Source organism: Clostridium sp. AM29-11AC, from assembly GCF_003480545.1.
GTDB lineage: Bacteria > Bacillota > Clostridia > Lachnospirales > Lachnospiraceae > Otoolea > Otoolea saccharolyticum_A.
On the sequence record NZ_QUJI01000006.1, the window covers coordinates 114,498 to 171,229 of the forward strand.

Consider the following 56,732-nt stretch of genomic DNA (forward strand, 5'->3'; position numbering starts at 1 on the left):
CGGTTCGCCGAGAGAACCTGGCTCCTTTGTTCTGTCGAGAACGGAGATCTTTTTAACTGTATCAGGAATTGCATTGATGAATGCCTCTGTGCAGAATGGTCTGTACAGACGAACCTTCACAACACCCACCTTCTGTCCCTGCTTTAACAGGTAGTCGATGGTCTCCTCGATTGTATCGTTTACGGAACCCATGGCAACGATGATGTGCTCTGCATCCGGTGCTCCGTAGTAGTTGAACAGCTTGTAGTCTGTTCCGATCTTCTCGTTAACCTTGTCCATGTACTCCTGAACAATAGCCGGAAGAGCCTCATAGTACGGGTTGCAGGCCTCTCTTACCTGGAAGAAGATATCCGGGTTCTGAGCAGAGCCTTTCTGGCATGGATGGTTTGGATTTAACGCGTTCTTTCTGAACTCGTCGATAGCATCCATATCAGCCATATCCTTCAGATCCTCATAATCCCATGTCTCGATCTTCTGGATCTCGTGGGATGTACGGAATCCGTCGAAGAAGTTGATAAACGGAACCTTGCCCTTGATAGCTGCCAGATGTGCAACCGGTGTTAAGTCCATAACCTCCTGCACGCTGGACTCGCACAGCATAGCGCATCCAGTCTGACGACAGGCGTAGATATCAGAATGATCGCCGAAAATATTTAATGCATGAGTGGCAACGGCACGCGCAGAAACATTAAATACACCCGGAAGCTGCTCTCCTGCAATCTTGTACAGGTTCGGGATCATCAGTAAAAGTCCCTGGGAAGCTGTGTAGGTAGTGGTCAGAGCGCCTGCTACCAGAGAACCATGTACAGCGCCTGCTGCACCGGCTTCAGACTGCATCTCAGTGATCTGTACCTTCTGTCCGAAGATATTTGTCCTTCCGTCTGTTGCCCACTCGTCTGTGGCTTCTGCCATAGGAGAAGAAGGGGTAATCGGATAGATGGCTGCAACATCTGTATATGCATAGGAAGCATGAGCTGCTGCATGGTTACCATCCATGGTCTTCATTTTTCTTGCCATGTGAATATTCCTCCTATTAAATGTGAAATATTTATGAGATACTTCCCTCTCGGGAATATTTCCTGCTAAATATTATACCAAGTTTTTGTTAAAATGCAAACGAAAAAGGACGATTCCCGCGTACTTAATTAGAAACAATCCGAAAAAGGAGGAGAAGCCGTGTACGCAGCACTGCTTCTCCTCCTTTATTGGCTGATGTTTAAAACCTGCCTGTAATTTTAATTTCCCGCCGGTCCTTCTGCCGGTGAATCCGGACCAGCCGGCACTGTCGGACCAGGGGACGGTATCTGCCCTCCCTCCGGTACCTGGCTTTCGGGATTAGCCGGAACTGTCTCTCCCACTGCCGGCCCTTCTCCCGCCGGGCTTCCTGGACCTGCTGGATTCTCCGCCGCCTCTGTAGATGCCGCTGTGCTGTCTGCAGACCCTGCAGATGCCTCTGTACTGTCTGCTGCTGCAGACTCTGTAGGAGCTTCTGTTGTCAGCACAACACCTGAAGTATTTCTTTTGATAATCGCGGCCTTTCCTCTGTAAACGCTGTTGTGGAAATCAATTCTGCTGATCTCCTCACCGTCCTTGTAGGTTACAAGGTCTGTACTCCACCTGCTTCCCGGTGTTGGCTGCTTTACAACCTTTTCCTGATCAGGCTGAAGTGTCTGATCCTCCTCATAGGTCGGCGCGGGCGGATCCAGCTCCGCTGTTTTCTCAGATTCCATACGTACCTTCACACCGCTCTCCAGAACCGGAATTCCGTAAATGGAGCAGGTCACCTTCTGGTCGGAAAAGCTGGCTCTGATGGCCACAGGATAGTCCGAATTATTTACAAACCGGAAATCCGGCCCACCGTAGCTGACTGCCGCGTCCTCGCCCGGAGTCACATAGGAAGGCTCGTAGCTGTGCGCATGGCGCTCTGTACTTTTCAGTCCTGCAAAGATGACTGCATTGTAGAGAGTGGAAGAAACCTGACACACGCCGCCGCCCGGTTCCTGAATAACCTCACCGTTCAGATATGCCGTAGCCGGCTGATAGCCCTTCTCTGTGGAACGCGGTCCTGTAGTCTCATTAAATGAGAACTCCTGGCCCGGGTTCACGATCGTTCCATTAATCGCCTCCGTGCAGAGCTTCAGATTCTGATTCCTGTTTTTGTTATTTGTGGCTGTGGTGGTGTAGGTTCCAATCGTGGTATATTTCTCCTCGAGCTGAGCCGCAGTCAGTTCCGGCTCCACTTCCTTTACCTGGGCCTCAATCACAGCCTTATAATCTTTATTCCCGACAGCTTTCACAATGTCCTCGGCCAGCCTGTCCTGGTCGATGACAGCTCCCTTTGTTCCCTCTTCAAACTCAAACTTTCCAGTTTCTTTATTGTATCCTGAAATACCGCCGTTTTTGGCGACCATGTTCCAGTTCCCTGCAATCAGGGACGCCTCAGCCTTGGCTGCATCCAGCAGGTTATCCGTGTTGACTTCAAAGGTCGTTTCTGTGCTTCCCCCGTAGATTTCCTCGAGCAGCTCGTCCACTCTGCCCTCCAGCAGATTTCCCACCGAAGCTTCCTTGTCATTGTATGTCACCTTCATATCCCAGCCGTACTGATCAAGGATCTTCTCTCTTGCTTCCTCCTGGGTCATCCCATCGATGGAAATACCGTCCACGGTGATTCCGCCCTCTGCCGCCTCCCCGGCCGCCGAAGATCCTTCCGTACTCTCAAGAGCGTCTGTTCCTCCGCTGCACCCTCTCACAAGGAGAACCACAGCCAGAATGATTACGATCAGGGCCACTCCATATACTATCCACTGAGTAAAATCTCGGTTTCTGCGCCGTCTTCTGTTGTGCATGTTTCTGGCGCTGTAGGAATAATTCGGCGTACCATGACCAGCTCGGTTTCTGGATGCGGCGGAATGTGAAGAACCTGCCCTTCCAGAGCGGGAAGAAGCCTCCCTTCTGCCTCCTGAATTCGATGTCCTTCTTCTGGAAGAACTTCTGTTTAATTCGCTCATTTTTCTCACCTAAAATTCATAATATTGTATTCTACGCACAAGTATAACACAATTTGTAGAAAATGAAAGAACATATTTTCTTAAAATTTTATTTCCGTCGAAATTTTACCTGGAGCCAGATTTGTGATATGATAGATTGTACTATTTCACTAAGGAATGTTACAGAAGCATTACATCTGGATTACATTCTTTTTATTTCTGCCTGATACAGTTAAAAATTTCTTCGGAGGTATCTGTTTTATGAAATATATTGAGGAATATATTGATCTTCATGTACACTCCAGTGCGTCGGACGGCACTATGACACCGGCTGAAGTGGTGGACTGCGCGGCCAAAGCCGGTCTTTCTGCTGTTGCGCTGACCGACCATGACACGGTGGCCGGTGTCGCTCCGGCTCTTGAGGCTGCCAGAATCCGCGCAGACAAAGGCCTCTATTCTCCTGAGGTTATTCCCGGAACTGAGCTTTCCTGTATCTGGGAACACGATCAGAAAAAGACGGAGCTTCACATGCTGGGGCTGTTCGTAGACTGTAAAAGCGGCGCGCTCTGCGCGTTTTTAAATGATGTACTGGCAGCCAGAGAGCGCAGAAACGACGAGATCCTGCAAAGGCTGGCAGCTGACCATATTTACCTCTCCCGCCAGGAACTGACAGGAGGAAATCCTGACGCCGTCATCACCAGAGCTCACTTCGCCTCCGCCCTCATTGCCAAGGGGATTGTATCTACCACAGATCAGGCTTTCCGAAGGTATCTGGCAGCCGGCGGAAAATACTGTCCCCCAAAAGAGACCGTTTCCCCTGAAAAGGCGGTGCAGCTCATTCTCCAGTCAGGAGGCTTTCCTGTTCTGGCCCATCCCATGCGCTACCATCTCTCCTGGAAGGAAATCGAACTTCTGACAGGGCAGCTGACAGAGGCAGGTCTGGCCGGACTGGAGGTATACTATTCTTCCCACACCAGGGAGCAGAGCCAGCGCCTCAGGGAACTGTGCCGCAGATTCCGTCTCCTCCCCACCGGCGGCTCTGACTTTCACGGAGCAAAAAAGCCGGACATTCATATGAGAACCGGTTACGGCGGGCTGAGAGTCTCAAAAGCTCTTCTCGACGACATCAAAAGCGCTCTTGTGCAGATACGAAGCAGCTCACAGGGCTGTGACGGGCTGCAGCAGACTCCCGGGACGCCTATGCCCTGACGCTTTGCAGGCTTATCATGCACTCCGCCATGCTGTCCATAGACGGGACCTCTGAGGTCACTGTCCTCATTCCGGCCTCCCTCGCCGCTTTCTCAGTCATCTCTCCGATGCAGACAGCAGTAAAGCCGCAGAGCTCCTCATCGGTGGGGGAGAGAAGTTCAAGAAAGCCCTTCACAGTGGACTCACTTGTGAAGGTAACGTAGTCAAAGGCTTTTTTCTCCAGCAGGATCTTTACCCTCTCCGCCTGCATAGACGGGGCTGGAAATTCCGTGCGGTAAAGCACCGCGTCCTCAAATGGAATTTCTGCCCTGGCAAGCTCCTCACAGAGAGCAGGCGACGCTTTCTGGGCCCGCAGCAGAAGAACCTTCACAGGTTTTTCGCATCCGGCCCCTCCTCTGCCATTTTCTCCCCTTTTCTCCTCCTCTTTCATCTCATGGAGGATAGTTTCTGCAAGCCCTCTGCCCAGTTCCTTCGCATAAAAGTTCTCCGGCATGTAGTCTGCATAAAATCCGTACCTGCAGAGGGCCTTTGCCGTTCCCGCTCCGATTACGGCAAATTTAAGCCCCATCAGGAGGCGGATGTCCTTTTTCTCTCTTCTCAGATACTCAAAAAACAGTTCCACTCCGCTGGGACTTGTAAAAACTGCCCATCTAAAGTCCGCCAGTCTTTCCAGAGTACGGTCAAGGAAAGAGGTATCCTCCAGAAGCCTCGGCTCTGCCGCCGGAAGCTCCACAACCTCCGCCCCTGCCTCCCTCAGCCTGCCGGCCATCCCGGCGGAACGTCTTTTCGGGCGCGTCACCAGTATCTTCGCGCCAAACAGAGGTTTTTCCTCCATCCACTGCAGGCTCTCGGAGAGGCTGCACACTTCTCCCACCACAATAATGGCAGGCGGCTTGATATTCTGGCTTTTTCCATCCTCCCACAGCCTTTCCAGAGTCGAGAGCACCCTCCTCTGCCCGGCCGTGGTGCCTTTTTCCAGAAGAGCGGCAGGGGTGTGTCTGTCCATTCCTCCCTCGATGAGTCCCCGGCAGATCGTCTCCGCTGAGGTGACTCCCATAAGAAAAATGAGAGTTCCCCCTTCGCGGGCCAGGGCACTGTAATCCATATGGGCCGGCTCTCCATTTTTTCTGTGGCCTGTTATCACGTGAAAGGAAGGAGCCATCCCCCGGTGGGTTACCGGGATACCGCAGGCGGCCGGCACGGCAACGGCGGAGGTGACCCCGCAGACCACCTCAAAGGGAATTCCGTGTTCCCGCAGAACCAGCGCCTCCTCGCTTCCTCTGCCGAACACAAAGGGATCTCCCCCCTTCAGCCGGACGACTCTGCGCCCTTTTTCAGCTTCCTCCACCAGAATTTGGTTGATCTCCTCCTGAGATTTCGTGTGAGAGCCTCCCCGCTTTCCCACATAAATCTGTTCTGCCCCCTCGGGAATCCATCCGAGAATCCCGTCCCCTACCAGGGCGTCATAGACAACCGACTGGGCCTTTTCCAGAACCTCCCTGCCTCTGAGGGTCAGGAGTCCTGCGTCGCCTGGCCCGGCTCCTACCAGCCATACCTTTCCACGGTTTACCGTTCTCTCGGACTGCCTTTCGTCCTGTCCTTTTTCCTGCATATTCATCTATCCCTGTTCCTCTCTGTCCTCTCTCTTTTTGAACTTTCCTTCATCTGTATTTTTCTTCCGCTCACACTTTTAGCTCACACAGTTCACACTTTTTCCTGTTCTATTTCAGATTTGAGCCTGAGCGCCAGGCTGCGGCCCAGCTCTGCCGGCCCCTGAACGCTGCCTTCCAGACTTCCCACAACCCAGCGGCCGCTTTTTTCCTCAAAGTAAAGACCTCTCAGCTTCAGTCTGTCCCCTTCTATAAGGGCACAGGCCGCTATAGGCGAACTGCATCCTCCGTCAAGGGTTTTCACGAAGCTGCGCTCTGCCTCGGCCATGGCCTGGGACTTTGGTGAGTTTATTTTAATAAGGAAGGGATAACTGTCATCTTTTCTCCCCTGGACAGCCATGATTCCCTGCCCTGCCGGCGGGATAATCTCCTCCACGGAAAAATACCGGCTGATTCTGTCCTGAAGTCCCATCCGGATCATCCCGGCCGCCGCCAGTATCAAGGCGTCATATTCCCCTGAGTCCAGTTTGCGAAGCCGTGTGTGAATATTTCCGCGAATCCCTTTAAACTCTGCATCCGGGTAAATTCTGGCTGCCTGGATTTTCCTTCTGGCGCTTCCCGTACCTATCACCGGATGAGCGGGAAGCTCTGACAGCCCCTCTCTCAAGACCAGTACATCCCTGTTGTCCTCTCTGGGAGAGTAGGCCAGAATCGGCAGTTCTTCGGGAATCTCCATGGGCATATCCTTAAGACTGTGCACGGAGAGATCGCTGCGTCCTTCCATAAGCGCCAGATCAAGCTCCTTCACAAACAGCCCCTTTCCGCCTATCTTGTCCAAGGACTGGTTCAGAATCCTGTCCCCCGTTGTTTTCATCGTAACCAGCGTAAGCTCTGTCTCAGGAGAGGCCTTTCTGACCGCCTCCATCACAAGCTCCGCCTGCCTGACTGCCAGAAGGCTGTCACGGCTTCCGACTCTCACCTTTTTATTCATCCAAGCGCTCTCCTTTTCTCGTTTTTCCTCTGTCCTGATCCTTCCTCCGCTCTGCTTTGAGATTTCCGAGACAGTTTTCCCTCCCTGCATTCTTCTGACCAGAGCTCTCTCTTTCCCAGTCCTTCTCCTTTTGAGCAAACAGCTCCCTCACCGCCTCCGAGGCCTGTCTGGCCAGGCGGTGATCCCTTCCTCCGGCCGTAATGCCTGCCGTCACCGAGCCTGCCTGTGCTATTCCCGGGAAGTAGAAGTCTGACTGGAGACGGTCAGAGGCCACATTGACAAATGCTCCTTTCGTTCTCCCGTCGCAGGCTGCCAGGCTATCCGTTTTCTCTGCGCCCGAAGCGGCGATTACCAGAAAAAATGAGGGGGAGGATGGAGAGAACAGCCTTTCCCGAAACATCTCATACGTTCCCCTAAGCCAGTACAGACGGACAGAATCAGCTCCCGGCGGCGTCTGGAACCCTTCCTCCGGCACTGAATCCAGTACCAGCAGCCTTTTGTCCTTCTCTCCGGCCGCCCCTTCCAGAAAGCTGCTCTCCGGTGCCACAGCCGCCACCCTGGCTCCGAATTCCAGAAGCACGCGAATTCTCCTGGATGCCACAGAGCCTGCGCCAACCACAAGTACCCATTTTTCTTCCAGATCAAAAAAAAGCGGAAAATATGCCACGATTTCTCTCCTTCCCAGCCTGTCCTTCTGACTCTGCACATTTATCCTATTATACACAAAACCGGAAAACTTTCAAATACATTCGTCCTTTGATTGACGGCATCTGAAAGTCACGCTATACTGAAAAAGACGGCTGGCGCAGGTATACAGCCGCAAAGGCAGCATTTACAAAACACAGAAGGGAGAATCCCATGGAAGAATTTTTCAAAGCGATCGAGGATAAAATCAGAGCCGCCGGATACCAAGGCCCGCTGGACGGAGAAGCGCTTTACGATGAGATCTGCGATGAGATTGAGGATAAGGAAAATGGCTCCTATCTTTTTCTGTCGAAAAAGGACAACGGAGACATTTTTGAGTACAAGGTGGATGTGATGGACGAGGAATTTAATCTCTCCTATGTCCACATCACCGCCGGGGACGGCGTTTTTCACGCAGATTTCGATCAGTAGAAGCCAGCACGCTGCAGTCTGAACAGAGACCATGCCGTTTTTTTCGCTTCTTTCGGCAGTTCTCATAATTGCAGTTCCCTGCTTTTTCCTGTATAATACTGTCTGATAAAATGAAACAGACAAATCAGACAGATTTTTCAGGAGGATTCTTTTATGAAGCTTCAGAATATTGACAATGTAGAGAAATTTTTCAGTGTTATCGACGAATGCAGGGGCCGCGTGGAGCTTGTATCTCCGGAAGGTGACCGCATCAATCTGAAATCCAAGCTGGCACAGTACCTCTCACTGGCCAGCGTGTTCTCCAACGGCTATATCAAGGAGCTGGATCTGATCGCCTATGAGAGGGAGGACGTCGACCGGCTGCTCAAGTTCATGTATCAAGGAGAGTAGGCTGACAGGACGGCTGCAGCGGGAAAAGCCACTGAAGAGGATTCCAAGTCATATCCTCTTCAGTGGCTTTTTTTGTTCCAGACCTTTCTCAGTCTTTTTCCGTTTCCTTTTCTTTCTTATTTTCCGTCTTTTCTGCTTTTTTTCCGGAGCCGCTCATTTTCGCTCCCGCTTCGCGCTCTGAAAAACGCTTCAAATATTTATCCGCCTTCACATTCCGCCCGGCAAGCTGAATTCCCACATCTTCCTTTAACAGTGTATAGCCTACGGAACAGAGCGGAATAAAGATCAGCATTCCGACAATTCCCATCATACTTCCACCCAGGGAAACGGCTACCAGCACCCAGATAGACGGAAGGCCCACAGAGCTTCCCACCACATAGGGATAGATCAGGTTGCCTTCAATCTGCTGAAGCACCAGAAAGATAATCGTAAACCAGATTGCCTGCACGGGGCTGACCATCAGCATCAGGAAAATTCCCACAGCGCAGCCGATAAAGGCTCCAAAAATCGGAATCAGGGCCGTGAAGGCAATCAGAACTCCGATCAGCAGTGCAAACGGCAGACGCAGAATGGTCAGCGTCACAAAAAACATGGTTCCCAGAATCACCGCCTCTGTACACTGACCTGTCAGAAATTTCGAAAAGATCCGCTCCGTCATTCTGAGGACGCCAAGTCCCTTATCCACAGCAGACTCAGGGAAGTAGGCATAGCACAGCTGCTTAAACTGGCGGGACAGGGTTTCCTTCTGGAGCAGAATGTACAGGGAAAAGATAAAGGAAATACTGAAGGTGGTAAGTCCGCTGGCGATGGACACGGCAGCCGTCACAGTGGACGATAGGAGGTTCCCCGCTCCTGAAGTGATGAAGGAGGCTGTCTCCTCCATCAGAGTTTTCCAGTCAATCTCGATGCTGTTGATAAACTCCACGATCTCCGGATATCTGGCAAACATGGCCTCCGCCTGGATCTGCATATTCTCAAAGAAGGCCGGCACCAGGCGTTTTAAGCCAAGCAGCGTCCCTGTCAGCTCCGGTATCACCACAAGGCTCACAACTGCCACAATCACCAGCACAAACAGGATGGCTAACAGAAGGCTGAGCGGCCTTTTTGCCCTGCTTGTCTCCTTCATTCTCAGCAAGCCGCCCAGAATATTTTTCTCGATAAAGCGCATGGGCACATTGAGAATAAACGCAATAGCCGCCCCCAGAAGGAAGGGAAACATAAGCCTCAGGCCTCCCCGCAGAAAGCCGAACACATATTCCATGCGAAAGGCCAGAGCCAGAATCACGATGGTGTACAGAATCAGAAGCATGATCTTTTTCATGTTATCTTTGTTCAATTCCATATCTGTCTTATATTCCTCTCTCCCTCAGGGCTGCAAACCAGTTTCTCACTTCTTCTCCGGAAGCGCTCACACTGCCTTGAACCATGCGCTCGCTTCCGCCTCCCCTGCCGTTCAGGGACTGATTCAGTTCCCGGCCAAGGGTTCTCATATCATGGACAGGGCTTGCAAGAGTGTAGGAAAAGCTTCCACTCTGTCCTCCGAACACAGCTGTCACCTGTCCCCTTTTCGCTTCCATGAGCAGGTTGCAGAACTGTCTCACTTCTACAGGTGTATAATCCTTCTCAAAGACCAGGAGAATCCCATCTGACTCCGGATAGGAAGCAGTCTTAAGCTCCATCAGCTGTCTGGTCAGGGCCACCGTTCTCGCCTTCTCCTCTGAGAGCTCGTCCCTCTGCCGCTTCACCGCCTCCACAATCTCCTCCGGCTTTGCAGAAAGCAGGACAGAAACAGCGGAAACCTGCTCCGTTTTTCTGTCGCAGGCCTTCAGCGCCTTCTGACCGCAGAGCATGGAAATGCGGACTCCTCCTTTATAGTTCATCAGAGAGAGAAACTTGATAACTCCGATTTCCCCGGTATACGCCACATGGGTACCGCAGCAGGCACAGGTGTCCACGCCGGGAACCTCCACGATACGCACCTGGCCTGAGAGCTCCTTCTTGCTCCTGTAATCAAGCTTTTCAAGCTCCTCCTCGGAAGGATATGTAATTTTGAGAGGAATATTGGCCCAGACTGCCCGGTTGGCCTTCTCCTCAATTTCCATCAGCTCCTCCCAGCTCATGGGGCCGTTCAGATCAATGGTCATCTCCTCCCTGCCCATGTGAAAGCCCACATTGTCATATCCATAGGCGCTGTGGATCAGCCCGGAAACGATATGCTCGCCGGAATGCTGCTGCATATTGGAAAAGCGCGCCTCCCAGTCGATCCTCCCTGTAACCTCTTCCCCCACTGAAAGCTCTCTGTCTGTATAGTGAATCACAGTCCCGTCCTTTTCGTGGACATCCAAAACCCTGGCTGTTCCCAGCACTCCCGTGTCGGCCGGCTGCCCGCCTCCCTCCGGATAAAAGCAGGTTCTGTCAAGCTCTACCTCAAATCCCTTTTTCCCGGAGACGCAGGCCGTCACCCTGGCTGTAAATTCCCTTCGGTACGGCTCCTCGTAAAATAATTTCTCCATCTCTTCTGTCCTTCCTCCTGTCCATGAACCTGTGCGGTTCCGATTATTATAATTATACACAGATTTTCCGGCGGTTCAATCAATTTGCCATTAATTTTTCGTTTTGGTGGAAACTGTGGCAAGCAGGGCGGCATAAGATGGAGTGTAAAGAAAATGTCGGAGGAACTTAAATATGAGCGATTTATCAGCAACTAACTGCGGATGCGGATGTGAGACTACAGGAGGAGGAAGCAACCTCATTTTCCTGATTCTCATTCTGATTTGCTGCGGCGGCTGCGGCTTCGGCGGAGGCTTTTGTGAACATAATGGCTGCGGCGGCGGATGCTCCTGCGGATTTGGCGGCGGCGGATGTGAATGGCTGATCTGGATCATCCTGCTGTGCTGCTGCTGCGGCGGCGGAAACAACGGCGGCGGCTTCTGCTGCTGATTTTCCTCTGTTTCTGAACTTTCTGTCAGGCGAGCCGTCCCTGGCTTTCTGAAAGCTCTTCACCGCCCGGGGACGTTTCCTGTGAAAGTTCCAGAAACTCCCGCTTTCCGGCTTCCCGGAAGGCGGGAGCTTTTCTTTTCGCTCCTGATATGAACTTTTACCTTTCCCTGGCAAGCTGGTAGATCAGCGCATTGCAGATGGCTGCCGCCACATTGCTTCCGCCCTTTCTTCCCCTGGCCACAATATAGGGAACGTCTTTCAGTGACAGGATCATTTCCTTTGACTGAACCACATTTACAAAGCCCACCGGAACCCCGATGATAAGTTTCGGCGCAATCTTTTTTTCCTCAATCAGTTCACAGAGGCGCACCAGAGCCGTCGGCGCGTTCCCCACAGCAAAAATACAGTCTTTTTCAAGGGAAGCCGCCTTGTCCATGCTGGCCGCCGCCCTTGTGGTTCCCTGTCTTTTAGCCGCCAGGGCCACGTCCTCGTCCGCCATAAAGCAAAAGACTTCTGAGCCCAGCTTCTTCAGGCTCTTTTTATTGATTCCCGCTTTTCCCATATTGGTATCCGTCACAATCACGGCGCCGTTTTTCAGAGCCTCAAGCCCTTTTTTTACAGCGCCTTCTGAGAATACAAGATTTTCTGCATAATCAAAATCTGCCGTAGTGTGAATCACGCGCCTGACAACAGGCTCCTCTTCCGGCAGGAATACCTTTTCAGGAAACAGCGTTTTCAGTTCCTGTTTAATGATTTCAAAGCTTCTTTCCTCAATTTTTCCGGGAAGAATCTGTTCTAATTCTGTTTTCATGGATTTCTTTTCTCCTTTTTGCCGGCTTTTCTCAGGTTCCGTCCTTCTCTGCGGCATCCTGTTATTTTTCTTTTGGCCCTGCTTAAGATTATGTCCTCCCTCAGATTCCCTCTTCCAGAATTCTGTAAACGGCGGCCATATCCAGGTTTTCTCTGAGTCCTGCCGCCAGAAGTTCAAACTGTTTTTCCCTGTAACCGGCATAATCTGAATCTTCGGCGTTTTCAAGTATCTGAATATCCAGGCCTTTTTTATCAAGAAGGACGCTTAAGAGGGTCTTTGCAATGCCTGGAGCGTCAAAAACGCCGTGGACATAGGTGCCGCAGGCCTGAATCTGAGTCTCACTTCCGTTCTGCCCTGACACGGCCGCACAGCCGTCCTCCCTGGGGGTTGCAGTTCCTCCTTCCTGCATCTCCTTCAGCACCGCAAGGGGACTTCCTCCCTCCAGGTACCTGGTTCTTCCCATATGAATCTCATATCCGGAAAATTCAAGTCCCGATAACGGCGCAAAAACGCCTTCCAGCCGGCCAAAATGCCCTGTGACCCTGGTTCTCATTTTCTCTTTTTCAAACTCCGTAACGGTTTTAAGAAGCCCCATTCCCCTGACAGTTCTTCCCTTTACGCCTCCCTCCAGGCCCATTTCATCGTGAAGTTCTTCTCCCATCATCTGGTAGCCTCCGCAGATTCCAAAGACGGGTACTCCCAGAGAGGCGGCTTTCAAAACGGCGGCTTCCAGACCGTTCTGACGCATCCACAGCAGATCTTCCACTGTATTTTTAGTGCCTGGGAGAATTAAAAGATCCGGCGTTAAAAGTTCCCCGGCCTCATGGATATAGCGGACGGACACGCCCTTTATGGAAGAAAATACCTGGAAATCCGTAAAATTTGAAAGCCTCGGAAAACGGACCACCGCAATGTCAACAAGGGCGGCCCGGTCCTTTTTCCCTTTTTCCAGTCTTCTGCTTAAACTGTCCTCATCTTCAATATCTGCCTGAAGAAACGGGATTACTCCGGCAACCGGTATCCGGCAAAGTTCCTCCAGCATCTTTTTCCCCGGCTCAAAAATCGTTTTGTCCCCCCGGAATTTATTGACGAGGAGTCCTTTAATATAAGCTCTCTCCTCTTCTTCCAGAAGCATTACCGTGCCGTACAGCTGGGCAAAAACTCCCCCTCTGTCAATATCTCCCGCCAGAAGCACCGGCGCTTTTGCCATTCTGGCAATTCCCATATTTACAATATCGTCCTGCTTCAGATTTATTTCCGCCGGGCTTCCCGCTCCTTCAATTACAATAATATCATACTCCTGTTCCAGGGTTTCGTAAGCCTGTCTGATAATGGGAAAAAGCGACTTTTTATACTGAAAATACTCTTTTGCCGGCATAGTGGCCACTGGTTTTCCCATGACAATCACCTGGGACCCCGTATCGCTTGACGGCTTGAGAAGAACAGGGTTCATGGCCGCAGAGGGCTTTACCCCGGCCGCCTGGGCCTGCACCGCCTGGGCGCGTCCCATTTCCAGCCCCTCTTCAGTTATATAGGAATTAAGCGCCATATTCTGGGACTTAAAGGGAGCCACCCGGTAGCCGTCCTGCCTGAAAATCCGGCACAGTCCAGCGGCAATCAGACTTTTGCCCGCATTGGACATGGTACCCTGAATCATAATCGCCTTTGCCATTCACACTTCTCACTTTCCGCCCACCGGGCTATGTACTGTAATAACTCTTCATTTTCCTTTCTGGTCTTTACGCAGATCCGGTAAAAGGAACGGTCCAGCCCTCTGAAATTTGCGCAGGAGCGGATCAAAATCCCCTGTTTCAGAAGAAAATCTCCAAGTTCTGTTCCAAATCCTCTTTCGTTTTCGTCCGGAAAGACAGAAAACAGAAGGTAATTGACCATGGACGGCCAGACGCGGAAACCCAGCTTTGAAAGTCCGTTTTTCAGAAATTCCCGCTCTCTGCGCACAAGCTCTGCCGCCTGCTTTGGAAAATCCGGCTGCGTCAGCGCGGCGATCCCCGCTTTCTGGGCAATCCCGGACACGCTCCACGGCGGTCTTACCGCCTCTATGCGCAGCAGCAGTTCCCGGTTCCCGCTCATTCCATAGCCCAGGCGCACGCCGGCCATTCCGTAAGTTTTTGTAAATGCGTTGAGTATCAGCAAATTGCCGTAGCGTTCCAGCATCCCCGCCATGGTAAACTCTTCCGGTTTTTCCAGGAAACCGTTAAAGCATTCGTCCACTGCAAGCAGCGCGTTATACCGGGCGCAGATTTTCACAAAATTTTCCATTTTTTCTGCCGGCAGAGCCATGCCGGTAGGATTATTTGGATTTCCCAGAAAAACCAGATCCGTTCCTTTCTGTTTTGAGAGAATCTCTTCCAGGACAGAAGCGTCAGGCAGCCAGTTTTCCCCTGCCTCCAGTCTGGCGTAGGAAATCTCGCAGCCTTTCAGGGAAAGAGCTGATTCATACTCTGAAAAACAGGGAGAAAATAAAACGGCGCGGCGGGGCCTTACGGCCTCTGCAAGGCCAAAAATTAAGTCGGCGGCTCCGTTTGTGCAAATCAGCCGGGAAGAAGGGATTTTCCATACATCCGAAAGCGCGGCTTTCAGTTTTCTGCACTGGCTGTCCGGATAGCGAAGAATTTCTTCTCTGCAGGACGCCACCGCGTCAATGACTGCCTGGGGAGTTCCCAGAGGGCTGGTATTTACAGAAAAATCCAGCCTGATTTTGTCTGAACCGTAGATGTCGCCTCCGTGGGGCCAGACCATCTGTGACATATTCTGATTCTCCTTTTATCTGTGTAATTTTCTGCTTTTACGCTTTCTGTTTTTCCTCTCCATTTCCCTGCACAGAAAAAACAGTTCTTTGCAGCGCAGAGTTTTCAGTCCCATTGTTTTGGAAGAAAGCAAGAACGGCTTTACTGTATAAGAAAAACTGCTGTAAGGCCTGCAAGCATCATCAATACCGCCGTTGTATACATGAGCCTGTTGGCTCTGGGTATATCCTCATATTCAATATTTCTCTTCCCGTCTCCAATAAAAGGCTTCCTGCACAGCTTTCCAAAATACCAGGCGTCGCCGGCCAGACGCACTCCCAAAGCGCCGGCACAGGCAGCTTCTGTCTGGGCTGAGTTTGGGCTTTTATGATTGTATCTGTCGCGAAGCCAGATGTTCCAGGCGCCTTTTGCGTCCATTCTCAGCAAAAAGGCCGACAGAATCATAAGCAGGGCAGACAGGCGGGCCGGAATCAGGTTCGCCAGATCATCCAGTCTCGCCGCGGCGCGTCCAAAGTAAAGATATTTATCATTTTTATATCCCACCATAGAGTCCATGGTATTAACCGCTTTGTACATCCATCCTGCCAGAGGTCCTCCCAAAAACAGGTAAAACATAGGGGCAATTACGCCGTCCGACGTATTTTCCGCCACAGTTTCCACTGCCGCCCTGGCGATGCCTTCCTGATCGAGCCGTTTTGTATCTCTGCCCACTATCATGGACACATTAAAGCGCGCCTCCTCTGTCTTTCCCTCTTTCAGGGAAGCGTACACCTTCATGCTCTCATCTTTCAGGGATCTCGCCGCAAGAAGATAATAGCTCATAATACAGGCTAAGAAAAATTTTCCCGCCTCTCCCCCTAACGCCTCTGCTCCCAGCAGAAGAATCCATCCGGCTGCGCCGCAGGCAGACAGAATAAAAAGGGCAAAAAAAAGTCCTCCGGCAAGCTCTCCCGATTTTCCCCCAGGGAAAATCCTCCTGAACCACTGTTCTGACTTTCCTATCAGGGTACCCAGCGTCCTCACCGGGTGCGGCATAGAATGGGGATCTCCAAACAGCAGATCCAGCAGGAATCCCACAGCCGCGGCTGCTGCATATAATTTCATATCTTTTATCCTCCTGTCCCTTCCCCTTTTATACTGTTTTTCTACTTGATTCTCATTTCCAGCCCGCAGAGCACCCGGTATACCTCTTGGGCCTGGGCGGCCGCTCTCTGGCAAAACCGTCCTGCCCGCTCTCTGTATTCCCGCTCAAACGGATCAAGAGGCACGATCCCGCAGCCAATTTCATCGGCTGTCATCACTCTCACCTTCCCGTCTGTCTCTTCCAGTTTCCTGATCCGTTCAAGGAAGCGCCTCCCCCACTCTTCCGGCTGCTCTTCCTGTTCCATCAGAAAGCGAAACAGGCTTTCCAGATGAAGCACCACGTCTGCCGAGGAAACTTCTCTGAAAAATTCTTCCCGGTCCGTTTTCCCTTTTTCCCCTGCTTTTTTCCCTTCAAAAACCGTACAGTTTTTCTCTCCGTTTATTCTACTCCACAGTCCCAGCGCCGCCCTGGTTTTTCCCTGAAAGCTGCCGCCAACCATTAAAACCACTTTCCGTCCCTCTCTTTCTCAAAGCCGCTTTCAGGCGTTCCAGAGCCATCCGCACAGAACGCTGGCAGCCAGCATAAAAATCTCGCAGGTTTGAAGAAAGTATCCCGCCAGATCTCCCGTTATCCCTCCAAATTCCCGGCAGGCCATCCTGTAATACCAGATAAAAACTGCCGCGGCCGTTAAAATACAGAGTCCTCCCGGCAGAAAACTTCCGAACAGTACCCTGCCGGCTGCCAGAAAATAGACAGCAGAAGCAGCCAGATAACCTGTCATGACCCATCTGACTCGCTTTTTCAGAGCCGCTTTGGAAAAAGACGCGGCCAGCCCGTCTTCTTTTGCCATGGGAAAAGACACCACCGATAATCCGCTTAAAGCTCTCTCTGTGAGAAAAGTCCCCAGAAACAGGAACAGGCTTCTTCTGTCAAGTTCCGAGAACAGGGCTGCATACAGCAGAAGGTAAACGCTGCAGCCGATAATCGCAAACGCCCCCGCCCTTGGATCTTTGAGAATTTCCAGCTTCTTTTCCCTCGGCAGAAAGGATCTTCTGGCATCTGTGGCGTCTAAAAATCCATCCATATGGATTCCTCCTGTAATCAGAAGAGGAATCGCTGTTCCTCCGAAAGCCGTCCACAGGGCTCCGGCTCCCAGCCCCTCTGACAGGCGGAAAAATCCCCCCGCCGCCGCTCCTATCAGCAGTCCGATAAGCGGAAAAAAACACAGGGCATATTTCATTCTCCCATCCGTCCACTGTACCTGGGGCATGGGAACCTTTGAATACATGGACCAGGCAATGACGAAGCTTCCCCACAGATCTTTTATTGCCCTGACCGGCCCTGCTTTGTTCTCTTTTTTCATCCGGCGCACACTTCCTCCATTATTTCTGTTATCTTTTTTCTGCGGCTGCCCTGTCCTGTTTCCAGAAAACGGGAATTCCGCAGACCGCCTCCGCCACCAGTCCGGCTCTCCCTGCCAGATAGCAGTTGATCTGCCCCAGCAGCTTTCTGTATCGTTCCGTTTCATCCGAATACGCCGCTCCGTCTGAGCACACCTCGTTTGTCACCACAATCAGATGCTCCGAACAGGAAAGGAGCCTTTCAATTCCTCTGACAATCCGGCAGTAAGCCTCTTTTTCCTGTCTATAAAACTCGTTGCAGACCAGATTTGACATACATTCCAGAAGAATCGTGGGCCTTTTTCCCTTAAAGCCGTCAGGGATCGTAAATTTCTCCAGATCGGAATATATTTCCACTGTCTCAAAACGCTTCCCTTCCCGCATCTTTTTGTGGCGGCTGACCCTTTTTCTTCCCTCTTCATCCCAGACCATCATAGTAGCCAGATACAGTTTTTTTCCCGGTTCCAGCTTAAGCGCCAGTCCCTCGGCATACTCTGACTTCCCGCTTCCGCTTCCTCCGGTTATCAGTACGAACATGAAAAGGCCTCCCTTCTGTTTTTCAGCCGTTTTGCTTTCCTTTTATGAAAGAGGCCGGTATTCTTCAATTTCGATTTCTTCAAAGGTGCTCATCTTCCGGTAAATACAGAGAGCCATATCTAAAAGAGGCATCAGCGCCACGGCTCCCGTTCCTTCTCCCAGGCACATGCCTGCCGAAATGGCCGGACGGCAGCCGAGGGTTTCCAGAATCAGCTGTCCCGCCGGCTCTGCTGAAACGTGAGAGGCGATCATATATTGCGGCGCTTTGCTGCAGATCCTCTGGGCCATCAGCGCGGCTGCCCCGGAAATAAATCCGTCAATAAGAACCGGCACTCTGAATAGGGCTCCCCCCAGAAAAACTCCCGCAAGCCCAGCCAGATCCAGACCTCCGACTTTTGAAAGAATATCAATGCCGTCATGCGGATCCGGGCGGTGAAGCTCGATTCCCTTCCGGATTACGGAGATTTTCTTCAGAAGTCCTCTGCTGTCAAGTCCTGCTCCCCGTCCCGTTACAAGGAACGGATCAATTCCCAGAGCCGCCGTTACCACAGCGCTGCTGGTGGTGGTATTCCCAATCCCCATTTCTCCGGTGGCAATGAGGCCGTACCCCTTTTCTTTTAATTCTCCCACAAGCTCCATTCCTGTTTTCAGGGCGGCCGCCACTTCTCCTTTTGTCAGCGCAGGTTCTTTCAGGAAATTCCCGGTTCCTTTCCTGACTTTTCTGTCAAGAAGGGGATACTTTTTTCCCAGATTCTCCAGCCTGCATTCTACCCCGATATCCACGGGAAACACATGGGCGCCCGCCTGCTCTGCCATCAGGCACACGCAGCTTTCCCCCCTGGTAAAATTAGCCGTCACAACGGCTGTAACCTCTTTTCCCGTCTGGCTGACGCCTTCCTCTACGATACCGTTGTCCGCGCACATAATAACCACAGCTTTTTTTCCGAAATCCACCTGTTCTGTCCCTGTTATCTGCGCGGCCCGTACAATATCATCCTCGAGAACCCCAAGGCTTCTCAACGGCTTGGCCACGCTGTCAAAACGCTTTCTGGCCTTATTTCCTGCTTCCTGATCCGGCTCTTTGATTTTTTCAAGCTCCCTTAAAAGCTGCTTCATCAGTTCTGACTCTTCCTGTTTTTCTGCTTTCCTCTCCACCTTACAAACTTCCTCTCTGGTATCTGTTTTCTGCCTGTTTTTTATTTTACCGCTGTTTTTAGGACGCGGTCTCACTTTCTGCCCGCTTTTATCAGCCAGTCTCTTAGCCACTCCGGGCCGGAGGGATAATACAGATGTGGAAAACCGCAGAGCAGATGATCTGTCTGAACCATGCAGCGCCAGTTTCTGTCTGACAGAGGCTTTCTGGCAGTCCAGGCGCCCTCTGTCAGTTCTGTATCCCAGTAGTGAAATTCATGCCCCTTTATTTTTTCTCCAGAGGGACCTTCCAGTTCTATGTATCCGAACCGTGAAAGGCGGTCAGTCCGAAAGGCTTTTGCGTCAACAAGTCCTGCCATTTCATAAAATTTTCCGTCTGCTCCCTCCAAAAGGCGGTGAAGGTAAAGAAAACCGCCGCATTCCGCCAGGATCATTTTGCCTTTCCTGTCTGCCTGCCTTACTGATTCCAGCATGGTTTTATTTTCTGAAAGTTCTCCTGCAAAATTTTCCGGATAACCGCCGCCGAAAAGGTAGCCGTCTGCCTCCGGGAGTTTTTTATCTCTTAAAGGGCTGAAAAACTCAAGCTTTGCTCCCAGCTGCTCCATCAGTTTCAAATTCTCCTGATAATAAAAACAGAACGCCTCGTCTCTGGCAACTGCAATATTTACAGGCGGCACAGGGGCCGGCCAGATACTTTTTCCCGCTTTCAGCTCTTTCCCCTCTGCCGCCAGAAGAAGCCCTTCCATATCAATGCTTCTTTCTATCTGCTGCGCTGTCCTTTCAATTTTTTTTCTTAAATCTTTAATCTCACCCGGCAGCATCAGCCCCAGATGGCGGCTTTCTATCACGCAGTCTTTCATTTCCGGAAGATATCCGTAAACGGGAACTCCTTCCTGTTCTATCACAGGCTTTATCCTGCCATACAGTCCTGGCGGAAGGCGGTTTAAAATAACCCCCTGTATTCTGCTTTCCTCTTTATACGCCAAAAATCCTTTCACAAGAGCAGCCAGCGACACGCTGGCTCCCTTGCAGTCTATAATGAGAACTGCCGGCGTTTCCGTGGCGGCTGCAATGTCAAAGGTACTTCCCTCTGATGATACGGCGCCGATTCCGTCGTAATATCCCATGACTCCTTCGAGCACCGCAAAGTCCGCCGCCGTATCCTCCATCTGTTTTATAAACAGCTGCCGGACTTCCTCCTTTCCCAGAAAAAAAGTATCCAGGTTTCCCCCTGGAATCCCCATTACATACTGGTGAAACATGGGATCAATATAGTCCGGACCGCATTTAAAGGCCGCAGGATGAAGCCCGCGCCGTTTCAGCGCCTCCAGAAACCCGCATGTAATAAGCGTCTTTCCGCTCCCGCTTTTGGGAGCGGCAAACAGAATCCTTCTCATCTTTCTGTTCCTCCAAAGCTGATGACATAAACCGGATTCTGGCCCTGCATCAGGTGGTAAGGCCCTGCTTTTATACTTCTGGAAATCTGGACGCACACAATCTCAGATTCCAGGGAAAGCTCCTTAAGCATGGAAATTACTGTGGACAGCGTTTCCAGGGCAATCACATTTATTACAATTCTCATAGAAGGGTTCATGAGAAGAAGCTCCTCCACAATTTCCTTCATATTCCCGGAGCTTCCCCCGATAAAAGCGTGGGTTACGGCTCCATTTTCCCGGCAGTTCAGTTCTTTTCTGATTTTGGGATCTCTTAAAAGAGAAAGGGCCTCCCCCTTTTTCAGGGTAATTTTCTCAGCAGCTTTTCCTTTTTTTCTGTTTTCTTCAAAAAGGACGCAGGCCTCGGGCTTTTTTTCAAAAGCCCAGACCCGCCGCACTTTCCAGACAAGCGCCGCCTCCACAGAAACGGAACCTGTTCCGGCGCCGATATCCAGAAGGACGGAATTTTCATCAAGTTCCAGCTTGGACAGGGAAACGGCCCTTACTTCGCTTTTTGTCATGGGCACATCTCCTCTGATAAACCACTCGTCTCTCATATCAGTCCTCCATTTCAGCCTTTTTCTGTTTCATTTTGCAAAGTCCTTTTCCTGTCAGACTTTCACTGCCAGCACTGCCAGCGGTTCTGTGAGGACAGAAGCAAATTCCCCCGCTGTCCCACGGCGTATCCTCTCTTCCGGATAAGAGAGCGCCTCTCCGATTACCGCCGGACAGCCGGAAAAACCCAGTTCCGACAGCTGCCTGCACAAAATCCCGGCTGTTTTCGTTCCGGACAGCAGAATAATCATCCATCTCTCTTTGCCTGTTTCTTCCTCTGCCTGTCTCTCTCTCTGAAGCCGGCTTATTACTTTTTCAAGATTCAGCGTTCTGCCGTGGGCTGTGAGAAACAGAGCATCTTCCCAGACAATTCCAATCCTGGACGCCAGATAGGAGGGCGAGGAGATTCCTGGTTCCAGTTCATACGGGATTTTCCTTTCTTTAAGGGCAGCGATTAGCTTTCCCGCGCCGCTGTAAAAACCTGTATCTCCTGAAAACAGCACGGTTACCGTACCGCTGTCCTCACAGCCGTCCAGAAACTTTATAATATCTTCCGGAAGATAAACAGCTTTTGTCTGAACATCTTTTGGAGAAGCGTTTTTTTCCCCCGGCTCTGTTTTGTTTCCATATCTTTCCCGTACCTGTCCGGCAGTTTCAAGCATTCTGGGCGCCCCCAGAAGAACGGAACTTTCCAGAATCCTTCTGATACATCCTGCCGTCATCTGTTCTATGGCTCCCGGCCCTATTCCTGCCAGAACAACCCGCCGCTGAGAAGTGTTATGTTTCAGGGAATTCCATTTCAGAAGTTCTTCCTTTACCTCTTTAAGGCTCAGTCCGTCAGGCTCGGCTTTTCGTCTGATTACGATCACTGAAGCTCCCGCTTTTTCAGCGGCGGATACCTTTTCCTCAAAACCTCCGTTTTTTCCGGTCTCCTTTGTCACCAGCCAGCGGGCGTCTGCATAAGCCAGCATGGCAGCGTTCAGCTCCCGGGAAAAGGGCCCCTGCATGCAGATCAGGTGTTTCCCGTCAATGCCGAGGCTTCGGCAGTGGCTTATCGCTTCCTCAGACGGAAGGACTCTTGCAAAGACGCGGCTTTTATAGCCGGAAAGTTCTGTAAAAGCTTTCAGTTCCTTGCTGCCTGTGGTAACAAGGATGTTTCCCTCCGTACCTTCCAGATACCTGACAGCCTCTCTGATGCTGTCTGCATACACCGCTTTCTGATTCTCTGTATCTTTCCTCTCTGCTATTGCCTCTTCTTCCTCTCTGAGGCAGCGCAGCCTTTTTACTTTTTCACGGTCACAGGCTTTTCTGATGTTTTCTGTCACTTCCAGGGCGTAGGGATGAGTGGCGTCTATCACCAGTTCAATTTTATTTTCCCGGATAAAGGCTGCGATTTCCTTTTCATCCATCCGTCTCTGCACCACGCGCAGATGGGGCGAGGGGGAAATCAGACTGCTCCCATACTGGGAAACCACGCTGATGCAGGACAGGATATTCCTTTCTGCGCAGAACTCTGCCAGGAGCCTTCCTTCCGTGGTTCCCCCGAAAATCAGTACTCTACACATTCCTGTATCCTCGCGGAGTTACCATTCGTCCCAGAATTTCCCTGGTGGCGCTGCTTCCTATAAATACGGTGGTAAACATGTCCGTCTCTGTCCCGGCCAGCCGCAAAAGGGACATAATCTCCGTTTTTTCCCCTTCCCTCCCTATATTTTTTACAATGCCGCAGACGGTATCCGGACTCCTGTATTCCATAAGAATCCTGCAGGCCCATTCCAGATAGCCGGCCCGTTTTCTGCTGGAGGGATTGTAAATGCAAATGGAAAAATCCCCCTGCGCCGCGCATCTTAAACGCTTTTCGATTACCTCTAAGGGGGTCAGAAGATCGCTTAAACTGATAACGGCAAAATCGTGGCCCAGAGGCGCCCCCAGAAGGGCAGCGCCGCTTAAGGCCGCCGTCACCCCCGGCACGATCTCCGCCGTCACCTGCGGGAACTCGGGAAGCAGTTCCAAAACCAGCCCCGCCATCCCGTAAACTCCCGCGTCGCCGCTGCAGACAATGGCTGTCGTCCGGCCTTTGGAGGCTTCCTCAAGAGCCATCCGGCACCGCTTCGTTTCCTGCTTCATGGGTGTTGTAATAAATTCTTTGTCTGGAAATTCCTCCCGGATCAAATCCACATACACGGTATAGCCCGCTATTACCTGGCACGCTTTAAGAGTTTTCCGGGCGCGAAGCGTCATATCCTCAGGCGCTCCCGGTCCGGTTCCGACTACATAAATCTTCTTTTCCATGTTCTGTTCCTTCCTGCCGAAATTCTCTGGCCCTACTGTCTATCCTGCCCCCACTCCATCTGAATAACCCGTTTTCTCACTGCCAAGGCAGCCGTTACTCCCCTCGCCGTTTTCTTTCTTACAGCCAGCGCCGACCGCTCCCATCCTGAAGCCGCCATAGCCGCTCTTTCGCAGACGCTTCCGGTCCCCGTCACCTGTTTTACAAACTCAGATTCGCTGAAGCTGCCGGGTACCTGTTCCAGTTCCTCTGCCGTAAAAAAAATTGTCTCAAGGCCGTATGCCTCTGCAAAATCCAAAATTCCTTTTTCTTCTTTTTTCAGATCGATGGTGGCAACTGCCCGCACGCTTTCTATCCCGAGGCCTGCCTCACTAAGGATCCCGCAGGCGAGGGCTTCAATTTCTGCTTTGCCCGTCCCTTTTCTGCACCCGATTCCAAGAACCGCGTCTCTGGCAGAGAGCTTCAGAAACCGGCAGCCCGTTCTTTCTGCGGCTGCTTTTGAAAAAAGTTCCTGCCCTGTCCCTGGCGCCCCAATCCAAAGATTCATTCTGTGAAGTATTCCCGGCTGAAGTTCCGGGTTCACAGGGCCGTTTACGGGAAACTGACAGAAAAATCCCAGCTTTTCGCCTCTCAGAAGAGCTGCCGCCGCCTCTTTGGCCAGAGACATATCCTCTATCTCCAAACCATTTTTTTGCGCGAAAACGTCCGGCGAAAACAGTCCGTTTCTGTCTGTGGCGGTTGTAATAACAGGCAGCGCCCCTATGAGGGCCGCCGCCCTTTTTGTCAGCTCATTGGCCCCTCCCAGATGACCGGAAAGCAGGGAAATGGCAAAGGTTCCTCTTTCATCTATCACTGAAACCGCAGGATCTTTCGTCTTGTCCTTCAAAAACGGAGCGCAGGCTCTCACTGCAATTCCCGCCGCTCCTATAAAGAAAATGCCGTCCTTTTCCCGAAACTGCCGTTCTGTCCAGCTTCCCAGGGATTCTGAGAGGAGGAAAAGGTCTTTTGGAAGTGTTTCGCCCTTCTTTTCACAGCCGCCTTCCCTGTCTTTAAACGCGGCCGACAGGACGGCTCCCTCCGTTTCTTCTCCTTCTGCTTTCAGTTTCGCAAAAAGCTCGGCTAAGAGCCGGGCCCCTCTGTATGTAAAAGCAATTCCCGCCAGCCTCATATCTGCTCCTACCTCTCTTTTTCTGCCTGTCCTTCAAAAGAAAGAGCGTCTGTTCCCTTCCGAAAACCGGTTGTAAATTCCGGATCATAAAGCTTTGATCTTTCATAGCCCTGGTGAGCCACCGCCTCGCCTACCAAAATCAGGGCCGTCCTGCTGATATTCTCCCTTCTGGCTGTTTCATAAAGGGAGCCTACGGTGCAGGCAACCGCCTTTTCATCCGGCCATGTGGCTTTATATACAATAGCTGCCGGCGTATCCTCCCGGTATCCGCCTTTTATCAGTTCCGCCGACAGTTCTTTCAGAAGACCTGCGCTTAAGAAAATCACCATGGTAGACTGGTGGGCCGCAAAAGCGGCAATCTTCTCTCTGTCGGGCACCGCCGTTCTGCCTTCCATCCTTGTTATCACAACGCTCTGGGAAATTCCCGGAAGCGTATATTCCAGATTCAAAGACGCTGCCGCCGCACAAAAGGAACTGACTCCTGGACACACCTCGTAGGGAATCTGCTCCCTGTCCAGCCAGTCCATCTGTTCTCTCACAGCTCCGTAAAGGCAGGGATCTCCTGTGTGGAGCCGGACAGTCATCCTTTTCTCCCGCTGCGCACGGCAGACAGCCTCCATTACCTCCTCCAGAGTCATCTGCGCGCTGTTTAAGATCTCACATCCCGCTTTGCCATACTTTAACAGCTCCGGGTTTACTAAAGAGCCTGCATAAATAATCTGATCCGCCTGTTCCAGCAGCCTGGCTCCTCTGACTGTAATCAGATCCGGCGCTCCTGAGCCTGCTCCTACAAAATATACCATTCTGATTTCCTCCGCCTGTTTCTGTTAGTTTCTCTCATTCTGCCCTTCTGCGCGCTGTACAAACCCGCGGCTTACCGATCAGAAGCAATAATCAGAGAATAATACCCTGCCTCTTCGGGAATTTCCTCCAGCGAGCTAAAACACCGTTCCCCCTGCATTCCGCAGTTTTCCGCCATCTTCACCTTCAGATTTTTTTCGGACAGCAGTTCCTTTACCTGTCCCATCTTCCTTCCTGCCTTCATAAGCACCTTTACTCCCGGAAGATTCAATGCCTCTTCTATCTGATAGGAAGCCGGAATAATGTGAAGTTCCTGGGAGCCGTTTACGAGAGGGCCGTTAAACTTCGCTGCCGCCGCGCAGAAAGAGGGGACCCCGTTTACAAGCTCTGTTTCAAATCCCATGGCTCTGATTTGCTCATGGACATAGAGACAGGTGGAGTAAACAGTGGAATCCCCCAGCGTGATAAATGCTACGTTTTCTCCCTTTTCCAGACAGCCCGCCGTTTTCTCCGCAGCCTCCCGGTGGCTCTTTTTGAGAATTTCCCGGTCTTTCGTCATGGGCATGGGCAGAAACAGGCAGGGTTTTTCCTCTATTTCCGGAACTGCCTGTCTTGCTATCCGGTATGCCACACATTTTTCCTTTTCACTGTGAGGAATGGCAACTACCTGACACTCCCTGATAATCCTTACTGCTTTCAGTGTCATAAGTTCCGGATCTCCCGGACCCACTCCCACACCGTATAAACGTCCTTTCTTCATCTGCTGCCGTCCTTCCTGTCTTTTTATACTAAACTGTTCTGACAGATTATTTATTCGTGTTTTTCTTCACTGCCGCCTCCTGAAACATCCTGCGCAGGCGTTCAGCAGTCTGCCGCGCCCCTTGTGTCATTCCCAGAATCCCGGCCGAGCCGGAAAAAACAATCACCTCTGTGGAAACTGCAAACCGCTCTGTCAGCACGTTTTTTATCCGCTCTGTCACTATTTTCATCACAGGTTCCAAAATCCCCTGTTCTCTCAGAAACTCCGCCGCCTCGTCTGCCGTATTCATGGACAGAACCGTCTTTCTGAGACGTTCCGGATTCTCCCAGAACGCCAGCTTCTTTTCTGCTTTTCCGTCTTTCGAAACAGAGTTTTCCGCTGTCTCTCTGCTTTGAAGATCCAAAGCCTCTTCCAGACAGTCCCACAGAATTTCCATCCTTCTGTCCCCGTATTTTGAATGGGTATTCATCACCCCGCCGGCAACCTTAATCAGTTTGCCAAGGTGGCCGGCAAACAGTACCTCCTTAATTCCAGCCTCCGCCATCATGCCAAAGGTTTCTCCCACAAAATTACTGCATCTGACAAAGGATTCCATGGAAAGTCCCATCTGCTCTCTTAAAAATGCTTCTCCGTAGTTTCCCGGGGCCACGGCCAGAAGCGTTCTTCCCTCTTCTTTCCGGACCTGTATATCCAGGCGTATCGTTTCCTTCAGTGCTTCCTCGCTCATGGGATTTACAATTCCCGTGGTTCCAAGGACGGAGATCCCTCCTTCTATGCCCAGATGGCTGTTAAAGGTTTTTTCGGCCAGCCGCTCTCCCCCGGGAATAGAAATCTCCACATACAGATCCTGTTTCTGTCTGCAGTTTTCTGCCGCTTTTCTCACTGCGTCTGCAATCATCATCCTGGGGACAGGATTAATGGCAGGGTATCCAACGGGACATTTCAGCCCCTTTTTTGTTACCCTGCCGATCCCTCTTCCCCCGGCTATGTAAATCTTTCGTTCTCCCCGGCAGTCGCAGTATACTCCGTCTTTGGGCAGGGTCTGGGGAATCAGGGAAACAAAGGCGCAAACAAGGGCTCCATCTGTCACATCCGGATCGTCTCCCGCATCTTTTCTGACAGCGCAGAGTTCTCCTCTTTCTAAACAGTCTGTCTCCATATGCCCTTTCTGCGCAGAGCTTCCTTCCTGCCTTTTTCTTTCCCGCAGCCACAGAACCTGAAAAGAGGCATGGATTTTTCCAGGCAGTTCCAGCGAAACCCTTTGAGGCTTTTCTCCCCATAAAAGCGCCTGCGCAGCCGCCATGGAAGCAGCGGCGGCGCAGGTTCCTGTGGTAAATCCCGTTCTCAGTTCTTTTTTGTCTCTCGTGGTTTTCTGCATTCTTCTGCCCTTCTTCTGCCGGAAGTTCTCTGGTGTCTGTCTGTTTTTTAACGCCTTATCATTATATGCGATCAAACCTGTTCTTTCAATAGTCCCTTTTGCATTTCCCGTTTGCGCTTTGTAATCAGGCCGCCGATTCTGCCGCTTTCCTTTGACGTAAGACTCTTCCAGCCCCCGTTGATTACTTTGTCATCCAGTCCCAGTTCCCTGGCAATCTCAAACTTCAGCTGCTCTTCCGGCTTCAGATCCGCCGGATCGAATCCTGATTTCTTTTCCTTATTTTTCTGTGCCATAGCAGGTTCCTCCTTCTATTCTTTTAATATCCAGTAGGAGTATACCCCTTTTGCAGGCACCTATTCCTGCAAAACTGCCAATCTCTTTTTTGTTTCTGTTTTTCTATAATTCCCAGCCGCCGTATTCCCCGTCCAGGTCAAAATCAAATTCCCAGTCTCTGCCTCTGTGGTGCGGCCCGCATCCGTCATATTCGCCGTCGTCCCACTCAAATTCTATCAAAGGACGGAGCATCCTGTGAGACAGTCTGGCCCCTCCCACTGCGGCGGCTGCTCCGGACACGGCAATTCCCAGCGCGCAGAGAATTCCTCCCGTAATCAGTATAATTTTCATCCAGCGTTTCATCCTCTTTCCTCCTTATCAGACTGCCGTCCTTTCTGCTGTTTTTTCAGAGAACCAATCCATTCTCTGCCCTTTTTAAACAGCCACGGCAGAAAGGTTCCGTAAAACAAAACTGCTGCGATAAGAACGATAAGCCCCGCCCCCGTCATAAACAGACCAATTCCCAAAAACAAAAAGCCCAGGGCCGGCTGTGCTGCAATTCCAGCTAACGACAGAACAGAGACCGCAGCTCCCCCGAGAAGAAGGCCTACTGTGAGCACTCCTACTGACAGCAAAAGCCCTGCAAGCGTCAGAATAAGGGAAAAAATCCCTCCCACCAGAGTGCCGATTCCTGCAAGACCCACACCCAGCAGTCCCAGGGCAAAGGGCCATAATATAATAACTCCGACTATGCAAAGGGCCAGCTTGCCCCCCGTCATTTTCCTGTCTTTTTTTCTTTCATCGGCATAGCTTCCTTTTACATAATCATCTCTCTCTTTTTCTGCCCTTGCTTTTTCTGACTTTTTAAAGGTCTCCCCGCCGTTCTTCTCTTCTTTTTTTCCTGCTCTTTCTCCTGTAATTTCATATTTCTGCTTTCCACAGCCATATTCCGTATAGCCGCTGTCTGTAAAATCTCCGCCCTGAGCCGCTCCTTCCTTCAAACCGGAACGGATAAGCGCTGCCAGTTCTTCCGGACTTCCGAGTTTCTCCAGAACCTGCTCCTCATTTTCCCCTGCCTCGTCCAGATAACATCTGTAATAATCCAGAGCATCATTCCTGTCATCCTCAGAAATATCGGCAAGCAGTGTCTCCAGTCTGCTTAAAAATTCTTTTCTGTCCATCATTACGCCTCCATCAGAATTTCTGTAATTTTCCCGGAATAGACGCTCCACTCTCCCCGGTACAGATTCAGCTGAGCCCTGCCGGACTCTGTAATCCTGTAATATCTCCTGTTTCTCCCGTCAATAGCCATATCATATACCTCCAGACAGTTTTCTTTCTGAAGGCGACGCAGAACCGGATAAAGCGTTGACTCCGATATGTCAATGGCCCGCTTCACATCCTGGGTGATTTTGTAGCCGTATGTTCCTCCCGGTTCCCCGGACACAACCGCAAGCACCACCGCATCCAGAAGCGCTGCTCCTGTATTAAATACCATCTTCTATCACCATCCTTTTCTGTTTTTCTCCGGCTTTGCCTGGCAGCCATGCCAAAAAGCTCTCTGCATTCTGAAACGGGACAGACGGATAAAATGCTTCAAAGTCTTCATAATTCCGTTTCCGGTTTCATGTTATAACTCGTTAAATATTATACGTTATATAGTATTTTACATATTATATGATATATAATATTATATGTCAATGAGTTTAAACGGCAAATGTCTGTTACTTATCTCCTGCTTTAATTGATCGCTGCAGCTGCCAGCGCGAAATAATGAAAAAGAACCCGATGCAGCAAAATTGCATCGAGTTCTTTACAGTTTCTGTATAAGCGCGGGCTCCTTACATTCAGCGCATATCTTTCACTACAGTCCCTTCCTCCTGCCGGATTTTCCTCCGCAGAAAGGCGGCAGCCAGAGCGGCGGCCAGAAGAATCATTCCGCCTGCAAAAAAAACGTCCCCTGCTGCGGCCGCTCCTCCCCGTTTAGCGGTCCCCAAACCTGTTTCCAGAAGGGCTCCGGCGCCAATCAGAGGCCCCGCTGCCGCTCCGGCCAGAGAGGAAGCCATCTCATAAGCCGAAAGGGCGGCAGCCCGGCCGCGGGCGTCTGTGCGGCGCAGCTTCAGCGTTTCCTCCCACGGAACATATCCCTGGGCCGCAAACCGCAGAACAGCCAGAAACACAATGCACCAGGCTGTCCCTCCCGTCAGGCACAAACCGGCTGACGAAGCCAGGGCAAGACACCAGAACACGGCGGCGGCAAAGCCCCCGCCTTCCCGGACGCGCGAAAGCCCTGCGCTTGCAAGGCTCCCGGACACCCCCGACAGGCACAGGCAAAGATTCAGAATACCGTACCAGCTTTCCGGCACTCCGGCCTCTTTCCAGACCGCCGGGCCGAAAAACACCGTAAAAGTATGTTCCGCCTCACAGAGCACCGCCCCGCACATTACAAAGAAAAACAGCGGCCTGTTGTCCCGAAACAGCCGGATCAGGGCAGAGGCTCCCGCGCGAAGCGAGCCGCTGGCGCACGCCTCCTGTCCGCCTGTCTTTGGGAGGAACAGCCTGACAGCCAGGGCAAGACCGTTGCCTAAAACAGTAAGCGCCGCCAGCGCCCGGTATCCCAGAGGCGAAACAGCCGGAAATAAAATTCCTACCGCCGTCAGGCCGCAGAAAGCGGCGGCATTGTACCAGCCCAGCGCCTGTCTTTCCCGGCTTTTCCCTGCGAGGAAGCCGAGGAAGGCCGTGTCGCATCCGGAAAAGCCGCTGACAGACGCCGCCAGAACGCACCTCTCTAAAAGAAACATCCAAAAGCCGTCTGCCGCAAGAAACAAACCGCCCGCCAGCAGTCTGAGCGCGCTGGCGGCCAAAAGTGTTTTCCAGGGGCCGATCCGGTCTGTCAAAAGTCCCCACGGTATCTCCAGCAGAAGGCTTACGGCAAAAAAGCAGCTCTCAATAACCGTAATCTGGAACAGATTCACTCCGCAGGCCAGGCGGTAAAGGCTGGCAACCGGCGCATAAAAGCAGAGAGAATCCAGAAAGGCGGCCGCTAAAAACAGCCGGATTCCCCTCTTTGCCAGCCTGTCATCCAATATGCAGTTCATTCCCATTTTCCATCCTCCATTGATGAACCAGACAGAAGGGCGCAGGCAAAACGCCCGGGCGCCGCAGATTTTCCCACCGTAAACCAGTCACCTGGCGGTTTCAGTCCTGCGCCCTGGCAGCCAGACTAAACGCCGGGCAGACCGGCCAAACCGTCTGGAAGCAGAAACCTGCCCTCCTGCCGTTTTCCATTTTCTGTTCTGTTTCGATGTTAAATGGGTTTTCTCCTCATAGTCCCGCTATCTCCTTTTACGATTTCAGCCGCTGCCTTTCTTTGACAAAGCAAACTCCCCGTCCCGGTTTCGGACGGCCAGGCGCTTCATCCGTCCAGTTACCTGAAAGCGCCCCGTTTTCTGCTATTTTACCACATAGAGTCCCGCCGCGCCAGGAAATTGCGCGCCTGTGCCTCTTTTTGGCGCCCGGTTCCTCTCACAGGCCGGTTCCCATAAAACCTCCGGCGGTGCGCAGCCCTTTTCCCGTCCCCTCGCCTTCCGTCTGATAGGCAGGTGCAGGCCAGACAGAAAGCGCGCATCAAAAAAGTGCATCCCGGACGCTGTGTCAGAAACTGAATCGCCAAAACAGATAAAATCCTGTCATCTTTCCGGCATCAGTTCCCGGCTCCAAAACACGTCCGCAATGCACTTTTGCTTTTCTTTTACTCTATTTTACAGTTCCTACCATGGAAGCACCATAAACAGAAGCACAGCCGCAACCGCTCCGATAATCGACCCGAATAACGGGACAGCCGCGTAGCCCCAGTTGGAATCTCCCTTTCCCTTAATCGGGAGCACAAAGTGGGCGAACCTGGGGGCAAGGTCGCGGGCCGGGTTGATCGCATATCCGGTCAGGCCGCCTAAAGACATACCGATGGAAACAATAATTCCAAATACCAGGAAATTATTCAGTCCCACGTCGGAAGCTCCCGCCACGTTGCCCACGCCCTTGATTGCGAATACCAGCACAAAGGTGGCAACGGCCTCGCAGAATAAATTCCGGGGAAGATTCGGGATGCTGGGGCCTGTGCAGAATACGCCCAGCTTTGTCCCGGCGTCCGGCGTCTCGTCAAACTGATCCTTGAACATCAGATATACCACGCAGGCGCCCAAAAAGCCGCCTGCAAACTGCGCGATAATATAACCGGGAACCAAGCCCCAGGCAATGCTTCCGTCTACAGCCAGGGCAAGGGTTAAAGCCGGATTAAAATGGGCGCCGGAAGCCGCTCCGAAAATAAACGCCGGAACCATAACCGCAAGGCCCCAGGCAAAGGTGATCTGAATGGAACCGCCGCCTTTCATACCCGACCTGTTAAGGTTTACGTTGGCGACTACCCCGTCGCCCAGCAAAATAAGTAAAAATGTACCGATAAACTCGGCAATATATGCCATCATTGAAATTCTCCTCCCAAAAAGAACCCCCGTCAGCCCTTCTCATTCCTAGACACCGTATTCTTATACTGTTTCACAGTCATATTTTCATACTTTTTAAACACCTTGCTGAAGTAGCTGCTCTCGTTGTATCCGAGCCTGAACGCCACCTCGGCGATACTGTCGTCCGTAAAGTAAAAATACCCCTTGGCCAGGCAGATTTTCCGCATATGCAGGTATTCCATCACGCTGACCTGAAACTGCTCCTTAAAAATGCGGCTCAGATAGCCCTGGCTGATGGCGCAGTTCTCAATAATTTTATTCAGACTGATATCTGTTTTAATGTTGTTTTCAATATACAGAAACACGCTGTGAAGAAGAGGATAGCGGTTGACGCTGTTTTTGCGGAACACATAGTCCATCACCCGGAACAGCCAAAGCTCTGTCGTCATCCGGTTCAGAATCAGTCCCTCGTTCAGGGGAAACAGATACCTGACATCCTTGTTCTCATCGTCATAGAACTCCGTAATATTTAAAAGGCTCTGCCCCACAAAGGAAAAAACACGGACAAGCTCCTCCACGCTGTCTCCCACGATCCGGTAGATGTCGGCGGTAATCCGGCCGTTGTTCCTGTACATCCCGGTAAAATCCTTATTCCTGATAAACTCCAGAAGGCGTTCCAGATAGGGCTGTACAGAGCCCTCATTGCCCGTTCTCAGGTTCCCCAGAAGATCCTTAAGATGCGAAAGAGAAACCGGCTTTTCCACAATTTCTCTGGAGCACTCCTTAAGCTCCCCCTGAAAAGATATGCTGGAAGGGTAGGCCGTCATCAGGTACACAGCCGTCTCCGGCGACGCCTGGTGAATCATGCGCCCTGCCTCTATGCCGGTAATGCCCGGCAGGAGGACATTTAAAAACACCGCTTCATAGCGTTCCTCCCGGCACAGCCTGACGGCTTCCTCGCCGCTCTCCGCAACGTCCGAAACTTCAAATCCCTCTATCTTGGAAATCATGATTTTCATTGCTTCCTGGGCCAGAATATCATTTTCTGCCAGAAGAACACGATACATCCGCTAATTCACCCCTTCGCTGAAGTGCTCGGGCCAGCAGATTACCGTCCTGCGTCCCCTGCCCTTTTTGTTCTCCATTATAATCTCATAGCTGTCTCCGAAGATTTTCTTCATCTTCATCCGCGCGTGATCCATTCCCCGGCTGATGTAATATCCTTCGTGCCTGTCCCTGAACGCTTCAAAGCTGATCTCAAGCTCCTCTTTGCTCAGTCCGGGCCCGCTGTCCTCTACCTCAATCACGCACCTTCCGCCGTTTACATAGCCCCTGACGGCGACGCTTCCCCCCTCCTTCTTCAGCATCACCCCATAGTAAACCGCGCTCTGAACAAAGGGTAGGAGGATATCCGACGGAATTCTCTGCATATTCATGTTTTTGGGAACCTGAACCGAAAAATCCAGCCGGCTGCCCAGCTTCATTTTCTGGAGGCAGAGATACCGCTCCGCATTCTCAAGCTCCCGGGACACACTGACAAACGTGCCCTTTTCCATAAAGGAATACTTCATATAGTCGATAAAAACCTTCATCATTTCCCCGGTTTTCGGCGCATCTTCAATAACCGTCATGTTCACCAGGGAAACCATGGTGTCCAGGATGCTGTAGGGATCAAGAGACGCCTCCAGCTCCAGGATCTTTAAATCCTTCTGATTGCTCTCCTCCACATATTTCTGGTTCAGGTTAAAGAGCTTCTTCACCTGCCGCTGCATCCGTTCCCACCGAAGCTGCAGATTGACCTCGTTCTCCCCGAGCTGGTTGATCACCAGGAAAACCAGGTTCACAATGTCCATAAATTTCTCAAACGAATACTCCGGTATCTCGCCAAGGAGCTCCTTATACCCCTCGATCACCCCGCTCAGAGATGACGGAGTCATCACCTTTTCCAGCCTGCTGATATCCTCCGGCGCATCGCTGCACCTGACCTGTCCTCCAATAAAGCCTCCCAGGTAATGCCCCCTCACCACAATGGGGATCGCCACCTCCAAAAGACCGCAGGGGCAAAAATAGACGCTGGGCTTCTGCATGACAGCCGCCTGGATGGAACCAAAAGCATCCGACGACTTGCAGCGCAGGCTTAACTGTCCGTCCTCTCTGGCCATACGGCAGAATTTTGAAAAAAATGTGTTCTCTGTAATCGGTTCCCCTCTGTAATCTACCGTGACAAACGCAAGTCCGGTAGCCTTGGAAAGGCTTTTCTGGATATTCTCCAGCTTCTCCTTTCCAAACAGGTGGATAATGTCAAGTTCATTCTCCCGTCCCGTCTCTGCAGACGGGCCCAGGAAAGAATGATTTTCAAATTCAAAGTCCTTAAAGCCAGTATCCTGGTGAAAAACTTCCATAGTATCTACCTTCCGTGTCTATGATTCAACGAATTGGGCCGCTGTTTATCGCCCTAAAATTATACCACAGACCGGGACAGATTAATAGATCTCGAAAAGTATGCGCCGGATTTCTTCCGCTCCGATTTCTCTGGGTGTGGAGCCCAGGCAGGTATCCCGGAGGGCGTTCTCTGTCATATTGTCAAGCTGCGCCAGATAGTCATCCCTGGATATTCCCGTCTTTCCCACACTGTCCGCCATGTCCATGGACGCCATCATGGCTCTGATGACTGCCTTTAAGATCTCCACGGCTTTTGACGGAGGCGTCGTAAGGCCGGCCAGCTTTACCTTGTACACAAGAGCCGCGTACTTGTCCAGAACCGCCCTGTCCCCGCAGTTGTAATCAATAACGCTGCAAAGCAGGATGGCGTTGGCCAGTCCGTGAGGGATGTGGAAGGCCCCGCCCAGCTGGTGGGCAATGCTGTGGTTCGCTCCTAATCCCGCTGTGTTGAAGGCCATGCCGGCCAGAGTAGACGCCTCGTGCATCCTGCTTCTGGCCTTCAGGTTCTTCCCGTCCTTATAGCAGATGAGAAGGGCGTCTAACAGAAGCTCCACCGCTTTCTCAGACAAAGCGTCGGAAAATACGTTGGCTCCCCTGGCCACATACGCTTCCAGGGCGTGGGTGAGAACATCCATCCCCGTATTGGCTGTCACCGCCGGGGGAACAGAGAGCGTCAGCGTCGGATCGAGAATCGCCACGTCCGCCAGAAGCTCGTCGTCGGCAATCAGGTGCTTTGACCTGTTCTCCACGTCTGTGATAACCGTCGCGTTCGTCACCTCGGAGCCTGTTCCGCTGGTGGTGGGGATGGTGACGAAAACTGGCTTTTTCATCAGGCCGCCGTTGATTCCAAAGCAGATAATCCCCTTGGCCGTGTCAATGGCAGAGCCGCCGCCGAAAGCGATTACCACGTCCGGCTTTACCTTCGCGCCCATATTTAATCCGTTTCCCACTACCTCTGTAGTGGGATCCGGGATAGCCTGGTCGAAAATCTCTACCCGGCAGCTGGGGTCAATGGCTTCCACCACTTTTTTCACGCTTCCGTTTTCAGCCATAAACTTGTCGCAGACAATGTAAACTGTCTTATTCTTGTAGATATTCAGATACTGCATGGCCGTTTCGCCGGAACGGATTTTTGTCTTAATATATACGTTTGACATCTGTGTTCACTCCTTCGCGTTTCTGTTTGCGTCAATTAGCGGATGCTGAACGCGTCGGACATGACGCAGCGGCGCTTCCGGCAGAAGGATCTGGCGGAGGTCAGTCCCTCCCCGGTGGGACCTGCAATGGTGAAAGTGGCATGTCCCTCTCCCCCTGCTCCGATTCCTGCGTAGGACGGAGCGTTCTTTACAAAAATCGTGGTTTCCAGAAGCTTTGCCATCTTGCTTAACTTCTCCACATTCTTCGAGTGCATCATAGCGGTGTGGCGGTTGCCGTGCTCCGCGTCGTGGGCGTACTCGATGGCCGTGTCAACGTCAGACACCCTCACAATCGGAAGGATCGGCATCATCATCTCCTCTGTCACCAGATGATGATCCCTTCTCACCTCCATAATAATCACCTTTACGCTGTCGTCAGCCGGGATGCCCATCTTGTCAAGAATGTACTTCGCGCTCTTTCCTACAAAGGAAGTCTTGGGGCCGCCCTTCTCATTTGTCACCAGGGCGTCCAGCCTTTCAATGGTTTCCGCGTCCCTGATCTCGTAGGCCCCGTTTAACTTCATGTTCTGGATCAGGTAATCGCAGATAGAGTCAACGGCAAACACCTCTTTCTCGGCGATGCAGGGCACGTTGTTGTCAAAGCTGCAGCCGTCCACAATGTCCCTGGCCGCCTTCTCGATGTCGGCCGTCTCGTCAACTACGACCGGCGGGTTGCCTGCTCCTGCCCCGATAGCCTTCTTGCCGGAGGAGAGAACTTTCTTTACAATGGCCGGGCCGCCGGTAGCTACTAAAAGGCGCACGCCCGGGTGCTCAATCATCTTGTTGGTATTCTCAATGGACGGCTCCTCCACCATGGTAATCAGGTTGGCAGGAGCTCCTCCCTCCATCAGCGCCTTATTAAGCATCTTTACAAGGAGCTGGGAAACCTTCTTTGCCCTTGGATGAGGGCTGAACACAACCGTATTTCCGCCTGCAATCATAGAGATTGAGTTGCAGATAATTGTTTCTGTCGGGTTCGTAGTAGGAGTGATGGCGCCGATTACGCCGAACGGACAGTACTCTACCAGAGTCAGGCCGTGATCCCCTGTCTGGGCCTCTGTAGTCAAATCCTCGGTACCCGGAGTTTTCTCGGCGGCCAGGCGGTTCTTAATCAGCTTGTGCTCATATTTTCCAATCTCCGTCTCCTCCACGGCCATCCTGGAAATCAGTTCCAGATTCTCTCTCTTTAAGATCGCCGCGCGGATAATGTCCACGTATTTCTGGCGATCCTGGATCTTGGAGAACAGCAGAGCCTTCTGCGCCTTTTCAGAAGCCTCGATGGCCTCGTCCATGGTGGAGAACACGCCGTAGTTCTCCTCTTTTTTCTCAGCGAACGCGGCCGGCTCCTCAGCCTTCATTTCCTTTAATGCCTGAGCAACTAACTGCTCAATTACTTTCATATCCATTTCCATGTTTTATGCACCTTCTTTTATTCGTCTGTCCTGCTGTTCCAAGCGATGCCCAAAGGTGTCACCAGCAGGGTGTCGTTTGTCTTTACGGTTGTGATCCCCAGTTCCTTCTCGAATACGCTCTCGAACTCCTTAAAGCAGCAGGCGCCGCCTACCACATATACCCTGTCCGTGTCGTACCCGGCAAGGAACCGTTTCACAATAGAAGCCATCTTGCTCACCACCGGTTTGATAATGGGGAACACATCGGCCTCTTTCTGCGGATCTTTCTTAAGCGTTTCCGCCTCCTCAATGGAGATCCCGTAGTACCCGGCAAGCACCAGCGTCATGTGGCTTCCCCCGGTGGGCTCGTCCGCGGTGAAAATCACCTTCCCGTCCTTCAGGATGCTGATTCCCGTGGTTCCGCCGCCCACGTCCACCACAGCCCCGTCGGTAATCCCAAGCACGCTGGCGGCCGCCGTGGGCTCATCGATCACATTCGTCACCTCAAAGCCCGCGCCCTCCACCACGTTGGCGATGCACCGGACGTTTCCTGACAGGATCCCCGGCGGGATGGCCGTGGCCGCCGCATCAAGGCTGGTCCCCAGCCGCTCCTCCAGCTCTGCCTTCAGCTCCCTGACTGTCCGGATCGCCCCCACAAAGTCAACGACAATACCGTCCTTCACCACATGGGAAGGGGCTGTTGCTCCGGCTACGGGGCGGTTGTCTGAATCCGTGACGGCGATGACAATGTTCGCCGTTCCCAGATCCACCCCTGTCTTTAAAGCCCCTGAAAACGGCCTTGCCTTCTTCTCCTCAATCAGCTGTGCAAACTCTGCAAGCACCTTGTTTTCTACCAGCATACAACCCCTCTTCTCTGATTCTTTTTATTTTCCGCTTTCTGAAGCTTCTCTTAAACCGTCATCTTCCCTGGGGCCTTTTAAGAATCACATAGTCGTTATTCTTCAGCGCGCAGGCGTTGGCCTCGTCTATATCCACATGCATTTCCAGGGAAAATTTGTCGGAAACCCGCACCAGCACGTCGCCGAACACGCCGTGCCGCTCCCCGAAGGTTTCTACTTCCACGATGTCCTTGTCCTTCACTCCCATGGCCTCTGCCTGGGCGAGAGTCATGTGGATATGCCTCAGGGCCACAATCGCCCCCTCTGTCAGGGCAACGGTTCCCTTCGGCCCTACCAGCTCAATTCCCGGCGTGCCGGACAGATCGCCGGACTCCCTGACCGGCGGCCGGATTCCTAACCGGAAACTGTCCGTCTTTGAGATCTCCACCTGGCTTTTGCTCCTCACCGGCCCCAGGATACGCACGTTTTTAAACTCGCCCTTAGGCCCGCGGATGGTTACGGTTTCATTGGCCGCAAACTGGCCCGGCTGTTTTAAATCGCCTTTCTTTGTCAGCTCGCAGCCCGGCCCGTATAAAATTTCCAGATCCTCTTTCGTTACATGGACATGGCGGTTGGAAACTCCTATCGGGATTTTGTATGTATTGTACTCTCTGATTTTCTCGATTACTCTCTCAGTAACCAGCCTTATGAGCTTCTCATCAACCATTGATTTCACCTTTTCGCTGTTTTCTGCCGCACAGAAACCGGACGGTCAAAGGATCGCCGGCCCCTTACGCGGCTCTTCCTGTCATGCTGCGGCTATTATAAGGATTTCGGAAGGATCTTCTCCACGTCTGTGTGCGGTCTTGGAATAACATGCTGGGATACAACCTGTCCCACATTGGCTGCTGCGGCTGCGCCTGCGTCTACGGATGCCTTTACAGCTCCCACATCCCCGCGTACCATAACGGTTACAAGACCGGAGCCGATTTTCTCATATCCGATTAAGGAAACATTTGCTGCCTTTGTCATGGCGTCCGCTGCCTCGATAGCTCCTACTAATCCTTTTGTCTCAACCATTCCTAATGCTTCGTTTGACATATTCTTGTCCTCCTGGATTTTATTTTTTTAAACAATATACTGTGAAATTCCGTCCGCGCCTGTTTCTCAGACGGAAAGCTGCTTTAAGATCCAGGCCTTATCCGTGTCCTCCCACTTAAAGCCCTGATCCTCTCTCCCGAAATGGCCGTAAGCAGCCGTTTTCCGAAACTGGGGCTTTCTAAGCTCCAGCTGGGAGATAATATCTGCAACGCCGAAGGAAAATACATTTTCCACCAGCCCTGCGATGGCGGAATCGGGAATTTTCCCGGTCCCAAAGGTATTGATAGTGACTGCCTCCGGCTCCACGCCTCCGATAACGTAGGCAAGAGCCACCTCGCAGCGGTCGGCCAGTCCTGCGGCCACAATGTTTTTCGCCGTATATCTGGCCATATAGGCCGCCGACCGGTCCACCTTGGTGGGATCCTTCCCGGAGAAAGCCCCTCCGCCGTGTTTTCCGATGGTGCCGTAGGTGTCCACCATGATTTTCCTTCCCGTCACGCCTGTGTCCCCGGCAGGCCCGCCGATGACGAACCGGCCTGTGGGATTAATATGTATCCTGGTCTGGGACGTGAGCCACTTTCTGTCAATGACAGGCTCTATCACCAGGCACCGGATCACCGCTTCCAGAACGCTGCGGGGAATCGCCTCGCTGTGCTGGGCGGAGATAACGATGCTTTCAATGGAGACGGGAGTCCCGTCCGCCCGGCAGCGCATCGTCACCTGGCTCTTGCCGTCCGGATAAAGGAAATCTGCCTTTCCCTGCTTTCTCACCGCCGCAAGCTGCATCGCCAGTTTATTGGCCAGAGTGCAGGGCAGGGGCATCAGGTTCTCCGTCTCGCTGGAGGCGTAGCCGTACATAATCCCCTGGTCGCCGCCGCCGATCACCTCCGGTTCCCCCTCCCCGCTTTTCCCCACTCCCATGGAAATGTCCGGGGACTGGCTGTGGATGTTGGTGAAAATCATGCAGGTGTCCGCGTCGAATCCTTTTCCTTTTTCTGTATATCCGATCTCCCTGATTACGTCCCTGGCCGTTTTGGCCACATCCACCTTTCCCTTTGACGTAACCTCCCCGGCCAGCACCACCATGTCCGTGGACACCATGGTTTCCACCGCCACCCGGGATTTGGGATCCTGTGCAAGATACGCATCCAGAATCGCGTCTGAGATCTGGTCGCATACCTTATCTGGATGGCCCTCTGTCACAGACTCTGATGTGACGAGGTAATCACCCTCCTGCTTTTCTTCCATTTTTTTCACCTGCCTTCCCAGTGGAATCAAAACGCACCGCTTTCCTAGCGGATGGAGAACCCGCTCGTCAGGGTACAGCGCCTTCTTCTGGCGAAATGCCTTGCCGATGTGGTTCCCTCCCCTGTTATAGTTCCGATGGTAAAGCTGGTGTGCCCCTCCTTGTCAAAGCCGATGCCAAGGAGCGACGGCCCGTTCTTTACAAATACCGCCGTCTGGAGTTTTTTCGCCGCCCGGTTCATCCGCTCCACCGATTCGGAGTGGATGGTCGCCGTATGGCGGAAGCCCTGCTCAATATCTAAAGCCGCCTCCAGGGCCTCGTCAAAATCCCTTGCCCGCACCAGGGGCAGAAGCGGCATCAGAAGCTCCAGAGTCGCAAAGGGATGGGTGCGGTCTGTTTCCGCCACGATTAGTTTTATTCCCTTCCTGTGGGGGATTTTGGCAGCGTCCAGGATTACGTCCGCGCTCTGCCCCTCCATCTTCTTGTTGATGACGAAATCCTCCGTCACTGCGGTGCAGTAGAGACGGTCAATCTCCTCCGCGCTTCTTGTATAGTACACCCCGTTTCTCTCCAGGTGGGAAATCAGCTCGTCTGCGATCTTCTCCACCGCCACAATGGATTTTTCCGAGGTACACATCAGATTATTGTCAAAGGACGCCCCCTTCACAATGTCTCTGGCCGCTCGTTCCAGATCCGCCGTCTCGTCCACAATGGCCACCGGGTTGGCCGGACCTGCGCCGATGACCTTCTTGCCGGCACTCATGGCCTGTCTCAGGGGACCGCTGCCTCCGGTACACACGATGAGATCCACGTCGGGATGGCTCATAATCTCCCTGGTGGAGCCCATCAGGCTCTCGCCCACCGTCACCACCAGATTGTCAATCCCGCACACGTCGCGGACCGCGTCGCTGATCATGCCGGTCAGATACTGGGAAACCCTCACAGCCCTTGGATGCGGACAGTGAACCACTGCGTTCCCCGCCGCCAGGATACCGATGGTATTGCTGATCAGTGTGGCGCATGGATTCGTGCATGGATGAACCGCGCACACAACGCCGAAGGCGGAGAGCTCATAAAGCGTCATCCCGTGATCGCCTGTGTTGACCTCTGTAATCAGATCCTCCACGCCCGGCGTCTTTTCAACGGCCAGCCTGATCTTCTCGATCTTGTCGGCCACATTTCCCATTCCCGTCTCAGCGGCCGTCATCTCCGCAAGCTGCGTGATCCTTGGCCGGACAGCCGCCTTCACCGCCTCGATAATCTCCTTCCTCTCGTTGAGAGTCAGATCCGCGTAACGGTTAAACGCCCCTCTGGCCGCCATGACCGCCTCGCTGACGCTGGAATAGATACTGCTTTTCATCCTGCTTTTCCCTCCTTTCCTCTCATCTATCCAGAATCAGATGTCAATGTTGTCAACGATTCCGATAATGGCCATATCGATTACGGCCTGTCTTTTTTTCTCGTCAACGCGGACAGAAGAACCCTGGCCGATGAGAACCGTCTCGCCAATGCCGGCTCCGACGTAATCGACTGCCACCTCTTCTTCTCCGATGTAATCGCCCTGACCGTTGATCCTCCTGATAATCATGAGCTTATATCCAACCAGGGATTCGTCCTTGCGCGTTGCGACGACGGTTCCTATAATCCTTGCCAACTTCATTTCTGTTCACGTTCCTTTCGCCGGGCGGGGCCGGGCGGACTTTATTCCCCCAGGCCTTCCGCCGTGTTGTCTGTCTTTGTTCTTCTGCTGTCTGTATTATTCTGTCTTTTCTGACTTTGTCTCTTTCTTTCTCGCTGTTCTTCTGGAAGGTCTCTTCGGCTTCGGGGCGCCGTCCTCTGAAGTCCCCTCTCCCTCCTCTGGCGGGTTCTCCATCAAATCGTCCTCTGCCTCCTGAATTTTTGCTTCCTCCGGTTCCCGGCCGGGCGCGGGTTCTGCCGCCTTATGCTCTGCCTTTTCAGGCTTCACGGCCTCACGCTCCGAATCCTCATTCTCATGAGACGCATCCTTTGCGCCGCCGTCTTCCGGCGTTTTCATCTCTGCGCTTTCTCTCTCTGCCGCCTCCGCCTCTCTTGGGCGTCCGTCCCCGGCTTCCGGGCCGTTTTCAGCGCTGCCCTCCGCCTTCTGCTCTCCGCTCTCCTTTTTCCCGTCTTCTGCCTTTCTCTTTTCGCCGTGTTTTACAAATGCATCCTCGACAGAATCGGATGGACGGGGGATCACCTTCCAGGCGACCAGCTTCTGATTTTCGGTTCCAACCTGGCGTCCCGCCATCACCGCCGCGTTTACTGCTCCTACATCCCCGACAATCTTGATTGTCATGTAGCCACCGCCCTTGGCCGGCTCCAGCTCCACCAGTTCTACATTGGCTGCCTTTACCATGGCGTCCGCCGCCGTGACGGCGGTGCACAGCCCGGCAATCTCAACCAGTCCCAGCGCCTGCTTCATAGTTTCACCTCAATGTCCGGCTTTTTGGCCCCGCCTTCTGCCTGCGGCAGAAAGCCTGAACCCTTTTCCGCCTGTTTCCAAGGGGCTTGCCCCGCCGGCCCTTCCCCGGCATAAGCCATCCTCCCGAAACTTACGGTTTTCAGCCTTCGTCTGCTGTCTTAAACGTCACATTTAAAAATTTCGCCCTGTCTTTCGCCAGGTCTGTAATGATGTCGTCCTCTCCTACGATGAGGATTCCGCCCCTTTGGAGCTGCTCCACATCCTTAGAGGAGATCACGCGCTTCTTTCCCGTTTTCCCCGCTTTTTTTCCTGAACTGCCGTCTGCAAAAAAGTCCGGGCATCTGAAACCGCCGAGCGCGTTTATGCCCGGAAGCGTCCCTGTGCGGCAGCTTACGGATACGCCGCCGGTTCCCATGTTCTTTCTTCCCCGGCTCTCCCGGATCTCCTGTTCCTTAAGCCAACCGGATTCCTCCGGCTCCTGCGGGGCAAACTCTTTTGTAATCTCGATCCCGTATTCCAGCACGGTTCTGAAGTAGGAAAGAATCCTGTTCACATATGCCTTCGGCTCCCTCCCTGTAAAGGCCGAAAGGCCGGAGGTAAGAAATACGATCCGGCTCCCGGCTTCCATGCAGGAGGTGATCCACCGCGTCTGCGGCGTATCGCTGATACAGAGGGCCGTCTTGGAAATCAGATCTCTGGGCACTACGGGAAATACGGTCACGGAGCGTTCCAGATCCTCCGGAACCTCCCTGTCCAGGTAAAGGCATTCCCTGCCTGCGGCCTTTGCAAAGCATTCCTCCTGTCCCCTTAACTCCTCCGTGAGAACCGGCACGGCTGTCACCGTCTCCGTCTCTTCGAGGGAGCGCAGAAACTTAAGGTATCTTCCGTCAAAGCCTCCCGTGCAGACCATGTAGATTTTCTGCCTTTTCCTACCCAGTAAAAAAAGCCCTTCCTCCGCCTCTATCCTGGCAATCGCCCGGATAATGGCTTCACGCAGCTTTTGTTCGCTGATATTCACACTTACACCTCATTTCAGAAGGTGCCGCAAAAGCCTTCACGGACTCAGCCTGAAGCCGCCCCTGCAGCACCTCCTTACTGACGATTATTCCATATGAGGAAGAATCTTTTCCACATCTGTATGCGGTCTTGGGATTACGTGTACGGATACAACCTCTCCCACAGCTCTTGCGGAAGCTGCTCCCGCGTCCACGGAAGCCTTAACGGCCCCTACGTCTCCCCGGACCATAACGGTTACAAGTCCGGAACCAATTTTCTCATATCCCACTAAGGATACGTTTGCTGCCTTTACCATGGCGTCCGCCGCCTCGATAGCGCCTACAAGGCCCTTTGTCTCTACCATGCCTAATGCGTCTGAATTCATATAAAGACCTCCTCGATCTTACTTTACTATGTCTTTTATGCGAAGCGGAAAATAAGCCTCTGCCTTCGCTCCCTTTTCGCAGCCTGCAAAAAACGCAGACTCCGCCTGCGCAGCGGAAAATTACCGCTGAAAATATTTCCTTAGATGTAAGGGGTTGTGGTTGGCTTGGGCTCGCCGCCGAGGGCTCCGAGCATCTTTTTGCCTGCCTCGATGGCCGCCTTTACCGCCTGCCTTACTGCGCCGGAATCTCCTGTGAAGGTTAAGATCACCTCATTGGAGTGGCTTCCTGCGCCTGGGGAAGTGTAGCCAACTACTTCTACGTTTGCAGCCTTAACGGCAATATCTGCCAGCACGGTTCCGATGGCTGCCGGGCCTGCGCATGTCATTCCGAAGGCTCTTCCTACCGGAGCGCCGAGGGCCTTCTCCAGACAGTAGCTTGCCCTTGCGGTGTACTGGAACTCCAGGTGTCCGGCATCGTTTCCGTATACGTCGCCGAAGTATTTCGGAAGCACCTGAAGAGCGATCTCAACGGCTCTTCTCGCGTCGGATACGTCCTCCGCTCCGATGTAGATTAAGCTGCCGTGTCCGGCTCCGCCCTTTGTATCCCTTGGAAGCTCTACGGAGATGATCTCTGTGTTGGTGGCCTTTACAGCCTCGTCAACCGCCCAGATCTGGGGGCCTGCCCCTGTTCTTCCTCCGATAATTCCGATGGAGCGGAACTTTCCTAAATTCATTACGTCCTTTAACATCGGGTCAACGCTTGCGATGACAAGTCCGATGGTGTCGCCGATAGCCGTTCCCACAAACTCTGTAAGGCCGATGTTCTGTGTGCCTGCTGCCGCAGGGGCCGGAGCCTCTGCCCTGCACTCCTCTGTCTTGATGCCAAGCTCGTCAGACACCTGTTTCATTACCTTCTCAATTAACTGCTGATCCATTCTTATTCCTCCATTATCTGTTTCATTAACCTCCTATGATACACTGGAAGCCCTCTTTCTCGACCATGGCCCTGCAGGTTTCCAGTTCCTCGGGTTTCAGAGGCTTTACGTCTGCCAGCTCGTAGTCGCGCCCCAGCAGGCCGTATTTGTTCTCGCCAAACGTGTGGTATGGCAGCAGATGAATCGTCCGGACTCCCCGCAGCGTCTTTGCAAACTCTGCAATAGCGCGGATCGATTCCTCCGAGCAGTTAAATCCCGGGATAACCGGAACCCGGATCACGGTCTTGGAAATCTCGCTGATTCTCGCTGCGTTCTTTAAAATCTGCTCATTTCCGATTCCCGTAAACTTCCGGTGGGTTTCCGTGTCCAGGTGCTTGATGTCGAGAAGGACGGTATCCACATATGGGATCACCTGCTCCACCGCCTCAGAAAGTCCTGCCCCTGTGGTTTCAATGGCTGTATCCCAGCCCTGGGACTGGCAGGCCTTTAAAAGCTCCGCGGCAAACTCGTACTGTACGAGAGGTTCTCCTCCTGAAAGGGTAATTCCCCCTCCGGAACGCCTGTATGTGGTAGCGTCCTTTTTAAGCTCCCTGATTAACTGCTGCACAGTCATTTTCTTTCCTTTTACCACCAGGGCGCCTGCGGGACAGGCATTGGCGCACTCGCCGCAGCCTGTGCAGAACTCCCGGTTGATAAAGGTTTTATTGTCGAAACTGATGGCCTTTCTTCTGCAGGCCGCAGCGCAGCGCCCGCAGTGAAGGCATTCTTCCTTCTTGTACATGATGACCGGCCCCATTTTCTGGGATTCCGGGTTGCTGCACCATTTACAGGAAAGGGGGCAGCCTTTCAGAAACACAATCGTCCTGATTCCCGGGCCATCGTGCAGGGAGAACCTCTGAATATCAAAGACTGTCCCTGATGCGTTATAATTGATAGAATCCATGACGGCTCCCCTCTTAAACTCTTACGCCAAATCGGCCGGAGCGGGCTGTATATCCGGGCGGAACACCTGAAACCGCGCCGGCCGGTCTGCGTCTCTGCTTGGAAGGCATCCCGGCTCCCCGCCCTAAGGCGGTCAGGGCTGCCTCCTTTTCTCTCCCCGTCCTGAACCTAGAAGGACTGCTCGGTACGGCTGATAATATCGTCCTGAACTTCCTTTGCAAGTACGGTAAACTGTGCGCTGTATCCTGCGACGCGGACAACCAGATCCTTGTGCTCCTCTGGATGTCTCTGGGCCTCTAACAGCGTCTCCTTGTCAATTACGTTAAACTGTACATGCATTCCCTTGTGATCAAAGTAGGTGCGGACCATAGCGGCGAATCTCTTTAATCCCTCGTCTCCAGCCAGTGCGGACGGAAGGAACTTCTGGTTGTAAAGAGTACCGTTGGAGTAGTTTGCATGGTCGAGCTTTGCAACGGACATGGCAGCCGCCGTCGGGCCGTTGGTATCCTTGCCCTGTCTTGGGGAAACGCCGTCTGCAAGAGGCGCATGTGCCAAACGTCCGTCCGGAAGGGCTAACACGTCCTTTCCGAATAATACGTTAGCGGATACCGGATAGCAGCCTGCCTGGAACTGGCCGCCTCTCGGGTTTTTGTACTTCTCTACCTCGTAGGAGTAAATCTGTCCGCATTTTCTGGCGAGCATGTCTACCTCGTCCACATCGTTTCCAAACCACGGAGTATTCTCCATAATTCTCCTGATCTGAGCGTACTTCTCGTCAGCTGCGCCCGGGTCTCCTGCCGTGTACTGAGGTCTTGCGCTCTCCCAGCCGCAGGTTCCTGTGCTTAACTGGGCCTGAAGCTCTGCAATGTTGATGGAGCCGTTGTTCTGTAAGATTCTCTTAACGGCCTCGTAGATCCTTGCCTCGTCGTCAGCGGGAGCCTCTGCCAAAGCGCCGGCCTGGCAGCCGTAGCCGAAGTTGTGAGCCATGGCTTCCTTTAACTGCTCCATGGTCACTTCCCTGCTGTCGAATACGTGCTTCTTGATAGCGCAGATAGAGTCGCCGCAGTCTGCCACGCCGAATGCCTGCGGGCCTGTGAAGTTGTAGATTGCGCCGCCCTCCTGAACGCTCTTGCCTCTGCCGATGCAGTCGTCAACCAGAGCGGAGAGGAATGGAAGCGGAGCCCTCTCGGCATGGGCGAAGTCTACGCAGTTGTCAGCCTCTGCCAGATGATATACAAAGTATTCCATCTGCTTCTTGTAAGCTGCCAGAATGTCGTCTACGCTGTGGAAGGAGGTCATGTCGCCTGTCTGGGGGCCTAACTGCTTGTCGCCGACCTTTCCGTTGTTTAATGTGATCTCCAGCACCTTTGCAATGTTGAAGAATGCCGCGTCATGCCAGCCCTCTGTCTTGTGCGGGCACTGAGGCTCTACGCAGCCGATGATGCAGTAGCTTCTGGCATCTGCCAGAGAAACGCCTCTGTTGCAGAGCGCCGGGATAATTACCTCGTCATTGTACATGGCTGGAACGCCAAGTCCTAAACGCGTTACCTCGCAGGCTCTGTATAAGAACTCGTCCGGCGTGTTCTGGTGAACGCGGATGGAGAAGGACGGAGCCGGCAGTTTTACATGGGCAACTGCCTCCATGCACATATAGGAAACCTCGTTGGTAGCGTCAAGACCGTCCTCTGTCTGTCCGCCTACGATCAGGTTCTGGAACACTGCGTAGCCTGCGAATGCCTGAGCGGAAATCTCGTCGCGGGTCTTGTTTACATCGTTTAACTTCACCCAGATGCAGTCTACTAACTCCTGGGCAAATTCTTTGGAGATGGTTTTGTCCATAGCCAGGTACGGATACATATACTGGTCAAAACGTCCCGGTGAAATAGAGTGGCCGTTTGCCTCAATCTGGAGGAGGATCTGCACGAACCAGAATGCCTGGCAGGCCTCGTAGAAGTTGGTGGCTCCTCTCTCGGGAACCCTGTCGCAGTTGGCGGCAATCTGAAGAAGCTCTGCCTTTCTTACCGGATCAGTACAGCCGGCAGCCATCTCTCTTGCCTTGGCAGCATAGCGGTGGGCGAAGTTGATAGCCGCGCTGTATGTAATCACGATTGCCTCATAGAAGTTTTTCTTTTTAATATATTCCGGATCCATCAGATCCATCTTGTTCATGGCGTCCACGGCCTGCTTGATGATACCTGTAAATCCAATCTTTAATACCTTGCCGTAGTCCACGCACACGTGGCCGACACCGCCGTAGAAGTAGTTTCCTACGGTGAATACGCCGTTTGCGATGCAGTCCTTTGTTTCCTGGGACATATAGGAGTCTGCCAGGGCGCTTGTGGTCTTGCCCTCCCAGTATTTGAAGGCTTCCCTCAGCTCATCCGCTGTCTGCTTCGGAATCTGGAACGGATCGGCCATTCTGGTTCCCATGGTGTCAAACTCTTTCTCCACCCAGTCGTAGGAAAACTCCGGGCAGATTTCTGTGGAGCGCAGGTTCTTTGTGATGGCTCCCACAATCAGTTCGTCGTCATGGATCGTAATGGGGAGGTTGTTGAAAATCTTCTCTGCCGCCTTGGCACGGCGCATAATCGGTGAAAGGCCTTCTGTCTCCTTATAGGACTCTGTTACCAGTACCGCTCTCTCAGACTCAACATAGGGGACTGCGTCTACAATCGCCTTTTTAAGTCTCTTGACTCTGTCAGTCGGCTCTGAAAAACCTCTTGAAATCATATGTTTCCTCCTTAAATGATTTATAAATTTGGAAATTTCTTCCCGCGCCGTCACGGCAGGACCGCATCCTGTTGAGGGGCCGCATAGAAATTTCTAATTTTCATGGCACTATCATACGATGAACCGCGAAAAAAGGACGAACAGTTTTGAAACTGTTTTTGTGTAAAATTCAGACTTCCCGTCCCTTCAGCCTTTCCTGTTTCTCTTCTTTTCTCCTGCCGTCTCCGCTTTACCCTGTGATCCTGACGCCCAGAAGCTTCAGAAAGCTCTTCAGGATCTCCACATTTCCGGGCCAGGCCGGGGCCGTCACCAGATTTCTGTCTGTGACCGCCTCCCATGGCTCCCGGTCGAGGAACAGGCCTCCCGCCTGGATTACCTCAGGCTTCACAGCCGGGTACGCCGTCAGCGTCCTTCCCCTCACTGCATCTGCAGCCGTCAGAATCTGCACGCCGTGGCAGATGGCGGCCACCGGCTTTTCCAGATCCATAAAATATTTCACAATGTCCGTCACCCGGCAATCAAGCCTTAAATACTCCGGCGCCCGGCCGCCGGTCAGGAACAGGCCGTCGTACTCCTCTAATTTCAGATAACTGAAGGAAGCGTTCAGGACAAATCTGTGCCCCGGCTTCTCCGTATAGGTCTGATCCCCTTCAAAATCATGAATCGCCGTCTTTATGGTATCCCCCTTTTCCTTTTCCGGGCACACCACGTCCACGCAGACTCCCGCTGTCAGAAGGGCCTGGTAGGGAACCATCACCTCGTAGTCCTCCGTGAAATCCCCGGCAATCATCAATACCTTTTTCACTGGTTTTTCTCCTTTCCTCTGTCTTTTCCCCGGCCGCGGCTTAGACTTTCCCGCTTTAGACAGCCTCCTCAGTTCCCGGGGCGGCCCCCGCGGCCTCCATACATCCGTCCGCGCTTTTTTCTCCTGTTTTTGAACATTCCGCCGCAGACTGTACGCTGTCTGCCTCCTTTTCCCACGGCAGCACGTCCCAGTCCTCCCTGAGATAGTTTAAAATATCCCCTACGCCCTCTCCGTCTATGGAGTTGACATAGAATATTTTTTTGCAGCCTGCAAGTTCCAGCCACATGGCCGCCAGATCCACCCGGGCGTTTTCCCGGTCGATCTGGGTGACGATTCCAATTACGGGCCTGGTGGCCATGGAAACGATATTGGGACTGTAGAGGGAATAGTCCTCCACCGCGCTCATTAAAAGCCCCACCACGTCCGCCTCGTAGGAGTAGATGACAAGGGCCCTGGAAAGCGTCTTGTTCTCCGCATACTCGCCCGGCGTGTCAATAATCACGTCGTAATTGTTAATATACTGCGTCTTGTGGTAGCTGATCTTCTTTCCTTTCATGGCCTGAGTCAGGGTGGTCTTCCCGGCCCCGCTTCTGCCCACCAGCATGATTTTTTTCACCGCCTGCGCCTCCCTTACGTCCTTTTATCCCGTCCTTTTTCGCGCCCCGGCCGCTCCGGCCTGCAAAGCGCGTCCCCGGCCGTTTTCTGCCGGCCGCGCGCCTGTACCGCCTGTGCCCTTTCACCTGAACCTTAAAAATCCGTCATGTCCCGTCACGCCTTTGTGATCCGGCACACCGTAAAGCCCAGTTCCCGCCTCGTGTAGTCCAGGATCTTTTCAAAGGCTATATTCACGTCCGAGATCGTCCCGGTGATGATCAGCGTCCCGCTGAACCGGTCAATAAAGCCAATCTCAATGGCCGCCGCCTTCAGGGCCAGATCCGCCGTAATAATGGCCGTTTCGCTGGGAGTCTGCGTCAGAACGCCGATGGCGGCCTTGTTGTAGTCGATCCTCGGATCCAGTCCCAGCTTTTTGTAGAGCACCTGGTCCGGGCTTGCAATAATATGCGCCATGGTGATCTGTTTTCCCGGCACAGACTCCTGAATGATCCTCATCCGATCCCCTTCGCTTCCATTCCACTGTTTTATCTCCATATCTGTCACCGCCTTTTCTGCTTTTCCCTTTTTTCCTATGCCTTGGTTTTGACTGCCCCCGGTCTGGATATCCTCCCTCCGGCTGACGCTCCATTAACTCCGCCTGCCTTTGTATGTAACTCCCCCGGCTCTGTATCCCTTTTATTCTAGCATGGGGCTTTTTCTGCTTTTTTACAGAAAACAGACTTGTTCCATGTAATTTTAAGACTTTCTCAGAGTGAAACCGTCAGTATTCAATTTTACCTTTTTTTCGTCCTCTCCAGAAATTGTCCCGCGTCCTGCTGTTATTTATAATAGAAAGAAGAGTATTCTTTGGGATCTTCGCAAAGTCCCAAAGAAAGGAACATTTGCGATAAAGGAGGTTTCCTGATGACACTTTTGGAACAGATTGAGAGCGCCGGGATTGTCGGCTGCGGCGGCGCGGGATTTCCTGCCCACAAGAAGCTGAACTGCAGAGTGGAGTACCTGATCGTCAACGCCGCCGAGTGCGAACCGCTTCTGCGCACGGATCGGTGGCTCATGATACATAAGGCAAAGGAGATTGTTACTGCGGCCGCTCTGGCCGGTTCCATGACAGAGGCGTCCCACATTTATATCGCCCTCAAGGAAACATACCGGGAAGAGGCGGCCGCTCTGACGGCGGCCATTGAGGAAACGGGGTATCCTGTTAAGCTGTTTCCCATGCGAAACTTCTACCCGGCCGGGGATGAGCAGATCATGGTCTGCGATGTGACAGGGCGGACCGTTCCCCCTTCCGGCATCCCTCTGGACGTAGGCTGCGTAATCGCCAACACTGCGACCATGTACGCTGTCTTTGAGGCCTCCCAGGGAAAGCCCTTAACGCGCAAATACCTGACAGTCACCGGAGCCGTAAACGAGCCCTGTATCGTCCGCGCCCCTCTGGGCTCGTCTTTTTCAGACTGCCTGAGGCTTGCAGGCGGAACCGGACTTTCCCGCTATTACGTGCTGGCCGGAGGCCCTATGATGGGAAAGCTTTACTCCATGGAGGAGGCAGAAAGCCTGACCGTAACAAAAACCACCTCCGGCTTGATTGTACTTCCGGAGGATACGCCCCTGATCCGGAGAAAGACCGCTCCCGTTTCCCTGTCTTTGAAGCTGGCAAAGACCAGCTGCATCCAGTGCTCCTACTGCACCCAGATGTGTCCCCGATATCTGACGGGGCATCCCCTGAGGCCTCATCTGATTATGAGAAAGCTGGCCTTCTGCGAAAACCCGAAGGAACTTGTGGGCGACAGGGACGTGCAGCAGGCCATGATATGCAGCGAATGCGGCCTGTGTGAAAATTACGCCTGCCCCATGGGCATCTACCCAAGACAGGTGAACATTTACATGAAGGATCTTCTTAAAAAAAGCGGCTTCCGCTACCAGAAGCCCTCCAAACCGCTCCATGAGCTGCCTGAGCGGGCCTGCCGCCGTGCCCCGTCCAGGCGGATCGCCGCAAGGCTGGGCGTGGACCGCTATTATGACTATGAGATCCGTCTGTGCCGGGAGCTTGAGCCGGGAACCGTGACTGTTTCCCTGAGCCAGCACATCGGCGCACCCTGCATCCCGGCCGTCGTCCCCGGCCAGCGCGTATCAGAGGGCGATGTAATCGGGAACGTGCCCGAACACAGCTTAGGCGCCCTGATCCACGCCAGCATAGACGGCGTAGTGGAAAGCGTGACGGATCGGGCAGTTGTTATCCGGACAGCCGGAACGACCGGCCGGGAAGAAAGGGCCAAAACGCAGCCGCAAAAGGCTTTAGAAAGAGAATCCGGCGCTGCCGAAGCTAAAGGAGGCAATGTATGATTACCATAGGTTTTCTTGAATTAAACAGTATCGCCAAGGGGATCCTGGCTGCCGACGAGATGATTAAGACCGCTGATATCAGGCTTATCGCCGCCCGGCCAAGCTGTCCTGGAAAATACCAGATTCTTATAACCGGGGAGGTTTCCTCTGTGGAGGCTGCCCTGGACGCCGGACAGGCCGCCGCTTCGGCCAATGTCATTGACCGGCTGATCCTTCCGAGGGTCCATCCTCAGGTAATCGAGGCCATCAGTATGTCCTCCATGCCGGAACGCCTGCGTGCCCTGGGAGTGATGGAATTTTTCTCCGTCACATCGGCTGTCATGGCCGCCGACGCAGCCGCCAAGGCCGCTGATGTGACGCTTCTTGAGATCCGCATGGGAACGGGAATCGGCGGGAAATCCTTCGTGACTCTGACTGGGGACGTGTCCGCCGTTACCGCCTCTGTGGAGGCAGGCTGCAAATCTGCCGAAGCGTCGGGAATGCTCCTGGACCGCGTTGTTATCGCCCATCCGGACAGGGATCTCTACAAGCACCTGCTCTGATCGGACAAAAAAGCGAAAGCGCGGCCGGCCCTCTGGTCTGTATGTATGTTATAAAGGAGGAAATTTCTGTTGACAGAGTATGAATTAAACGAATCTAAATTTGACAGCTGCAGCTTATCCGGCTGCAATGACTTAAACGGCGCGGATCTGCGCCTCCTGACAAAATCCATCGCAAAAAACGTGACCAGGGCTGTCGCTCAGTGCCGCATGACCTTGGGTACGGCGAAAATGCTCATCGAGCAGGGGGAAAAAGAGGCAGAGGCCATAGGCGTTCCCATGGTGATCTCCGTGGTGGACGAGGGCGGGAACCTGACTGCCCTTCACCGCATGGACAGCTCGCTTCTGGCAAGCCTTTGCGTGTCCCAGTCCAAGGCTTTTACTGCCCTGGCACTCCGCGCCCCCACCGGGGAGGCGGCGAAAACCATTCTTCCGGGACAGCCTCTCTATGGGCTGCAGAACACTCATCCGGGACAGTTCTGCCTCTTTGGCGGCGGCTTTCCCCTCATGTCCTGCGGCTGCTGCATCGGGGCCGTAGGCGTTTCCGGCGGTACCACAGAGCAGGATACGGCTGTAGGTGAGCGCATTGTCCAGTGGTTTGAGGAAAGAAATCAGGAGACGTAAGAAGAGGCGTCCTGGCGCCTTTAGGGGGAGGCGGCGGGGAAAGACTGCCGGGAACTGTTTTGTTTTATAGAACTGTTTTCATCATTAAAATAAAAACAGGATGCTCAGCTCTGCAGGCTGAAGCATCCTGTTTTTTAGCAAATGGAAGATGTGCTCTCTTTCCATGCCATATAATTTTTTAATTTATAGGAACCATCAGATTGTTGAAATCTGCCTCCTCAGCAGGACCGGACGGCTGGTCAAAAGGAAGCTGACCCCTGGCAAATATCATAATCCTGGAAGCCTTTTCTGTCTGCCCGTCCGCAGAAAGTTCCGACCATATAAGGAAATTGGTTCCCTCTGTAAGGCTGTCAATATATACCATATTCCTTGTCAGGTACGGAATTACCGAACAATCGGCGGGAACGTGATACGTTGTGCCGGAAACGGTTTCCACAACGGCGCTGCCGTCCTCATTCATAGTCAGCTTCTTAACCTCTTCCAGTGACGGAACCCTGTAATCTGCCGGAATTTTAGTGAGGACTACGTAAGCGGAAACCTGAGGGGGATAGCTGAGAGCCATCATAGGACTTACATAAGTATAAGCAATACTGCCGTCCTGAATATCAGACAGGGAGACCGGCATACCGCTTACGGCATCAAGGATCAGTGTCTCATCAGAAACATTCAGCAGCATATCCTGGGTTTCTCCTGTTCCGGGAGTATTCGCATTCAACAGAAACCTTTTTCCCTCCGCCTCCTCTGTTTTTTTAATAGTGCCGTAAAATTTATTCGTCTTTGATACTTTCTGCTGTTCCTCAGCCGCCGTATCTTCCTGAGCAAATGCAGTCACCGACCAGGACGCTGCCAGAGCCGCCGCACATAAGAGGGCTAACATTCTTTTCTTCATAATCTATTCTCTCCTTTTTATAATGATTTTTGCCGTTAATCTTTCGTTTCATTTTTCATTGGCCAGCCATTTATCCGGCATCTCACCGCTGTTTTAATTTATTTATATCATACCACAGTTTTCTTAATACAACTTCTCTTTTTGTTTACAAATTTATAAAACTTCTTGCCGTATCTCAATAAATCCCATCTGTTTAATAAAATAGGCAATGAATTTTGCAGAAAATGAAAAACTTCTTCCTGTATCAGCCAAAAAAATCCACCTTTAACGGCCCAACCCGGCCTCGCTGTTTTCATATGGTTTCCCAAAATCCGGCCGCTGCCTGTTTTATGTAATCATCCCTTTAAAAAAGGCCGCGCAGAACTCTCCTTCTGCACGGCCTTTCACTTTTAATCTTCTATATTAGTTTTCCTCAGCTGCAACAGCCTCGATATCAACATCGGCAACGTCCTCGTTTGCCGGAGCTGCATTCTCAAGAGCCTTAATGCTTAAGCTGATCTTTCTGTCTTCCTCGTTGAAGTCAACAACCTTGGCACGGATTTCCTGTCCTACGCTTAATACGTCGGATGGTTTCTCAACATGCTCTCTGGAAATCTGTGAAACATGAAGCAGAGCGTCTACGCCTGGCTCCAGCTCAACAAATGCGCCGAAATCTGTCATACGGGCAACTTTTCCCTCTACTACGCTTCCAACTGCATACTTCTCGGCAGCGTTTGCCCATGGATTTGTCTCCGGGAACTTGAGGCTCAGGGCAATCTTCTCACCGTTGATGTCCTTGATCAGAGCCTTTACTGTCTCGCCTACCTTGAATACCTTCTTCGGGTTTTCAACGCGTCCCCAGGACATCTCGGAAATGTGAAGGAGTCCGTCTGCACCGCCCAGATCGATGAATGCACCGAAATCTGTCACGTTCTTGACAACACCCTCTACTGTCTGGCCAACTTCGATTCTCTCGAAGAGCTCTTTCTGCATCGCAGCCTTCTTCTCCATGAGAAGCTGTCTGCGGTCACCGATAATTCTGCTTCTTCTGCCGCTCGGATTGAACTCTGTAATAACGAACTCAATCTCCTGTCCGGCATACTTGGATAAGTCTTTATCGTATGTGTCGGAAACCATGCTCGCTGGAATGAACACTCTGGTTCCCTCAACCTCAACAACAAGTCCCTTGTCAACGACCTGTGTTACCTTCTCCTTTAATACTTCCTTGTTCTCAAATGCCTCCTTTAAGCGCTTAACGCCCTTGTCAGCGGCCAGCTTCTTGTAGGATAATGCAGCCATTCCCTCGCCGTCGTTTACTTTGAGAACCTTCGCTTCCATCTCGTCGCCTACCTGAACCTTCTGTGTCAGTACAACAGACGGATCATTGGAGTACTCGTTCTTCGGGATAATGCCTTCAGACTTGCTTCCAGCGATGCTGAGAATGATCTCATCATCATTAACGCTGATAACCTGACCGGTAACTGTCTCTCCTGCACGTAATCGTTTAATTGATGATTCTTCAAACATCTGTTCAAAACTTAATTCTGACATTAGTATGAACCTCCTCGATAATATTATTTGGGGTTGAGGCCCCTGCTGTAATACCTACGCTGCGCACAGAACCTGCCTTTTCAGGTTTTAAATCACTCAGTGTCTGGATATAGTAAGTATTCTTACACTCCCGCCGGCAAATCTCAAACAGCTTCTGGGTATTGGAACTGTTCTTTCCGCCAATGACAATCATGGCGTCAACCTCTGAAGCTATCTGTTTTGCTTCCACCTGTCTTTCCTGTGTTGCATTGCAAATCGTATTTAAAACAAGTATATCATAACGCGTTTTAGAAATTTTTTCAACTATATCTTTAAATTTATTGTAATTAAATGTCGTCTGAGCTACCACGCACAGCCGCTCTCCGTCCCTCAGAGGGAGTCTCTCCAGCTCCTCGGCTGTCTTTATGACTAGAGTATCGTCATTTCCCCAGCCTTTTATTCCCTGAACCTCCGGATGGGACTCGTCGCCTACGATGATCACGCGCCGCCCTTCCTCTCCCTGCTCCTTCACAATCCTGTGAATTTTCTTCACAAAGGGGCAGGTTGCATCCACAACGGTAATTCCGTTATGCTCGAGGATCTCATAAATCTCCCTTCCGACGCCGTGGGAACGGATGATGACGAC

Annotated in this window: 58 protein-coding genes (2 of these 58 cut by a window edge); 7 read left to right on the plus strand and 51 right to left on the minus strand. The window is 52.4% G+C overall.

Annotation, left to right across the window (positions count from 1 at the left end; genetic code table 11):
* A protein-coding gene (gene nifJ, locus DW757_RS06785; RefSeq protein ID WP_008398464.1) for a pyruvate:ferredoxin (flavodoxin) oxidoreductase crosses the window boundary here: on the minus strand, window positions 1-1,017 show its 5' end (the start). The gene continues 2,517 nt to the left of window position 1, outside the view; the window shows 1,017 of its 3,534 coding nt (coding positions 1-1,017); its start codon is at window positions 1,015-1,017; its stop codon lies off the left edge, out of view.
* Window positions 1,018-1,235: 218 nt separating this feature from the next.
* Window positions 1,236-3,008 (minus strand): VanW family protein, encoded by a 1,773-nt coding sequence (locus tag DW757_RS06790; protein ID WP_118751334.1) that lies wholly within the window; start codon window positions 3,006-3,008, stop codon window positions 1,236-1,238.
* Window positions 3,009-3,248: 240 nt separating this feature from the next.
* Between DW757_RS06790 and DW757_RS06795 the strand changes: the two genes are divergently transcribed.
* The gene (locus DW757_RS06795) at window positions 3,249-4,196 is read left to right on the plus strand and encodes a PHP domain-containing protein (RefSeq protein WP_118751335.1); all 948 of its coding nucleotides are present in this window, start codon (window positions 3,249-3,251) and stop codon (window positions 4,194-4,196) included.
* Here DW757_RS06795 and cobA read toward each other — a convergent pair.
* The 3 genes from cobA to DW757_RS06810 form a co-directional block, all read right to left on the minus strand.
* The gene (gene cobA, locus DW757_RS06800; protein ID WP_118751336.1) at window positions 4,186-5,814 is read right to left on the minus strand and encodes a uroporphyrinogen-III C-methyltransferase; all 1,629 of its coding nucleotides are present in this window, start codon (window positions 5,812-5,814) and stop codon (window positions 4,186-4,188) included. The two genes, DW757_RS06795 and cobA, sit on opposite strands and share 11 nt — an antisense overlap.
* A gap of 86 nt (window positions 5,815-5,900) precedes the next feature.
* A complete protein-coding gene (gene hemC, locus DW757_RS06805; RefSeq protein ID WP_008398469.1) occupies window positions 5,901-6,797 on the minus strand; it encodes a hydroxymethylbilane synthase in 897 nt (298 codons plus the stop codon).
* Window positions 6,790-7,464, minus strand: a complete 675-nt coding sequence (locus tag DW757_RS06810; protein ID WP_118751337.1) for an NAD(P)-dependent oxidoreductase — start codon at window positions 7,462-7,464, stop codon at window positions 6,790-6,792. Before DW757_RS06810 ends, hemC begins: the two co-directional genes overlap by 8 nt.
* Before the next feature lie 191 nt (window positions 7,465-7,655).
* Between DW757_RS06810 and DW757_RS06815 the strand changes: the two genes are divergently transcribed.
* Together DW757_RS06815 and DW757_RS06820 are read left to right on the plus strand one after the other, a co-directional pair.
* Window positions 7,656-7,913, plus strand: coding sequence for a hypothetical protein (locus tag DW757_RS06815; protein ID WP_008398472.1), 258 nt, complete (start codon window positions 7,656-7,658; stop codon window positions 7,911-7,913).
* A gap of 153 nt (window positions 7,914-8,066) precedes the next feature.
* Window positions 8,067-8,303, plus strand: coding sequence for a hypothetical protein (locus tag DW757_RS06820; RefSeq protein ID WP_008398473.1), 237 nt, complete (start codon window positions 8,067-8,069; stop codon window positions 8,301-8,303).
* An 88-nt stretch (window positions 8,304-8,391) separates the two neighbouring features.
* Here the strand turns inward: DW757_RS06820 and DW757_RS06825 are convergent, their stop codons facing one another.
* Both DW757_RS06825 and DW757_RS06830 read right to left on the minus strand, forming a co-directional pair.
* The gene (locus tag DW757_RS06825) at window positions 8,392-9,645 is read right to left on the minus strand and encodes an AI-2E family transporter (protein ID WP_118751338.1); all 1,254 of its coding nucleotides are present in this window, start codon (window positions 9,643-9,645) and stop codon (window positions 8,392-8,394) included.
* Window positions 9,646-9,652: 7 nt separating this feature from the next.
* A complete protein-coding gene (locus DW757_RS06830; RefSeq protein ID WP_021966462.1) occupies window positions 9,653-10,816 on the minus strand; it encodes an alanyl-tRNA editing protein in 1,164 nt (387 codons plus the stop codon).
* A gap of 172 nt (window positions 10,817-10,988) precedes the next feature.
* Here DW757_RS06830 and DW757_RS06835 point away from each other — a divergent pair, with 172 nt between their 5' ends.
* Window positions 10,989-11,243 carry a hypothetical protein gene (locus DW757_RS06835; RefSeq protein ID WP_008398477.1) on the plus strand — a complete coding sequence of 85 codons (255 nt, stop codon included), beginning with the start codon at window positions 10,989-10,991 and terminating at the stop codon, window positions 11,241-11,243.
* Between the two features lie 157 nt (window positions 11,244-11,400).
* Here DW757_RS06835 and DW757_RS06840 read toward each other — a convergent pair whose 3' ends face one another.
* From DW757_RS06840 to DW757_RS07040, 41 genes are all read right to left on the minus strand, one after another.
* Window positions 11,401-12,054: a precorrin-8X methylmutase gene (locus DW757_RS06840; RefSeq protein ID WP_118751364.1), complete on the minus strand. Its 654-nt coding sequence runs from the start codon at window positions 12,052-12,054 to the stop codon at window positions 11,401-11,403.
* Window positions 12,055-12,154: 100 nt separating this feature from the next.
* Window positions 12,155-13,726, minus strand: a complete 1,572-nt coding sequence (locus DW757_RS06845; RefSeq protein WP_118751339.1) for a cobyric acid synthase — start codon at window positions 13,724-13,726, stop codon at window positions 12,155-12,157.
* Entirely contained in the window at window positions 13,708-14,823 is a 1,116-nt protein-coding gene (locus DW757_RS06850; protein ID WP_015574092.1) for a threonine-phosphate decarboxylase, read from the minus strand. The genes DW757_RS06845 and DW757_RS06850 overlap by 19 nt, the downstream gene beginning before the upstream one ends.
* 140 nt (window positions 14,824-14,963) lie before the next feature.
* Entirely contained in the window at window positions 14,964-15,926 is a 963-nt protein-coding gene (gene cbiB / locus DW757_RS06855; protein WP_015574091.1) for an adenosylcobinamide-phosphate synthase CbiB, read from the minus strand.
* 41 nt (window positions 15,927-15,967) lie between these two features.
* Complete coding sequence (locus DW757_RS06860) at window positions 15,968-16,405, minus strand: bifunctional adenosylcobinamide kinase/adenosylcobinamide-phosphate guanylyltransferase (RefSeq protein WP_015574090.1); 438 nt, start codon at window positions 16,403-16,405, stop codon at window positions 15,968-15,970.
* A gap of 39 nt (window positions 16,406-16,444) precedes the next feature.
* Entirely contained in the window at window positions 16,445-17,269 is an 825-nt protein-coding gene (locus DW757_RS06865; protein WP_118751340.1) for an adenosylcobinamide-GDP ribazoletransferase, read from the minus strand.
* A gap of 28 nt (window positions 17,270-17,297) precedes the next feature.
* A complete protein-coding gene (locus tag DW757_RS06870) occupies window positions 17,298-17,843 on the minus strand; it encodes a bifunctional adenosylcobinamide kinase/adenosylcobinamide-phosphate guanylyltransferase (protein ID WP_015574088.1) in 546 nt (181 codons plus the stop codon).
* 42 nt (window positions 17,844-17,885) lie between these two features.
* Entirely contained in the window at window positions 17,886-18,959 is a 1,074-nt protein-coding gene (gene cobT / locus DW757_RS06875; RefSeq protein ID WP_118751367.1) for a nicotinate-nucleotide--dimethylbenzimidazole phosphoribosyltransferase, read from the minus strand.
* A 110-nt stretch (window positions 18,960-19,069) separates the two neighbouring features.
* Window positions 19,070-20,392 (minus strand): cobyrinate a,c-diamide synthase, encoded by a 1,323-nt coding sequence (locus DW757_RS06880; RefSeq protein ID WP_015574087.1) that lies wholly within the window; start codon window positions 20,390-20,392, stop codon window positions 19,070-19,072.
* Entirely contained in the window at window positions 20,389-20,985 is a 597-nt protein-coding gene (gene cbiT, locus DW757_RS17635; protein WP_015574086.1) for a precorrin-6Y C5,15-methyltransferase (decarboxylating) subunit CbiT, read from the minus strand. The genes DW757_RS06880 and cbiT overlap by 4 nt, the downstream gene beginning before the upstream one ends.
* A 54-nt stretch (window positions 20,986-21,039) precedes the next feature.
* The gene (gene cobK / locus DW757_RS06885; RefSeq protein ID WP_015574085.1) at window positions 21,040-22,548 is read right to left on the minus strand and encodes a precorrin-6A reductase; all 1,509 of its coding nucleotides are present in this window, start codon (window positions 22,546-22,548) and stop codon (window positions 21,040-21,042) included.
* Window positions 22,541-23,275 carry a precorrin-3B C(17)-methyltransferase gene (cobJ, locus tag DW757_RS06890; RefSeq protein ID WP_015574084.1) on the minus strand — a complete coding sequence of 245 codons (735 nt, stop codon included), beginning with the start codon at window positions 23,273-23,275 and terminating at the stop codon, window positions 22,541-22,543. The genes cobK and cobJ overlap by 8 nt, the downstream gene beginning before the upstream one ends.
* A 32-nt stretch (window positions 23,276-23,307) precedes the next feature.
* Entirely contained in the window at window positions 23,308-24,441 is a 1,134-nt protein-coding gene (locus tag DW757_RS06895) for a cobalamin biosynthesis protein (protein ID WP_015574083.1), read from the minus strand.
* An 8-nt stretch (window positions 24,442-24,449) separates the two neighbouring features.
* On the minus strand, window positions 24,450-25,244 hold the full coding sequence (cobM, locus tag DW757_RS06900) for a precorrin-4 C(11)-methyltransferase (RefSeq protein ID WP_118751341.1): 795 nt from the start codon (window positions 25,242-25,244) through the stop codon (window positions 24,450-24,452).
* Window positions 25,245-25,315: 71 nt separating this feature from the next.
* Window positions 25,316-26,002, minus strand: coding sequence for a precorrin-2 C(20)-methyltransferase (gene cobI, locus DW757_RS06905; RefSeq protein WP_015574081.1), 687 nt, complete (start codon window positions 26,000-26,002; stop codon window positions 25,316-25,318).
* A 46-nt stretch (window positions 26,003-26,048) separates the two neighbouring features.
* Window positions 26,049-27,380, minus strand: a complete 1,332-nt coding sequence (gene cbiD / locus DW757_RS06910; protein ID WP_118751368.1) for a cobalt-precorrin-5B (C(1))-methyltransferase CbiD — start codon at window positions 27,378-27,380, stop codon at window positions 26,049-26,051.
* A 71-nt stretch (window positions 27,381-27,451) separates the two neighbouring features.
* Window positions 27,452-27,673: a small, acid-soluble spore protein, alpha/beta type gene (locus DW757_RS06915; RefSeq protein ID WP_118751342.1), complete on the minus strand. Its 222-nt coding sequence runs from the start codon at window positions 27,671-27,673 to the stop codon at window positions 27,452-27,454.
* A gap of 103 nt (window positions 27,674-27,776) precedes the next feature.
* Window positions 27,777-28,016 carry a hypothetical protein gene (locus DW757_RS06920; protein ID WP_015574079.1) on the minus strand — a complete coding sequence of 80 codons (240 nt, stop codon included), beginning with the start codon at window positions 28,014-28,016 and terminating at the stop codon, window positions 27,777-27,779.
* Window positions 28,013-28,837, minus strand: a complete 825-nt coding sequence (locus DW757_RS06925; RefSeq protein WP_015574078.1) for a DUF1700 domain-containing protein — start codon at window positions 28,835-28,837, stop codon at window positions 28,013-28,015. The genes DW757_RS06920 and DW757_RS06925 overlap by 4 nt, the downstream gene beginning before the upstream one ends.
* Window positions 28,837-29,151, minus strand: coding sequence for a PadR family transcriptional regulator (locus tag DW757_RS06930; RefSeq protein ID WP_015574077.1), 315 nt, complete (start codon window positions 29,149-29,151; stop codon window positions 28,837-28,839). The genes DW757_RS06925 and DW757_RS06930 overlap by 1 nt, the downstream gene beginning before the upstream one ends.
* Before the next feature lie 349 nt (window positions 29,152-29,500).
* Window positions 29,501-30,757 (minus strand): MFS transporter, encoded by a 1,257-nt coding sequence (locus DW757_RS06935; RefSeq protein ID WP_243033468.1) that lies wholly within the window; start codon window positions 30,755-30,757, stop codon window positions 29,501-29,503.
* A 666-nt stretch (window positions 30,758-31,423) separates the two neighbouring features.
* Window positions 31,424-32,137, minus strand: a complete 714-nt coding sequence (locus tag DW757_RS06945; protein ID WP_118751345.1) for an MIP/aquaporin family protein — start codon at window positions 32,135-32,137, stop codon at window positions 31,424-31,426.
* 29 nt (window positions 32,138-32,166) lie between these two features.
* A complete protein-coding gene (locus tag DW757_RS06950) occupies window positions 32,167-33,183 on the minus strand; it encodes an AraC family transcriptional regulator (protein WP_015574073.1) in 1,017 nt (338 codons plus the stop codon).
* 3 nt (window positions 33,184-33,186) lie between these two features.
* Window positions 33,187-34,518: a PocR ligand-binding domain-containing protein gene (locus DW757_RS06955; protein ID WP_015574072.1), complete on the minus strand. Its 1,332-nt coding sequence runs from the start codon at window positions 34,516-34,518 to the stop codon at window positions 33,187-33,189.
* Between the two features lie 81 nt (window positions 34,519-34,599).
* Window positions 34,600-35,715 carry a 1-propanol dehydrogenase PduQ gene (locus tag DW757_RS06960; protein WP_015574071.1) on the minus strand — a complete coding sequence of 372 codons (1,116 nt, stop codon included), beginning with the start codon at window positions 35,713-35,715 and terminating at the stop codon, window positions 34,600-34,602.
* 35 nt (window positions 35,716-35,750) lie between these two features.
* Entirely contained in the window at window positions 35,751-37,166 is a 1,416-nt protein-coding gene (locus DW757_RS06965) for an aldehyde dehydrogenase family protein (RefSeq protein ID WP_015574070.1), read from the minus strand.
* A 17-nt stretch (window positions 37,167-37,183) separates the two neighbouring features.
* Window positions 37,184-38,005 carry an ethanolamine utilization protein EutJ gene (gene eutJ, locus DW757_RS06970; RefSeq protein WP_015574069.1) on the minus strand — a complete coding sequence of 274 codons (822 nt, stop codon included), beginning with the start codon at window positions 38,003-38,005 and terminating at the stop codon, window positions 37,184-37,186.
* A gap of 58 nt (window positions 38,006-38,063) precedes the next feature.
* Complete coding sequence (locus DW757_RS06975; protein WP_015574068.1) at window positions 38,064-38,711, minus strand: phosphate propanoyltransferase; 648 nt, start codon at window positions 38,709-38,711, stop codon at window positions 38,064-38,066.
* A 95-nt stretch (window positions 38,712-38,806) separates the two neighbouring features.
* A complete protein-coding gene (gene pduA / locus DW757_RS06980) occupies window positions 38,807-39,085 on the minus strand; it encodes a propanediol utilization microcompartment protein PduA (protein ID WP_015574067.1) in 279 nt (92 codons plus the stop codon).
* A gap of 66 nt (window positions 39,086-39,151) precedes the next feature.
* Complete coding sequence (gene metK, locus DW757_RS06985) at window positions 39,152-40,333, minus strand: methionine adenosyltransferase (protein WP_118751370.1); 1,182 nt, start codon at window positions 40,331-40,333, stop codon at window positions 39,152-39,154.
* Window positions 40,334-40,377: 44 nt separating this feature from the next.
* Window positions 40,378-41,691: an aldehyde dehydrogenase family protein gene (locus tag DW757_RS06990; RefSeq protein ID WP_015574066.1), complete on the minus strand. Its 1,314-nt coding sequence runs from the start codon at window positions 41,689-41,691 to the stop codon at window positions 40,378-40,380.
* 36 nt (window positions 41,692-41,727) lie between these two features.
* Window positions 41,728-41,991, minus strand: a complete 264-nt coding sequence (locus DW757_RS06995) for a EutN/CcmL family microcompartment protein (RefSeq protein WP_015574065.1) — start codon at window positions 41,989-41,991, stop codon at window positions 41,728-41,730.
* A 96-nt stretch (window positions 41,992-42,087) separates the two neighbouring features.
* Window positions 42,088-42,774 carry a BMC domain-containing protein gene (locus tag DW757_RS17915; RefSeq protein WP_015574064.1) on the minus strand — a complete coding sequence of 229 codons (687 nt, stop codon included), beginning with the start codon at window positions 42,772-42,774 and terminating at the stop codon, window positions 42,088-42,090.
* A gap of 139 nt (window positions 42,775-42,913) precedes the next feature.
* Entirely contained in the window at window positions 42,914-43,792 is an 879-nt protein-coding gene (locus DW757_RS07005; protein ID WP_118751346.1) for a hypothetical protein, read from the minus strand.
* Window positions 43,793-43,876: 84 nt separating this feature from the next.
* Entirely contained in the window at window positions 43,877-44,155 is a 279-nt protein-coding gene (gene pduA / locus DW757_RS07010) for a propanediol utilization microcompartment protein PduA (RefSeq protein WP_015574062.1), read from the minus strand.
* Between the two features lie 140 nt (window positions 44,156-44,295).
* Complete coding sequence (gene pduB, locus DW757_RS07015; protein ID WP_015574061.1) at window positions 44,296-45,090, minus strand: propanediol utilization microcompartment protein PduB; 795 nt, start codon at window positions 45,088-45,090, stop codon at window positions 44,296-44,298.
* 25 nt (window positions 45,091-45,115) lie between these two features.
* Complete coding sequence (locus DW757_RS07020; RefSeq protein ID WP_015574060.1) at window positions 45,116-46,033, minus strand: glycyl-radical enzyme activating protein; 918 nt, start codon at window positions 46,031-46,033, stop codon at window positions 45,116-45,118.
* 167 nt (window positions 46,034-46,200) lie between these two features.
* The gene (locus DW757_RS07025) at window positions 46,201-48,762 is read right to left on the minus strand and encodes a glycyl radical protein (protein ID WP_015574059.1); all 2,562 of its coding nucleotides are present in this window, start codon (window positions 48,760-48,762) and stop codon (window positions 46,201-46,203) included.
* Between the two features lie 229 nt (window positions 48,763-48,991).
* Window positions 48,992-49,567, minus strand: coding sequence for a DJ-1/PfpI family protein (locus DW757_RS07030; protein ID WP_118751347.1), 576 nt, complete (start codon window positions 49,565-49,567; stop codon window positions 48,992-48,994).
* Window positions 49,568-49,622: 55 nt separating this feature from the next.
* On the minus strand, window positions 49,623-50,183 hold the full coding sequence (gene eutP / locus DW757_RS07035) for a EutP/PduV family microcompartment system protein (protein WP_118751348.1): 561 nt from the start codon (window positions 50,181-50,183) through the stop codon (window positions 49,623-49,625).
* Between the two features lie 152 nt (window positions 50,184-50,335).
* On the minus strand, window positions 50,336-50,716 hold the full coding sequence (locus DW757_RS07040; RefSeq protein ID WP_015574058.1) for a BMC domain-containing protein: 381 nt from the start codon (window positions 50,714-50,716) through the stop codon (window positions 50,336-50,338).
* A gap of 369 nt (window positions 50,717-51,085) precedes the next feature.
* Between DW757_RS07040 and DW757_RS07045 the strand changes: the two genes are divergently transcribed.
* From DW757_RS07045 to DW757_RS07055, 3 genes are all read left to right on the plus strand, one after another.
* Window positions 51,086-52,525, plus strand: coding sequence for a 4Fe-4S dicluster domain-containing protein (locus DW757_RS07045; RefSeq protein ID WP_015574057.1), 1,440 nt, complete (start codon window positions 51,086-51,088; stop codon window positions 52,523-52,525).
* Window positions 52,522-53,067 (plus strand): BMC domain-containing protein, encoded by a 546-nt coding sequence (locus tag DW757_RS07050; protein ID WP_015574056.1) that lies wholly within the window; start codon window positions 52,522-52,524, stop codon window positions 53,065-53,067. The genes DW757_RS07045 and DW757_RS07050 overlap by 4 nt, the downstream gene beginning before the upstream one ends.
* Before the next feature lie 69 nt (window positions 53,068-53,136).
* A complete protein-coding gene (locus DW757_RS07055) occupies window positions 53,137-53,688 on the plus strand; it encodes a heme-binding protein (RefSeq protein WP_243033470.1) in 552 nt (183 codons plus the stop codon).
* 178 nt (window positions 53,689-53,866) lie between these two features.
* On the opposite strand, the gene DW757_RS07060 is transcribed toward DW757_RS07055, so the two are convergent.
* From DW757_RS07060 to ispH, 3 genes are all read right to left on the minus strand, one after another.
* A complete protein-coding gene (locus DW757_RS07060) occupies window positions 53,867-54,577 on the minus strand; it encodes a hypothetical protein (protein WP_015574055.1) in 711 nt (236 codons plus the stop codon).
* 402 nt (window positions 54,578-54,979) lie between these two features.
* Window positions 54,980-56,107 (minus strand): 30S ribosomal protein S1, encoded by a 1,128-nt coding sequence (gene rpsA / locus DW757_RS07070; protein WP_118751349.1) that lies wholly within the window; start codon window positions 56,105-56,107, stop codon window positions 54,980-54,982.
* Window positions 56,088-56,732 carry the 3' portion of a 4-hydroxy-3-methylbut-2-enyl diphosphate reductase gene (gene ispH / locus DW757_RS07075; protein WP_015574053.1) on the minus strand. The gene runs 411 nt beyond the window's last position, so only the last 645 of its 1,056 coding nucleotides appear in the window; its start codon lies beyond the right edge, outside the window; it ends in the stop codon at window positions 56,088-56,090. The genes rpsA and ispH overlap by 20 nt, the downstream gene beginning before the upstream one ends.

Coding starts and splice junctions, on each gene's coding strand:
- DW757_RS06850 (WP_015574092.1), bottom strand. CDS start 14,823: ATGTCACAGATGGTCTGGCCCCACGGAGGCGACATCTACGGTTCAGAC.
- DW757_RS07025 (WP_015574059.1), bottom strand. CDS start 48,762: ATGATTTCAAGAGGTTTTTCAGAGCCGACTGACAGAGTCAAGAGACTT.
- DW757_RS06870 (WP_015574088.1), bottom strand. CDS start 17,843: ATGTTCGTACTGATAACCGGAGGAAGCGGAAGCGGGAAGTCAGAGTAT.
- pduB (WP_015574061.1), bottom strand. CDS start 45,090: ATGGATCAGCAGTTAATTGAGAAGGTAATGAAACAGGTGTCTGACGAG.
- cobA (WP_118751336.1), bottom strand. CDS start 5,814: ATGAATATGCAGGAAAAAGGACAGGACGAAAGGCAGTCCGAGAGAACG.
- pduA (WP_015574062.1), bottom strand. CDS start 44,155: ATGAATTCAGACGCATTAGGCATGGTAGAGACAAAGGGCCTTGTAGGC.
- cbiT (WP_015574086.1), bottom strand. CDS start 20,985: ATGAGAGACGAGTGGTTTATCAGAGGAGATGTGCCCATGACAAAAAGC.
- DW757_RS07045 (WP_015574057.1), top strand. CDS start 51,086: ATGACACTTTTGGAACAGATTGAGAGCGCCGGGATTGTCGGCTGCGGC.
- DW757_RS06795 (WP_118751335.1), top strand. CDS start 3,249: ATGAAATATATTGAGGAATATATTGATCTTCATGTACACTCCAGTGCG.
- DW757_RS06960 (WP_015574071.1), bottom strand. CDS start 35,715: ATGTCAAACGTATATATTAAGACAAAAATCCGTTCCGGCGAAACGGCC.
- DW757_RS07040 (WP_015574058.1), bottom strand. CDS start 50,716: ATGGAGATAAAACAGTGGAATGGAAGCGAAGGGGATCGGATGAGGATC.
- DW757_RS07020 (WP_015574060.1), bottom strand. CDS start 46,033: ATGGATTCTATCAATTATAACGCATCAGGGACAGTCTTTGATATTCAG.
- DW757_RS06995 (WP_015574065.1), bottom strand. CDS start 41,991: ATGAAGTTGGCAAGGATTATAGGAACCGTCGTCGCAACGCGCAAGGAC.
- DW757_RS06955 (WP_015574072.1), bottom strand. CDS start 34,518: ATGGAAGTTTTTCACCAGGATACTGGCTTTAAGGACTTTGAATTTGAA.
- cbiB (WP_015574091.1), bottom strand. CDS start 15,926: ATGAAATTATATGCAGCAGCCGCGGCTGTGGGATTCCTGCTGGATCTG.
- cobM (WP_118751341.1), bottom strand. CDS start 25,244: ATGGTATATTTTGTAGGAGCAGGCTCAGGAGCGCCGGATCTGATTACA.
- DW757_RS06915 (WP_118751342.1), bottom strand. CDS start 27,673: ATGGCACAGAAAAATAAGGAAAAGAAATCAGGATTCGATCCGGCGGAT.
- cobK (WP_015574085.1), bottom strand. CDS start 22,548: ATGTGTAGAGTACTGATTTTCGGGGGAACCACGGAAGGAAGGCTCCTG.
- hemC (WP_008398469.1), bottom strand. CDS start 6,797: ATGAATAAAAAGGTGAGAGTCGGAAGCCGTGACAGCCTTCTGGCAGTC.
- DW757_RS07050 (WP_015574056.1), top strand. CDS start 52,522: ATGATTACCATAGGTTTTCTTGAATTAAACAGTATCGCCAAGGGGATC.
- DW757_RS06930 (WP_015574077.1), bottom strand. CDS start 29,151: ATGGTATTTAATACAGGAGCAGCGCTTCTGGATGCGGTGGTGCTTGCG.
- cbiD (WP_118751368.1), bottom strand. CDS start 27,380: ATGCAGAAAACCACGAGAGACAAAAAAGAACTGAGAACGGGATTTACC.
- DW757_RS07060 (WP_015574055.1), bottom strand. CDS start 54,577: ATGAAGAAAAGAATGTTAGCCCTCTTATGTGCGGCGGCTCTGGCAGCG.
- DW757_RS06935 (WP_243033468.1), bottom strand. CDS start 30,757: ATGGGAATGAACTGCATATTGGATGACAGGCTGGCAAAGAGGGGAATC.
- DW757_RS06815 (WP_008398472.1), top strand. CDS start 7,656: ATGGAAGAATTTTTCAAAGCGATCGAGGATAAAATCAGAGCCGCCGGA.
- DW757_RS06830 (WP_021966462.1), bottom strand. CDS start 10,816: ATGGAGAAATTATTTTACGAGGAGCCGTACCGAAGGGAATTTACAGCC.
- DW757_RS06790 (WP_118751334.1), bottom strand. CDS start 3,008: ATGAGCGAATTAAACAGAAGTTCTTCCAGAAGAAGGACATCGAATTCA.
- DW757_RS06835 (WP_008398477.1), top strand. CDS start 10,989: ATGAGCGATTTATCAGCAACTAACTGCGGATGCGGATGTGAGACTACA.
- rpsA (WP_118751349.1), bottom strand. CDS start 56,107: ATGTCAGAATTAAGTTTTGAACAGATGTTTGAAGAATCATCAATTAAA.
- DW757_RS06865 (WP_118751340.1), bottom strand. CDS start 17,269: ATGAAAAAAGAGAACAAAGCAGGGCCGGTCAGGGCAATAAAAGATCTG.
- cobT (WP_118751367.1), bottom strand. CDS start 18,959: ATGAAGCAGCTTTTAAGGGAGCTTGAAAAAATCAAAGAGCCGGATCAG.
- DW757_RS06990 (WP_015574066.1), bottom strand. CDS start 41,691: ATGAAAAGCAGTATCTATTCCAGCGTCAGCGAGGCGGTCATGGCGGCC.
- DW757_RS06965 (WP_015574070.1), bottom strand. CDS start 37,166: ATGGAAATGGATATGAAAGTAATTGAGCAGTTAGTTGCTCAGGCATTA.
- DW757_RS06840 (WP_118751364.1), bottom strand. CDS start 12,054: ATGAAAACAGAATTAGAACAGATTCTTCCCGGAAAAATTGAGGAAAGA.
- DW757_RS17915 (WP_015574064.1), bottom strand. CDS start 42,774: ATGAAGCAGGCGCTGGGACTGGTTGAGATTGCCGGGCTGTGCACCGCC.
- DW757_RS06895 (WP_015574083.1), bottom strand. CDS start 24,441: ATGAGGCTGGCGGGAATTGCTTTTACATACAGAGGGGCCCGGCTCTTA.
- DW757_RS06920 (WP_015574079.1), bottom strand. CDS start 28,016: ATGAAACGCTGGATGAAAATTATACTGATTACGGGAGGAATTCTCTGC.
- DW757_RS06825 (WP_118751338.1), bottom strand. CDS start 9,645: ATGGAATTGAACAAAGATAACATGAAAAAGATCATGCTTCTGATTCTG.
- DW757_RS06945 (WP_118751345.1), bottom strand. CDS start 32,137: ATGATGGCATATATTGCCGAGTTTATCGGTACATTTTTACTTATTTTG.
- cobJ (WP_015574084.1), bottom strand. CDS start 23,275: ATGGAAAAGAAGATTTATGTAGTCGGAACCGGACCGGGAGCGCCTGAG.
- DW757_RS06820 (WP_008398473.1), top strand. CDS start 8,067: ATGAAGCTTCAGAATATTGACAATGTAGAGAAATTTTTCAGTGTTATC.
- DW757_RS06950 (WP_015574073.1), bottom strand. CDS start 33,183: ATGTATCGTGTTCTTCTGGCAGAAAATGATATTCTGGCCCAGGAAGCA.
- DW757_RS06975 (WP_015574068.1), bottom strand. CDS start 38,711: ATGGTTGATGAGAAGCTCATAAGGCTGGTTACTGAGAGAGTAATCGAG.
- DW757_RS06925 (WP_015574078.1), bottom strand. CDS start 28,837: ATGATGGACAGAAAAGAATTTTTAAGCAGACTGGAGACACTGCTTGCC.
- DW757_RS06880 (WP_015574087.1), bottom strand. CDS start 20,392: ATGAGAAGGATTCTGTTTGCCGCTCCCAAAAGCGGGAGCGGAAAGACG.
- eutJ (WP_015574069.1), bottom strand. CDS start 38,005: ATGCTGGTAGAAAACAAGGTGCTTGCAGAGTTTGCACAGCTGATTGAG.
- metK (WP_118751370.1), bottom strand. CDS start 40,333: ATGGAAGAAAAGCAGGAGGGTGATTACCTCGTCACATCAGAGTCTGTG.
- pduA (WP_015574067.1), bottom strand. CDS start 39,085: ATGTCAAACGAAGCATTAGGAATGGTTGAGACAAAAGGATTAGTAGGA.
- DW757_RS06860 (WP_015574090.1), bottom strand. CDS start 16,405: ATGGTTGGCGGCAGCTTTCAGGGAAAAACCAGGGCGGCGCTGGGACTG.
- DW757_RS06845 (WP_118751339.1), bottom strand. CDS start 13,726: ATGGCAAAGGCGATTATGATTCAGGGTACCATGTCCAATGCGGGCAAA.
- cobI (WP_015574081.1), bottom strand. CDS start 26,002: ATGAAGAAAGGACGTTTATACGGTGTGGGAGTGGGTCCGGGAGATCCG.